Here is a 57671-nt window from a genome sequence, read left to right on the forward strand (position 1 = left end):
GGCTCGGAGATGTGTATAAGAGACAGGGCCTCGACGGCAATGGCATTGCTGTTCAGTCTCATCGGGTGAGCGACGCAGTTTTAAAGCTCAACTCGGCACCCACCAGCATCGCCGCCGGCGACGTCATGATGGTGTGCAAAATTTTCAGTCACGCGGCAATCTTCGCTGTGCGGAGTTACAAACGCGAACGGATACAGAAGTGAAATTACGCCGTCGGCGGGAGCGGCCTGGCGGCTCACAATTGCTCCCAGGGCTTGGGCTATCCCACCAATTGTCCGAACAACAATTTGTACCAGTACTCGCCCGGCTCGCAGGTGGCGCGGCTCATGGCGGTGGACTGGTACGTCGGCATCAACAGCCGCGGCGGGCGCTCGTTGTTCCGCAAGCGCATGGAGCTGCCGGCGGAGGAAATAGTGGCCGGCGTTTCCAATATGACCCTGACGTACCTGCAAGAGGGCGGTGACAGCTTCCAAGCACCGGCCGCCGTCACCAACTGGTCGAACGTCACTGCGGTCAGAGTCGGTCTCACGATCGATAGCATCGATCAACGCATCTCCAGCGATGCCAGCGTGAACGAGGGACGGCTGCAGCGCGAGTTCGCCAATGTCATTACATTGAGGAATCGGGTGCTATGACCGGTTCGTTACGAAACATTCCATCGCAGATGCGATCCGGCCCCGCCACTCAACGAGGCGTTGCGCTGGTCGTTGCGCTGGTCCTGCTCCTGGTGGCCACTGTGATCGGGCTGGCGAGCGTTCGTGGCACGAACCTGCAGGAGCGCATGAGCGCCAACATGTATGACCGCTCGCTGGCATTTCAGCGCGCCGAGTCCGCGCTGCGGGCCGCCGAGGATGCCATCACGGGCAACTGGCAGATCAGTGCACTCGGCGGCGTCGATTGCACCGCTGCCGGCGTCGTGTGCAACGTGATGCCCGATGACACGTTTACAGCCAGCGCCACGCCCAACCCGAGTTGGGTTGCGGTTCCGGACGTCAACAACATCAACAACGACAAGACGCCGGGTCGGCCGCAATATTTCATTCAGTACATGGGCACGGGCAGCGGCGACAGCGATTTCGGCTTGGACGCCAATGCCGGTTCCGGCTCTTACAGCGAAGCGGGCAACTCGGCCCCGGTCACCGTTGCGTTCTATCGCATTACCGCGCGCAGCAGTAATCCGATCGACCTGGACGATCGCTCCCTGGTCGTGCTTCAGACCACCGTCAAGCGCGCCATCTGATGGCGGTTCAAATCGAGGGCGTCATGTCGACGAACAATGAGATGTGGGCGAGAGTGCGAGCCGCTTGCTTCGCAACGTTCATGACATTCATAGCCGGTGTCGCGGGGGCGCAGCAAGCAACGCCTGTCGTCGGGCAGTCGCCGCTGACCGTCGGCGGTAACGTGCCGGGCAACCTCGTGCTGGTGCCGTCGGTGGAGTATCCGACGCTGGACAGCATGGCGAACCTCAATGCCTATGACGTCAATCGCACCTACGTCGGCTATTTCGACTCGGGCAAGTGCTATCGATATGTCTACCACACCGATGAGCCGGAGCGGCACTTCAATCCAGTAAGGACCACGAACAACCGCACCTGCACCTACACGAACAAGGAGTGGAGCGGCAACTTTCTGAACTGGGCGGCGACCCAAACCATCGATCCGTTCCGCAAGGCGCTGACCGGCGGCTATCGGGTCAAAGACACCACGGCCGAGACCTGGGTGGAGAAGGCGCGCTCGGACGGCAATGGCGGCGGTGGTATCTATCCAGACCGGCGCCTGCCGGCGAGCGGCGACAATAATACCCTGGTCCGGGGCGCCACTCCGGCCGACTGGGCCAATATGAACACGCGCATCGGCACGCTCGGCAACAAGATGCGCTTCACCCTCGCTGGCAACAACCTCAACGGCAGCGGCCGGAACAACAATGTGATCACGGCGTACAACCCGGATGTAGCTCTGGATTCGGCCCTGGTCTATGAAGTCAGCGTGCGGGTGAAAGTGTGCGCCTCGAGCCCCGGCTTGGAAGCCAACTGCGTGGCGTACGGAAGCAACGCGGCGAAGCCGGAAGGGCTGATCCAGAAATATGCCAAGCGCATGCGCTTCAGCGTGTTCGGCTATCTCAACGAAAGCGCAATTCTGCGCGACGGTGGCGTGCTGCGCGCCCGGCAGAAATTCGTCGGCGACGAGAAACTCGATCCCAGAAACGGTTGGATTGCCAATGCCAATCGCGAGTGGGACCCGCAAACCGGCGTGCTGATAAAGAACCCGGATCCGACCGATGCCGCGGCTACGGCGGCCAACGTAGGCACGAATAGCGCCGGCAATACCATCGATAACAGCGGCGTCATCAACTACATCAACAAGTTCGGTCAGATGACGACCCAGAATCACAAGAGTTACGACCCGGTCAGCGAAATGTTCTACGCAGCGCTGCGCTACCTGAAGAATCAGGGCAACGTGGCGGCGTATTCCAATCTGAACAGCACCAGCGCCGATGTGCGCTATAACTGGGCGGACGGCTTCCCGGTCATCACCGATTGGGATGACCCGATCCAGTACAGTTGCCAGAGCAACGCGCTGCTCGGCATCGGCGACGTCAACACGCATCGTGACAAGAACTTGCCCGGCAATGCGAACAGGAGCGAGGAGCCGGCCGTCCCGCCCGAGGTGGCGAGCGACACGACCATCAACGTCGTCACTGCGACGCAACGGGTTGCGACGATCGAAGGCATCACGATCGACACGACCGGGGAGTTCACCGGCCGCAACAACTCCGCATATATCGCGGGTCTGGCGTACGACGCGAACACCATGGATTTGCGTCCAGGCGCCAACGACTTTCGTGGCAAGCAGACCGCGTCGACCTATTGGGTGGACGTGCGTGAAGCACAGACGCTGCTCGGCAGGGCGAGGAACCAATACTGGCTCGCGGCCAAGTACGGTGGCTTCACGCTGCCGGAAAACGAAAGCTATGACCCATACACGCGCACCGAGGCGCTGCCTGCCAGCTGGTGGGCCAGCAACGAAACCCTGAGTACCGGCGATGTCCGCCCGCAGAATTTCTATGTGGCGAGCGAAGCCGAAGCGATGGTGCAAAGCTTGAATCGCGCGTTCGCCAGGATCGCACTCCCGAAACCCGGTTCCGGCAGCTCGCTGGGCTCGAACTCGACTCGCATCGACACGGATACGCGCATTTACCAGGCCAAGTTCTACAGCGGCAGCTGGTTCGGCGAGCTGGAGTCGTTCCAGATCAATACCAGCACCGGTGCGCTGAGTTCTGTGTGGCGGGCAAGCGGCGTGAACCGCGATACGGCTTGGGCAGACCGGCCGATCTATGTGCACAACCCTCAGGGGGGAACGGCCGCCACCCGATATCGCTTGTTCACCTACAACAATCTTGGCTCGGATCAAAGGACCAAGCTTGGCTCGCAGGATGTCGTGAACTATTTGCGCGGCGATCGCAGCAAGGAGCAGGAGCAGACGAATGGAACGTTGCGCACGCGTGGCGGGGTGCTCGGCGACATCGTCAATTCCACGCCGGTGTTCGTCGGCAAGCCAAACCCATCGCTGTACTTGAATGCAACGTTCACCGGTGCCAGCGCGTATAGCCAGTTCGCGGTGGCGCAGGCCGACAGGACGCCCATGGTGTACGTCGGTGCCAACGACGGCATGCTGCATGGTTTCAATGGCAACACGGGTGCGGAGGTCTATGCCTTCGTGCCCAATGCCTCGATCGAGCATGGCATGAAGGAGCTCAGCAATCCGGAGTACGAACATCGCTATTTCGTCGATGGCGAGATGGCCATCAGCGATGTTTATGACACCGGCAGCAGCAGCTGGAAGACCGTGCTGGTGGGCACCATGGGCCGCGGCGGCCCGGGCGTGTTTGCGCTCGATATCACCAATCCCGCCAGCGTGCAGTTCCTTTGGGAGAAGAGCGCGACGGACATTCCGGCGCTCGGCAAGAACATCGGCAGACCGGTGATCACGCAGGTGGCCAACGGCGATTGGCGCGTGATTTTCGGTAACGGCGCGGACAGCACGGGAGGAAGCGCCCAATTGGTGATGATTGGTGTGTTCTCCGGGACTGCCACGGTCGCCAACACTGGGGCGGCTAACGTTAACGCACTCAGCGCCGTACTGGCGCGTGACACCAATCTGGATGGGTTTGCCGATACCGCTTTTGCCGGCGACCTGCGCGGCAACCTGTGGAAGTTCACCGGTCTGTCGGGAACGCCCACAGTGAGGCAGATCTTCGCGGCGACCGACCCGAGCACCAATCCGCAACCGATCACGGCCGCACCGTTGGCCGGCAGGGATCCCAACACGGGTGCCCTGTGGGTGTTCTTCGGCACCGGCCGCTATTTGAACACTGCCGATATCGACGATCACCAGGTGCAAACCTGGTACGGCATCAAGGATGAGTACAGCACGCTGACTACCAGGAGCGAATTGGTCCGGCGCGAGATTCTGACCGAGTCTCGGCAGGACGGACTGGCCGTACGCACCGTGCAAACTGGCGATGCCGGCGAACTGGGAGGCCTGCGCGGCTGGTACATGGATCTGGTGTCGCCGGGGACTAACGGTCAGCGGGGTGAGCGCATGGTTGTGCCAAACCGCTTTCAAGGCGCGGCGTTGATCGGCACCACGCGCATTCCTGCAGCCGTCGACCCGTGCAATCCCACGGGCACTGGTTTCATCATGGCCATCAATCCGTTCACCGGCGGCAGACTCGACTCGACCTTCTTCGATGTCAATCGCGACAGCCAGTTCAACAATGCTGACTTGTCGCAGGTGGATGGCAATATCATCTCCGGCATTGGCTTCGACACCGGCTCGAACAATCCGAATTTCGTCGAGAACGAGATGTACGTGAGCCTGGACGATGGCAGCACCGAGCACCTCAAAGTGCAGGGTGGCAACTCCAGTGCCGGACGCTTGAGCTGGCGTGAGCTGGTGAATTGACGGATCGTGAAGTCATGAAACATTCAAGGAATACACGCCGCTTCGGGTCTGCCGCCTCGTTCCAGAGGGGTGTCACGCTGATCGAGCTGCTGGTCGTGATGGTGATCGTCGGTATTCTCGCGGCGATCGCGTACCCGTCCTATCAGCGCTACGTGGCACGCACGCATCGAAATGCGGCGGCCGCGTGTTTGTCGCAGATTGCGCAATCTTTGGAGCGGCGCTACACGACCAATCTGACCTACGTCGGTGCCGACATCAATCCAGGCTGCGAGACCGAAAACGATCTCCAGCGCTTTTACACAATCACAATCCCCGAAGCCTCACTGAGGCAATCGGAATACGTCGTGCAGGCGGAACCGACCGCTGTCCAGAACCGGGCGGAGGGTCAGCAGTGTGGCACGCTGAGTCTGAATCACACTGGCACCCGTCGCTCGAACAACAACAACACTTGCTGGTGACGTGATCATTTGACGCTGTAGCCGCGTGCATCCAGGCACGCCGACATCGCGCGTCGATAGTCGCTGCGTTTACTCGCGTTCTGATCGTCGGCGACGCCGCCGCCCGGCTGCGTCGGATCGAATTGCGTCTCGTCTCTGGCCCAACTGTGGCACTCGTATCGATCCTTTGCCTGTTGATCCGACGATTGCCCGTTCTTCGGATACATGAAGACGTCGTTGTTGACCGAGGCGCTGCTGCCCGACGTTTGTTCGGGCGGATCGACCACTTGATAAGCGTGGGCGGAATCGCGCCACACGTAGTAAGTGTCGTCGGCAACATAGTAACGAGTGGGGCCGAACCAGATGGACGTGTAGAAGGGCGGCAGAACGGGCACGTAGAGACCGATCGGCGCGTGCACGACAACGAAGTTGGGTCCACGGGGCGCGTACCAAATGCCTCGCGAGTAAAAGTAACGACTGCCGCCGGGTGCGACGATGACGTGTCGCTGGGCCGGTATCGCGTGGACTTGGTAGCCTGCGCGAGGATAGTGATAACCGTGGCCGGGTGACTGAGCGTGCGCAAGCTGCGTCAGACCAAGAACGAGACACGCCAGCAGGCCAAAACTCATTCGCGTCTTCATAACGGTACTACTCTCGATCATTGCGTGCTATAGCCGCGCCCGGCGAAACAAGCGGACATCGCGCGACGGTAGTCTTCCACTTTGCGATCGACAGCGGACTCACGGCTGCGTTGCGCGTCGTTGCGTTGCTGCTCCACTTGTTGAATGCGTTGATCGCGCTGGGCGTCGCTGGCGGCACCAACCATGGCGCCAGCAGCAGCACCCATCGCGGCAGCCGGACCGGCGTGGTAAGGGCCGCCGATGAGAGCTCCGAGCACAGCACCTGTCACGGCTCCGCCCGGGATCGAACTCGGCGGTTGGTTCACGACACGAACACGGGCACGTTGGGGCAGGCTGGGCGCGCTCGGGTCGAACCCGGACTGCTTCACGGCCCACAGATGACACTCGTAGCGATCCCGGTCCTGCTGTTCCGCCGTTTGATTCCTGAGCGGATAGGCGTAGACGATGGATTCCTGACTAGGTGTGGGCGGCGGCGCAGGCGCTGGGCCTTCGACAGTCGTCGGAGTCGATGCGCATGCGCCAACACTCAGGCAGGCGCCGATGGAGAGTAGCGTTCGTTTCGCGGCGTTCACGAGGTTCACCTGGGGCGTGACATCGTGACTGCAAGCATCGCGCAGCCCGGGGCGGAACGTTGTAATCAGTTGTAATCAACTGTGGGCTGCGCGTTCGGACGCTCCGGCTCAGGTCGGCGCGTGAGTTTCATAGCCGGAGGACCCCAGGCCGTTGCACGAGACTTCGACCCGTTCGCTGCGGGTCGCCGAGTAGGCCATGCTGACGAGCGCGTCCGCATCGATCTGCGCTTTGCTGTCGAAACGTAGCAGTCGGCCGTCCGGCATCGTCATATACACGGCCACGACGAGGTTGCATTGGGTCACCACCACGGATGTGAGTGGATGGCCCTCGATCTGCGGTGCATTCTCTTCAGGGGGAATCTCTTCGCCACGGGGTGTCTGCGCTTGGGCAGAAGATATCGAGAACAGGAGCTGGGTCGCTGCAACCAGCGCAGCGATATGGAGCGGACGGTTCACTGCATACCTCGCAAAGAAAATGGCGCTCGGGAATTGGCGCTTGGGGGGTTAGCGCCCGGCTGCAGCAAACGGTTCCGCGCTCGCAAAAGATTTCGAAATGCAGTGGGAGAAAGTCCCACGCTCAAGCGGGATCGATAAAGCTGTTGATCGACAATCGACCTGAGCGCGGATCGGCATCGGGCACGAAGTTAGCATCGATCGAACCGGAGTGCAGCGAGTTGCGACGGTACACCAGCATGCGATTGAACACGCCTTCGGCCTGTGCAATTCGTTCGAACAGCGGCGTGTCGCCATTGATGTAGCGCAGCCCTGGGCAATCCGGCCCGGCGTTCTGTGCTTGCACCACATCGAAATATTCCGGCCCTCGCACTTCATCGAGAGTTTCAAAGCCGGTGGCGCGATGGCGGTAGAAGGCAGTGCCGCCGAGATTGCTCTTGAACAGGTAGTGGACGGTTGCGAATCCCTCGCTCGAGAGCGAGTCCACGTGCGGGATGCGCTGCATGGGAGTGAGATCCATCGCGGCTGTCGTCACCAGTGAAAAGTGACACATACTGAGTCTAAGTGTGTTGCCCGCGAAATCGAAATGTTCGCTGAGCAGCGGCAGCAGGCGCGTGGCGAGGAAGTGTTCATAGGAGGGCGGAGCCTTGGCCCGGATCCCGGGATAAAAGCGGCCGCCCGAGGTGAACTGTGCCGTGCTGGCCTTTTTGATCAGGCGCTCGGGCTCGGCGACGAAGTTGTCGATCACCAGCAGCGTCGCACGCTCGCGGCCGAACACCAGCTTCTCGAGCCGAAATTGCGGGTGAAAGTCGAGAATCATGGGTCCGTCCACCGGTGAGCGTTGCAGGCATAAGACTACTTTAGCAGCCGCGAACCTTGCTACGAAGTTGAGGGGCCGCAGCTGCCTTGGTCACGGCGTCAACAGGGTTTTGGTCAGGACGTGGATGATGAGGCCAGCAAGTCCACCGATCAGCGTACCGTTCACACGGATATATTGGAGGTCGGCGCCGATCGCGGATTCCATGCGACTGCTGAGCGTATCTGCGTCCCATTGCTTGACCGTGTCCGCGATCAAGTGCGCAACTTCGTGCCGTTGCAGCTCGAAAACACGAATGACGACCGCGCGCATCATGAGATTGATCTCGGTGCGCAGCGACTCGTCGTTCAGCACATTCTCGGCGACGCCGCGCAACCATTGTGCGAGTGGCGTATCGATCGAGGAATCCTGACTGGCGGCATGCGCGGCGATCTGATCGACGAGATCTCGCCCCACGCCACGTAGGTAGTCTTCGAAGGCCGGCTGCTCGAGCAATTGTTTCTTCAGTCGCTCGCCCTCGGCCAGGAACTGAGGTGACGACAGCAACTGTTGGCAGAGTTGGGCCAGCGCCTCATTGATACGCGTGCGTAGCGCATGATCCGGATCCTCCGCCGCCGTGCTCAGGATTTCGTCGAGCACGGTGACCAGCCGGTCGGCGACCTTTCGGTCCACCGCAAGACGTCGCCACAGCCAGGAGGTCCGTACGCTCACGGCGTGACGCAATTGCGGCTCGTATTCGCGGACCAGCTCGGCGGCCTTGCGGAGCAGGGCGTCGACCAGCCGATTGTGACCTTGCTGCGCCATGAGCCCTGCAAGGATTCTGCCGAGTAACGGCGACAGCTCGGTGCGCTCCACGGGGGCGAGCAAATATTTGCGGATCAGCTGGCGCAGAGCATCGTCGCTCAGCGAACTGGCGATCGTCGCGAGGCCGCGCATCAGGCCCGTGGCTGCCACGGAGCTGTTCTGTGGATCGCTCAGCCAGCGTGCGAGACCGCCTGCGAGATCGGCGGCCTGGATTTTCTCGGCGACGATTCGAGGCGCGAGAAAATTCTCCTCCACGAAGCGCCCGAGGCCTTCGCCAATTCGGTCCTTGCTCCTCGGGATCACTGCAGTGTGCGGAATGGGGATACCCAGCGGATGGCGGAACAGGGCGGTGACCGCGAACCAGTCCGCAAGCGCGCCGACCATCGCCGCCTCGGCGAAGGCACGAACGTAGGCAACCCACGGATGCGTGCGCTCCAGTACGTAGGCAATGACGTAGAGAATACTGACCGCAATGAGCAGTCCAGTCGCGACTCGCCGCATCTGGCGCAGCCCACGGGGAGTGGGGGTTCGCTGCATGTGGTCCTCTGGCCCTCCGGAACTACCAGCCTGGATGGGGAATAATAGGGCAATTCACCAATGTGACATGGCGGTGTGGAATGATTACCGTGGCTGAATCCTCCGCGAGGAGCCCCCGATGAACAACGATCTACCCTTCGATCAGGACGAATTGATCCGGCGCATCGGCCGCGAGCTCGCCGACAGCGCCGACGAAGAGCTGGAGATGGAGTTCGAGGATCACCATCCGCTGCCCGGGATTCCCGGCGGGCAGGACGGCGCGGCGGAGAAGGAATATCGGCGTCAGTACTTCCGGCAACTGCTGCGCCTGCAAGCGGAACTGGTGAAGCTGCAGGACTGGGTGGTCGCGACCGGGCAGAAGATCGTCATCCTGTTCGAAGGGCGCGACGCCGCCGGCAAGGGGGGTGCGATCAAGCGCATCACGCAACGGCTCAATCCACGAGTGTGCCGGGTCGTAGCATTGCCCGCACCGAACGATCGCGAGCGCACTCAATGGTACTTCCAGCGGTACGTGGCGCATTTGCCGGCCGCGGGTGAAATCGTTTTGTTCGATCGCAGCTGGTACAACCGCGCCGGCGTCGAGCGTGTGATGGGCTTCTGCACGCCGGAAGAATACGAGGAGTTCTTCCGCTCGGTGCCCGAGTTCGAGCGCATGCTGGTGCGCTCGGGCATCCATCTGTTGAAGTACTGGTTCTCCATCACCGACGAGGAACAGCATCTGCGCTTCCTCGGGCGCATTCACGATCCGCTCAAGCAATGGAAGTTGAGTCCCATGGATCTGGAGTCGCGCCGCCGTTGGGAGGATTACACGAGGGCGAAGGAGATCATGCTCGAACGCTCGCACATTCCCGAAGCGCCCTGGTGGGTGGTGCAGGCCGTTGACAAGAAACGCGCGCGCCTGAACTGCATCGATCACCTGCTGCAACAATTTCCATACGCGGAGGTGCAGAAACCCGATGTCGTCTTACCTCAGCGCGAACGGCACGAGCACTATTCCCGCCAGGCCGTTCCGTCGAACATGCTGGTCCCAGAGGTGTACTGACTCATCGCGAGCAACAGCAGTCCCACCAGCATGGAGAGCAGATCCATGCTGCCGCCACCGCCATCGCTGTGTCCATTGCTGGCATTTCCAGTCTGGCCGCCGTTTGCATTGCTGGTTCCGGGCTCAGACGCCGGCGCTGCTTTGATCTCTAACGTGATGGTGGTCGCTGCTGACTGACTGTGCGTGTCGACGACTGTGAGCGACACCCTCGCGGTTCCTGTTTGTCCCGCGGCCGGAGCGAGGCTCATCGTGCAGGCCAAAGTTTCCAAGCCGCAGCCTGCGCTGATCGAGATGCCGGCATCGGGCAGTACGGTTTCGTTATCGCTGCTGGCGCTCACGGTCAGCGTGCCGGAGCCATTCAGTGTGAATGCGATGGGAGCGGGCGCACTCGGCAGGGTGATCGACTGACTGGCTGCCGAGGTCACGCTGATGGTCGGGGGCGGTGGGGAGGCCGGAGGCTCGGGCGGATTCGGCGGGGTCGCGGCGTTCGCGACGGTGAGCGTGCCGATCGTATAAAGCTGGTCCGTGTTCCAGGACAAGCCCGAAGGGAGCGGGGGTAGGGTCAGAGTGCCGAACGTGCCTGACAGCGAATTGAACGAGAGCACTTTGAACTGATCGCCGATCGCGGGCGTAAAGCCACCGGTCAGCTCCACTTTCAGCGTCGCCTGGTTCAACGTCAATGCCCGAGCGACTGTCAGCTGACCGTGATTCGTGCAGGCGGTGGTGCCGCCGACATCGACGACCAGCGTCATGCTCGGTTGCAAAGTCACTGCACCGGGATCGCTCGGGCAGCCGCTCGCGTGGATTTCGCCCATCATGGCGGCGACTTCGGCTGCAGAGAGCGTGCGTGCTCCGAGCCCTGTGTAATGAACACCGTCTTCGAGAAATTCGGAGCTTCGACCGCCGTTGGCCTGCCAACCGATGTTCTCCATCAAACGTCGCGCGTTGATGACCATGACGTTGGGATCGCTTTGCGCGATGGCGAGTTGCGCGCCGACATATCGGTCGTACTCAGCCATCCGCGCTGCGGGCAGCGTGCTTTCGTAAACGTCTGCAATGAGGATGATGGGGAAGCTGGCATTGCCCACCCAGGTTCGCACGCGCGAGATCACCGCTGAAATATCGGATTTGAACTGCGCAGCGCTGCTACTGCCGCCTTCATTGGCCCCATAGTGCAGGATGGCGGCGTGGAAACCGAATGCGGAGAACATCTGACCGGCATTGGCGTGAGTGCTCAGGAACCGCGACGCCGTATAGCCGCCGAGCGAAAAGTTGTCGATCACGACGCCTTGCGGATGCGTCTTGTTGACGAAGCGCAGTCCGATGACGTCGGTCAGTGCCTGGTCGCTCGAGCCGAATACCTCGAGCTGCAGGTAGGGATGGCGATTGAAATCCAGGGTCGAGGTCTCGCCCGACTGGATGGAAAACGTCGGCGCCTGAAGCCCGAGCGCGAGCGTTCCTCGGGTCGTGACGGCAGCGGCATAGGAAACCGAGGAGGTTGCATTGGGACGGGCTTGATAGCCGATCTCGCCCGATGTGACATTGGTCGCGGCGTAGATGCGGGCTTTGACCACGCCCGAGGTGTTGAAATAGGAAACATCGGTCGGAATCTGCGTGCTCGGATCGACGCCGCTTGCATCGGGCCGCAGCATGGTCAATTGGCCGCGATTGCCGCCGGTAATGTTGCTCGCGCCGTTCAGGGTCGAGAAGGCGCTCGGCTGGGCATTCGGCAGAATCTGGGTGGCATCGAGTCGCGTCGCCGTGGGCCCCGGTGCCGCGCAGTGTCCTGCAAGCAGCCAGTTCGCGGGGCCAGAGTTGCCGTAATAGAAACATCCGACCACCGGCGTCTCAGGCGAATTGCCAAAGCGCTTCCACATCTCATAGTTCAATAACGGAATGTACTGGAAGCCGTGCGAGCCGGGGCTGGTCTCCTGCGAGTCGCCCAGTACCGCAATACGTAGGGTTTGCGTCTGCGCTGCCTGCCACAGGGCCTGGAACACCTGTGGCCGTTGTGCGTAAAAGAAATCGACGTCATGAAAACTGGGATAGGCTTGCTGGGCGTTGCCGCTCGAGGGCCATACAAGTGCAATTGCGCTGAGCGCCGCCCACAGCGGCGCTCCGATAGTTCGCGGCATCTTGGTCTCGTTGCGGTGATGCGAGCGCGATTCACTCTGTTCGAGCTCACCGGTCGCTCGCTGCTCCACGCTAAACGTGAGCAGGAACTACTTTGGTTCCGTGCAATGTGACATGTCGCAGCGCTAGCCGGAGTCCGGCCTGACCAGGTCTCGGGAGATCAGGGTGGTGAGGCCGGTGTTGGTCACCAGCAGCCGGGCGCCCGCCGGGCTCAGGTGAACTGCATCGCTGTATAAAACGGGCTTGCCAGGAGGCCGCTGCGAGCAAACTTTCGTAGCACACAGCACTGCGATTGCGTCGACCAGTTGCAAACCCGGGATCTCCAGCTGAACCCGATTCAGCACCCGGTTGTAAGGTGCCATGGCGAGCTCTACCTGCTCGCGGGCGCGCTCCGGATGGCACTGTGTCGTGGGCAATTTGAAAGCGCGGAGAAAACAGGCAGGCGGGCTTGCGTACGCGGGAATCTCGCCGAGATAAATCACGCGCGAGAATCGGGAGAGCTCGCTCAACAAGCTGCGCACGCCGTACTCGAACAGCGCCTCCTTGGATTCGTTGGTGCTGCCGCTCTCGCGGCTCAAGTGAAACTTGGGATTGCTGATGAGCACGGAGCCGTTGCCGACGACGACGATGACCTTCGGCTTGGTCTGCTGTGCGTATGCGACGAAGGTGCGCCAAACGTCCTGACACTCTTTCTCGTTGTCATCGTAGCCGATGAGGCGCACGTTGAGGACCGGTGGGCAGCCACCGCGACCCAACAGCATGACTGTGTATTCCTGCGACAGCGCTGGCGCTGCGACCTCGTATATCGCGTGGGCTCTGGAGTCTCCGACGAACAGGATCGAGGGCGGCTGCGGGCCGGTGGTGCGGCAGTAGTTGACGGGCATCTCCGCGGCAAAGCGGGCGCGACAGACCTTGTCGATCTTCGGGCCATGAACCAGTGCCAGTATGTCCGGATCGAAGCGCTGCGCCACGCCGCCGGTGACATAGATCACCATCCCAGCGGCGGCCGCGACGGCCGCGGACGCAGCCAGGCGGTAGTTCAGCCTGCGCTCCTTGCGTCTGCGGATGGGCATTTCGATGAACTGATAGGTGATCCACGCGAGCAGGAAGCTCATCCCCACTGCGACCCAGCGAATCGCCAGCGGCGGCAGGCCGGCTTCGAGAATGTTCAGGAACGACAGCAGGGGCCAGTGCCACAAGTACAGCGCATAGCTGATCAGTCCGACCCACACCAACGGTCGCCAGCCCAGGACACGGCGCTGAATCCATGCATGCGCGGGTGTCGCCAGGATCAGCAGTGTGCCGGCGACCGGCAGTAACGCGGGCCAACCTGGAAATGGCGTCTCGGTATCGAAGCTCGCGATCGCGACCAGGATCAATGCCAGGCCCGTCAGCGGCAGCAGGTTCTGAGCCGCAGCGAGCCGGCGATTCGCACCGAGTTCGCTCGTTACAGCGCGTGTGGAGCGCTCCATCAGCAGCGCCAACAGGCAGCCTGCACCCAACTCCCAGAAGCGCGACACAGGCCAGTAGAAATTCGCGACCGGCGCCGCCTGCGCCAGCTGCACGCTCAACGCAAAGGAGGTGAGCACGAGGATTGCGAGAATCGTGAGCAGCGCCGTCCTACGCTTCCACAGCGTCACCATCAGCACGGGCCATAGCAGGTAGAACTGTTCTTCGATACCCAAAGACCACAGATGCAGCAACGGTTTGAACTCCGCCGCGGTATCGAAGTAGCCGCTTTCGCGCCACAGCGCGATGTTCGCGAGGAATACCGCCGCTGCCGTCGCATGTTTGCCCAGTTCCTTGAATTCGTTGGGCAACAGCAGCACCCAGCCGAGCGCCAGGATGGTGACCAGCACCAGGATCAGTGCAGGAAACAAACGCCGCACGCGGCGCCAGTAAAAATCCGCGAACGAAAAATCGGCGTGCAATAACTGGCGCGCGACGATGCTTGTGATCAAGTAGCCGGAGATCACGAAAAACACGTCGACGCCGACGTAGCCTCCCGGGACGGCTTCCGGAAACGCGTGGAATCCAAGCACGGCAAGCACGGCCACCCCCCGCAAGCCATCGACGGCGGGGCGATATTGGAAATGCTCGGCGTGCCCCGCTGACAGGACGTCAGGGTGCATGGGCAGACCCTCTCTAACTCGACCAGGAAAATTCGAGAGTTAAGAGAGTCCGGTACTACGGTGGAGAGGAGAGCGACGCGGCAGCAGAGGAAGCCGGCGACAGCAGCGCGGAACAGCTGGTGTTACTCAGCATCGGGCGGTCCTGCGAGCGATGCTGTTGCCCGAAGATGGAAAAGCGCGCCGGCACGCGGCGAACGTGATGACCCTTACGGCGGCGCCAGACGATTTTTCGTAAGAACTGCAGACACGGCATCGGAACGTCCGATGCGCTCGTGTTTGTTTGTCTTGCGCAGCCCTTCATGTGACGAGCAATCGCCGTCTCGACCCCAAAGTTCCTGCACTTTGTGCGATCAAAAATTTTCTACGGTGATCCGTCTACGCCGAGTTCGTAGCCTTTGCCGGCGGGTGCGTCGAACTGGTTCACCAGCTTCGCGTACTGCGGCGGATAGAGCCGCGACACCTCGAACTGACCGCTGGTGCGATCAGTCACTGCATCGATGGTCTGTCGCAGGATCATCGCGTGGCCGACGACATTCCATTTGCCGTCGATGTCCTCGACCAGCAAGACGCGCGTCGGTTTGAGGTTGTAGAGGCGCCGGCCCGCCAGCGAAAAATCATAAACCCCGCCGACGCGCAGCTCGGCGGGAAAACCGGCGCCACGCTTGAGCTTCAGCGTGTCGTTGAGTTCGATCAGATGTCCCATGAGTGTTCCTTGCGTACGGCGGCAGCGATTGTAACCGCTGCAAGATCTGCGATGATGCTGTCGGAGATCGGACCTCATCGTATGCCAGGGATCAAATGCCATACCTCCTCATCGTACTGCTGTTTTTGACCGCCAAGAGTCTTGCTGCCGAGCAGCCCATCGAGCTGCAAACCGGCTCTGGAACGTTGCACGGCACGCTCAGCACACCAGCGTCGGCGGGGCCTTTTCCCATCGCTCTGATCATTGCTGGCTCCGGTCCAACGGATCGCGATGGCAACAGCGCTATGCTGAGTGGCAAGAACGATGGGCTGAAGATGCTCGCACTCGCACTAGCCGATGCAGGCTTTGCCGCAGTGAGATACGACAAGAGAGGCGTCGGCAAGAGCGCCGCGGCGGCCGTGACCGAGGCGGATTTGCGCTTCGATCATTACGTCGAGGATGCCAGGGCGTGGATCGAGCAGCTCTCCAAAGATCAGAGGTTTCGAGGCGTCGCGGTCATCGGGCACAGCGAGGGATCGTTGATCGGCATGATCGCCTCGCAAGGAACTCGGGCCGCGGCATTCGTCTCGATCGCGGGTGCCGGCGAGCCGGCTTCGGCAACTCTGAGACGACAACTGCGCGGTCGTTTTCCGCCCGCGCTGATCGAGCGCAACGAGGCGATCCTGAAGGGACTCGAAGCAGGAGAGCTGTCGCCCGACGTCCCTCAGCCGCTGATGCCGCTGTATCGGCCGAGCGTACAGCCGTACCTCGTGTCGTGGTTTCGGTATTCACCGACGATCGAGATTGCGAAGCTGACCCTTCCAGGGCTGATCGTCCAGGGCGATACCGATATCCAGGTGACGGTCACCGACGCCGAATCGTTGCAGCAGGCGTGTAAGCAATGCGAGCTGCGAATCGTGCGCGGCATGAATCATGTCCTGAAGCTGGTTCTGGCGGATCCAGGGCAGCAAGCTGCTTCCTACGGCGATCCGTCCTTGCCGGTGGCGCCCGACCTGATCCAGTCGATCGGCGCATTCCTCGCTCGCTCGACGAAGAGCGTCGGTAACGCGGATCCGTTAAAGTAGCCGTCCGGGGGAAGGATTCAGTCAGGATCGATCGATGTCATTGTTCTCACGCTTTCGCAAAGCGCCGCAGCCTTCAGCTCCCGCGAAGCAGCCGGAACCCATAGCGCCCAAGGCTCCCGAGCCGCGTGCTCCAGAGGCTGCGCCGCTCGCGGCACAGGAGGAGCAGGGCTTGCAGGCAGCGATGGCCGCCGGCGATATGCCGACGCTGGCCAGGCTGGTCATCGACGGCACGTCGACCAGGATCCGACAGCAGGCGGCCGAGGCCATCGACGATCCGGCACTGATCCGCCAGCTGATCCGCGACGCCCGCGGCGGCAAGGACAAGAGCGTCTACAAGATCCTGACACGCAAGCGCGACTCGCTATTGGCGCAGGAGCGCGAAGTCGAGCACCTGCACGCTGAAGTCGCGGCGGCGGCGGCGGCCATCGAAAAGCACAGTCATCGTCCGTATGACCCGATGTTCACGCCGACCCTGGAGCAGCTGGAAAGTCGCTGGACGGCCGTAGCACCCCATGCAGAGCCGGATGTCGCCGAGAAAACCCGGCAGGCAATCGACCGCGCGCGAGAAGTCGTCGCTCAGCACTTGCGACAGATCGCCGCCGAAGCGGCTCGCCAGCTGGCCGCTGCCAATGCGGCCACCCAGGCCCAGCAGCAACGGGAGCAGGAAGAGAAGGCTGCCGCCGCCGCCGCTGCCGAGCGAGCCCAAGTCCACGAAGCCGAACACAAGGCTGAAGTCGAGAAGCACGAGGCGGAAGCGAAGTCATTGCGCCAGATCGGTGGCCTGCTTCGCAAAGCCCATGGTGCCCTCGCGTCCGGCAGCAGCAAGACCGCGGCAGGCTTGCGCCGAGGCATCGAGGAGAGGCTCGCCGGCGCGCCGCCGTTGCCGGCCCATCTTGCCAATCAACTGCGACATCTCGATGAGAAACTGCAGGAGCTGAAGGACTGGAAGAGCTTCTCGGTCGCTCCCAAGCGCATCGAGCTGATCGAAAGAATGGAGTCGCTGATCGGCGCGACACTGCATCCCACGGCGCTGGCGGGGCATATCAAGGATCTGCAGGAACAGTGGCGGACCTTGAGCAAGGGCGCGGGCGAGAATGGCGAGGCAGAGTGGCAGCGCTTCCATGAAGCCGCGCAGAAAGCGTTTCAGCCGTGCCGCGAATTCTTCGAGGCGCAGGATCAGGTCAAGGCCGACAACCTGCAGCAGCGAGGCCTGCTGTTCGAGCGGCTCGCCGCGTTCGAGGCGCAACACAATTGGGAGCAGCCCGATTGGCGCAACGTGATCACAGCGGTGCGCGAAGCCAGACAGCTTTGGCGCCAGCACTCGCCAGTGGATCCGGCCGCGGCCGAAGAGTTGCAAGGGCGCTTCAATACATTGACAGCAACTCTGCAGAGCCGAATAGATGCTGAGTACGCGCGTAACGTCAAAGAAAAGAAATCACTGATCGAGCGTGCGCGAGCGCTCTCCGGATCCGCGGAGACTCGCAAAGCTATCGATGAAGTCAAACGACTGCAGGAGCAATGGAAGGCCGTCGGCCCGGTGTCGCGCGAGGACGATCGCAAGCTATGGGAGGACTTCCGAAAGCAATGCGACGCCTTGTTCCAGAGACGACAGCAGGAGTTTGCGACCCAGAACGCGGCGCTGGACTCCAACAAGTCGCAGGCCATCAGCCTGTGCGAAGACGTCGAGAAGATTGCACAGCTGTCTGGTCAGGAACTGATCGACGGCGCGAAGCGACTTGCCGAGTTGCGGGCCGCTTTCGACGGCATCGAGGAATTGCCAAGAGCCGATGCACGACAACTGCAAACCCGCTTCGAGCGCGCGCTCGAGCGTTGTCACAAAGCTGTCGCTCAACAGCACGCTCGGGATGCGGAGCAGGGCTGGACAGCGTTGCTCGATGCATCGAACGCCGTGCGTGCGTATCGACTTGCGGTTACTCGACCGGCCGATGAGGCTGAGCGTGAATCGCTGAAGCAGATTGCCGAGGCTCAGCTGTCGACACCGACGAAATGGCCCAAGCGCGGGCTGGAGACGTTGAAGCACGCTCTCGCTCAGCCGGCCAACGACGAGCTCGCCGCCAACGAGCTGGTGCTGCGGACCCTCTGCGTCCGCGCCGAGATCCTGACCGACACACCGACACCCGAGGCCGATCAGACGCTACGCCGCGAATACCAAGTGAAGCGGCTGATGCAGAGCATGGGGCAGGGGATCAAGGCCGAAGAAGGCCTCGATGCACTGACGCTCGAATGGCTGGCGGTGGGGCCGACCGAGGAGGGCACGTACCTGCCGCTGCTCGATCGGTTCAAGGCGTGCCGGAGGAAGGCGGTGTAACCAAACCGGCGCTCAGGCAGCCTCTGCCCGCAGCTTGAGGCCGAGCGCGCGCGTGACTTTGAGTACGGTGCCGAGGCTGGGATTTGCGCCCTTGCTGAGCGCTCGATACAGGCCTTCGCGCGTGAGGCCGCTGTCACGCGCGACGCGTGACATGCCGCGAGCACGGGCGATGTCACCGAGCGCGGCAGCGATGAATGACGGATCGTCGCCCGCCTCCTCAAGGCATGCTTCGAAATAGGCGACAACATCTGCCTCTTTGCGCAGATGATCGGCCACGTCCCACTTGGAGAATGTGACTCGCGATTTGCTGGCCGATTTCTTCGTGGCCGACTTGCGTCCTGGACGCTTGGTTGGCATGACTATGTACTCACTCGGTCCAATGCTTTTCGATCTCGATCGCGCGCTCGATATCCTGTAAACGATCGGTTACAGATACTGAGTTAGCCCCTCTGGGTGTAAGAAAAGGCCGGGTCGCGAGCACTGGCGTCGTCAACGACCGTCGGCGCCCCGGCGAGCCTGTCGTTCCGAGGAAAATTTCTTTCCCAAGGTGACGGCTGCATCTCTTGGATCGAGAATTTCTCCACACGATGGGCAATTGAGTCTAAGCCCGGTTTCGTGCCCGCACTTCTTGTGGACGATGACCAGCGCAGGCGGGTTGTTCTTTTTCAGTCCGCTCCACTTTTCGCCCCAGTTCTTCAGACTGAGTAGCAGCGGATAGAAATCCAGACCCTTGTCGGTAAGCCGGTATTCATATCGCACGGGTCGCTGGCTGTACTGGCGTCGTGCAACGATGCCGTCCTCCTGCAATCGCTTGAGCCGAGTGGCAAGCAAATGCGACGACATCCCCGTTTGCACCTGAAATTCCTCGAATCTTCGAGCGCCCAAAAACAGCTCACGAAGGATGAGCACGGTCCATCGATCGCCAACCACCGCCAGTGATCTGGCAATGGGGCACACCGTGTCGCCAACATCGGCCCAACTCATGTTGACTCCCTTCAAAAATTGAAGCTAGTATTTTGCCGCGCCATTCTTCGAAGTTCAACGACACGCGCGCGGCGCATTGCTCGAGGGAATTGGCGTGAACCGCTAAATCTGCGCCCGAAGATCGCGCGCATCTTTTTGTACAGCATGCAATGACAGCAATCTCAAACGTCGGTCCGGCTTGGTACTTCGAGCAACTGAGTGACGATGAATTCTCCCCGACGAGTTATGTCGGAGGCGCGTGGAACCCAGCGGAGCAGCACATCGCACCCGTGCTCGGGTTGTTGACACACCTGATCGAGCAGGACTGTGCCAACCGTGGACGCGACAATCTGCTGATTAGCCGGTTGTCCTTCGAAATTCTCGGTCCGCTTCGCATGGCGCCGTTTAGAGTGAGCGTGGCAGTCATCCGACCAGGCAAAACCATCGAGCTGGTGGAAGCGCGGATCACCGCTGCTGAGCGCACGGCAGTGGTGCTTCGTGCCTGGCTGCTGGTCGGTGGTGACACGGCCGCGATATCGGGAAGTCCCATCATCGCCATGCCGGATCCCGACACTCTACCCAAATGGGAATATTCCAGCGTGTGGCGGGGTGAGTTTGTGCGTACGGTGCAAGCTCGTCGTGCGGAGCAGAGCCCCGGAAGGTGCACGATCTGGGTGCGCACGGACATCGACCTGTTGAAGAACACCTCGGTCAGCTCTACCGCACGCTTCATGGGGCTCATCGATGTCGCCAATGGGGCGACGCCGCGGGCGTCCCCGGATGCAGTCGCATTTCCGAACCTGGACCTGACTGCTCACCTGATCCGTGCGCCCATCGGTTCGTGGGTTGGCCTTGATACGACGGTGAGCTTTGGCTCAACCGGTGTCGGTCTCACGCACAGTCTGATTCACGATGAGCGCGGTCCGGTTGGCGTCGTGAGCCAGTGCCTGACTGTGCGACCGGCCGGCAACACTTAGCAGGTGTCGGCTCGCAGCGCAGTTCAGAGGTCCGGATGAGTCACGCAATAGACAACTCCAATCTGCACTCGGTCATCATCGCGTTCTTTCTCCGGCACCAGCGAGCTCCGACGATCTCAGAGCTTGCGTCGCATTTTCAGTGTGCTGAGGCACAGGCTCGCGCGGCCTTGAGGGGTCTCGCTGACTATCACGGAGTCGTGTTACATCCGAACTCCGATGAGATCTGGGTCGCTCATCCTTTTTCCGCTGCCCCCACCACCTGCGTGGTGAGGGCAGCTCAACACACATGGTGGGGCAACTGCGCGTGGTGTTCCCTGGGCTTGGCTCACCTTGCGGGTGGTACGGCCACTATCGAGACACGTCTCGGCGCCATGGGCGAGTTCGTGACCGTGCGGATCGAAAACGGAAAAATTCTAGACAAGGATTTGGTTGTCCATTTTCCCATCCCCATGCGAAGCGCTTGGGACAATGTTATCTACACCTGTTCCATAATGCTGTTGTTTCGCAACGAGTCGCAGGTCGACGCGTGGTGCGCTTCGCGCGGAATCCCGAAGGGCGACGTGCGGCCTGTCGAGCAGGTATGGAAGTTTGCCGCTGAGTGGTACGCACGCCATGCGGATGCGCACTGGACAAAATGGTCTGTCCGCCAAGCCGCTGCGATGTTCGAGCGTCACGGCCTCACTGGTCCCGTGTGGACGCTCGATGAACAAGAGGGGCGTTTCTAACAGGTCATGGGTCGATGTCGCTGGCGAGTCGAGATCAGTTGCCGACAGGCAGACCGATATTGAATCCCTGCTTCTCCAGCTGTGCGCGAACGTGTTCGAAACGCTCGTAGCGTGTGAGCGTGATGGGGCCTGTATAGGTCTCGCTTTGCAGCTTACGCGGCGGATACTTCAAGTATGTCTTCATCAGATCCTGGATGGCCGCGTTGATCGACACGACCGTCCAGGTGCGCTCCGTATAGTTGTTCATGAAAATGTCGTAGCGCTCCTGGGGATCCTGCCAGAGGTCGAACACCTGAGGTACGGTCGCAACATAGGCGTTCGCGCCCTTCCAGCCCAGATTGCTATCGACGGCCAGGCCACCCGTTCTGGCGCCATCGTCGCCGCGCAGATTGAACACCGCCTTGTAGTTTCCGACGCGCGCCGCGCCCGGCGTCAGTTCGTCTTCGGTGAAGTAGAACCAGCTCTTGCGTTCGCATTTGCCGGTGCCGAACAAGACGGGTGACATGTCGTAGCTGTCGAAGATGATCGGCTCTCCTTCGCGATCCATCTTCGGCAGGTCCGCGCCGGCTAGCGATGCGAACGTCGCCATGTAGTCCAGGCCGCCGACGATGTCCGAATTCCGCGATCCCGGCTTGATGCCCGGCCCCCAAGCGATGGACGGGACGCGATTGCCGCCTTCGCGCACAGTGCCTTTGGTCCCGCGGAACGGCGTGAATCCGGCATCCGGATAGACGTCCTGCCAAGCACCGTTATCGGTAGTCCAGAACACATACGTGTTGTCGTCGAGGCCCAGCGAGCGGACCTTGTCCATGATGCGACCGATTCGTGTGTCGTTCTCCACGACGGAGTCGGCGAACTTCGATTTCGAGAGCGACTTGCCTTCGAACTCGGGCGCCGGCATGTTCGGCTGATGCACCTTCATGAACATCACGCTCATGAAGAACGGTTCCGTGGACTTGGCGTTGTTATCGAGGTATTCGAGTGCTGCCTTTTCGATGTACTCGTCGAAGAACGGGATGCCGACGATGCCCTTTTCCGGAGTGTTGACGTACTGGCCGTTGATCTTGAAGTCTTCCTTCGCTTTCTGGCCCGCGTTTCCCGAGAGCGCGCCCTTCGTTACGCTCTCGAACATCTTGCGCAATTCCGGATCCATGTCGGGGAACCATTTCGGATCGGCGTAGGTGTAGGCGTTGAGGTGGTACAGACCCGCGTACTTCATTTCGTCGTAGCCATGTGCGTTGGGCAGCGCGTAGTCCGATTCGCCCAGGTGCCACTTGCCAGTGAAGAAAGTTTTGTACCCCGCGGTCTTGAGAACCGAAGCTAGCGTCCACTCTGCGGCCGGCAAGCCTCCGCCCTGACCCTGAAACGCGACCGTAGTCATGCCACTACGGTTCGGGATGCGCCCCGTCAGCACGGCGGCGCGACCCGGCGTGCAGCTCGGTTGTGCGTAGAAGGACATGAACTGCATGCCCTCAGCAGCCAAGCGATCGAGATTCGGGGTCGGCATACCGCGATTTTCGCCGCCACCATAGACTCCCGCATCGCCGTAGCCGAAGTCATCCGAGAGGATGAGGATGATGTTGGGCTTACGCTTCTGCTTGCCTGATGCTGTCGCCATCGCTGTTGCCTCCTTAGTCGGGAGCGCTCAATCGGAGCATTGACCGTTGGGCACGGCCAAAAATATCCAATTAGCCCTGGTAGACGAGGAATCAGCGAGAAGTTTTGGCGCCAAGCGCCGCATGAGATATCCGGGCAGCGTGCACCCATAGGCCCACTCGTCCACGGTGGTCATTGCAACTGCTGGGGGCGAATTCGACGCAGGCCGCTCGACCACGCGCTCCAGTGCGTGATGCACGCCCCAGTCTTCGTCGAGGCTCCGCCATGCGGGCGCATCCCGGCCGGCGCTTCGGTGCGTAGGACGATGACGATCAGGCTGGTTGTGGTCAGGGCCGTCGTCGGTGTTACAGCACAGCTTTGTGTGCTGTCAGAGGCTTGGCCCCAGAGGCTTGAGCGAACGCTCGTAAGTATTGGTCGGGACGGCGAGATTCGAACTCGCGACCCCTTGCACCCCATGAATTTTCGCGCTTCCTGAGAGTGCCCAAACGTTCCTAACTCAAAACGACGTAAGTGTTCGCTTCTGCCGTGTTTTCCAGGCTTTCCGCTACTCCATTGCTGGGAGCGTTGCGGAAGTGCCAAGAACGAATCAGACTGTACCCCTCGCTGTACCCCGGCGCAATACGCGCAGATGGGTCGCGACGCCATCGCGAGAAGCATTTCCGCTGCCGGCCGTTTGCATTCACAACGGGGTACGCGGGGTACAAGGGGTACAGACGTGGCACTCACAACGACCCAGATCAAGGCGCTGAAACCCAAAGCCGAGCGATACGATGTTTCCATTCCATGCGAGGACGAAGAAGGTAATCCAGTCCCCGGCGGCCAACTGCGTATCTACCCGAACGGCCGCAAGGTCTTCCGAGACCGCAACAACGGCGATCCGATCACGATTGGTCCGTTCCCGGCGATTACTCTTTCGACGTTTCACGAGCGCCTGAAAGAGAACCACAAGCTCCGAGGGCGCGGCATTGATCCCAAGGAACACCAAAAGCAGCAGAAGATCGCGACGGACAGAGCAAAGGCAGCGGCCGCCGCCGCGCTGACCGTCGAGCAACTCGCTGCCGAGTTCGTCGCCGAGTACGTCCGCAAACGGCACAAAGATCCTGGGCAGTGCGAAAGGTTGTTAAACGCGGAGATCCTGGGTACCGAGGCCAAGCCGAAATGGCGCTACCGCAAAGTCGGTGAATTAACCCTGCGCGATGCGGTACTGCTCACGCGCGCAATCGATGAGCGTGCGCCGGCGGTGGCCAACGACACTGTGTCATTGATTAAGAAGCTCTGGCGTTTCGGCGCAAGCCAAGGACACGATATTGACGCGAAAGAGATGGCGGATCTTGAGAAACAGAATCCCGAGGAGCCACGAGAGCGCGCTCTCGACGTAGACGAGATTCGCAAGCTCTGGACGAACCTGGATGAGCTCCGCTCCACGCAGCCAGGCGGAACACTGAAGAAAGGCCGCGAGGATCGCCGTGGAACACGCGAGGAACCGCGCTTGTCCCGTGCCGTCGCGATCGGATTGAAACTGCTGCTGGTCACGGCACAGCGTCGCGGCGAATTGCTCAAAGCGCGCTGGAGCGACATCGATCTGGACAAGAAGCTGTGGACCATCCCCGAAGCGCATCTGAAAACCGCGAAGAAGCGCCGCAAGAAAGCGGACAGTGCCGAGGATGAGAATCGGCGAGAGAAAGCACACAGAGTACCGCTGTCCGAGTTGGCGCTCGAACTGCTGCGGGAACTCAAGGACGAGCAGGGCAGACAGAACCGCGATTCGGCCTATGTCTTTCCCACCGCACACAGCAAGAGACTCGGCGATGCTTCGATGGAAGAAAAGTCGCTGACGAGGGCGGCAGCTCGCAACCAATGCGGGCTGGAGCACTGGACGCCGCACGATCTGCGCCGGACCGCTGCCACCCATATGAACCGCCTCGGCATCAACTTCATCTGGGTGGAAAAGGTGCTCAATCACAAGTTGCAAGGAATGCTTAAGGTCTACAACAAACACCCCTACGAGGACGAGAAGCGCTCGGCGCTGGATCAGTGGGCCTCGGAATTGCAGCGAATTGTCGCTGGAGAGTCCAACATCGTGGCGTTGGGGGAAAGGCAGGCCGCGAAGCAGTCGGCTGCTTGAAGCAAACTCCAAGGACAACTGCAATCAACAATGCGGGTGCGGCCTATTCCGTATTGTTGCTCGCGCTTACCCGATACGTACGGTCACAGTCGGCACACCCTCAACAGTGCTGGAGCAAACATGCCGACGCAATCCCGACGCCCGAGCCCGGAACGGATCGCCGAAGAACTTGATGGACTGGTCGAGACCCGCGACGTGGAGCGCGCGACCTGTTACACCCGCCGATGGATATCAGTGCTGATCGCACGCGGGTGCTTTCCGCCGCCGGACGTGCGCGGCCGGCGCGGATCTGCGCATCGATGGCGCAGATCCACAATCCGTCGATATCTCGACTCACTCTGCCCTCAGGTCAAAATATGCAAAACGGAGATGAACAATCCTGATGCTGTCGAATAGCCTCGGTGTACCGAAGTGGTCGTTGAGTTGCCAGGCACATCTAGTAGTCGCCCCACGCGACAGGCAGTTGTAAGTCGTCTGGCGCTAGGGTCCGTGACAGCGCAACGGGGCCGTACATGGTAAATCCGATATAGACATGCACAGTGCCTCCTGGACCGCTTTCTGCGCTTCCCTGGATTGGGACATCTACTCCCAAGTCTCCAATGCTGACGTACTGGCGATATGCAGAGGTGCTGACCACACCCTGAAGTCTCCTCGGGAATCCTTCCTTGCCGACGAGAACGCAGCGTACGGCATTGTGAGAGGGGAGATTCGGCATTCTACGGAGCGAGGCAAACGTTGCATTTGCGTCAGTAAGACGTCCAATTTGGTACTGAGCAACGCCATAGTAAAAGCGACGGAGCACATCATCGCGATATCGAGGCGCTCCAAGGACACGCTCCAAATTGGCAGCGAATCGGGGCCAATCAACATCCGCCTTTGTCTTTTGCAGTCGCCAACGGATGATAAGGTCCGCACGTACTAGGTGCAAATCAACGTCGACTATGGCTCCAACTGCTTCTACCCGCTGCATTCGCTCGTCCAAATAGTCGCTAACCTTCTTGTAGTCACCGCCGGTATCAGTCCGGGTTGCCTTTGCTAACATCTTGCGAGCGACTGCGACGAAGCCGATCTGCTTCCTCTCAGCTGCAAACCACTGTTCTGCGTGATCCTCGAGGTTCTGAATCTCAGACAGTTCGTCTACTACACGGCGCTGCAAGTCCTCAAAATACACAAGGGCCTTTTGGTAACGAAGTGATGTTCGCCCACTGGCGCCGATCAGCTGAAGTGAGCGTTCGATCTCTGAAAGGGCGTCCCCTAAACATGACAGTTTCAAAGCATCGACTCGCCCGTCAACCTGGGCCATCTCAAGTAGGCAATTTGCCATGACATGAGATTGATTGGGATTGAAGTACGCGAAGCTCGAAGCGCGACGAAGGTGCTCTACCACCTGTTCGAATCCTGCTTCGCGGGATAATTCACCTGCACGAACTTGCGCCAAAATGGTCGCTGCAAGCGAGGTATGGATGTACTCTCTGGGCTCATCGCGAGTAGCGCCAACTCCATCAGGCACCGTTAGGGCCTTTTGCAGTTGCTCGTAAGCGAGAGCGAAATTGCCTCCAACGTTTTTAATCCACAACCCTTTATGGTGCTCAAGAGATCGATCACCCTGGGGGATCGCCGTAAGGGCGGTATCATAAAGATCCAAGCCCTGCTCAAACGTGAACATCTTCTCTAATGTGTCACGCGAACGCACAAGGATGTCGTAGACGAAGTTCTTGTACGCCGGCGCCGCGCCACTGCAAGCCGCCATCAGACGTTTCAACACGCGGTACTGCCCCGAATGTCCGGATAGTCCGCCATTCACAAGGCGCAGCAGAACATCGGTGACAATTTGGTTGCGCGTTCTATACATGTACGATTCGCTCGTTTCGTCGTACGTGTCATACAGCAATCCCCAAATTGGTTTACCCGGCTCACACACCGCAAACCAATCGCGATAGTCAATCTCCAGGGATCGCACCAGCACTTCGACAGGTAGTCCAACGTTGAAGCCGCTCGCCACGGCTACAGCTTCATAAGCCGACTTTGCTGTTTCTCCGTTCTGCGTTGCTGAAGCTGCAGCGCCTTCGATAATGGACTGAGCATTTCCTAACCTTCTGTACTCGTCCGCCAGAGACGACTCGAACTGAGCTCGCGTATCAGGTATCAAGTACCAGAGACTGCAAAGAACGTCGGAAGCTTGGCCATACGGATTTCTTGCAATAAGTTCCGCGGCCTGGTCGTCATCGCGAGCTGCGCCGATGCTGGTGAGTACCCCCTGAAGGCGCCGTAGCTCCTCAGTATCGAGCCTATGATGCAATTCAAGCTCTATATTCGGCCTGCCTGGTAGCGCGCTTTCGGCGGCATTGGAGACGATGTAATCGGAATTGCGGAATCCAAATATCATTAAGACCTTCAACTGCGATCCCTCTGCCTGCGCCAGGGCTTCCGAGGGAGAAATTCGCAGCGCCCATGGGTCATCAATGATGATCACAACTCTCCGCTTTAACGCTTTTTCCGCTGCCACTACAACTTTGGCCGCAGCGATCAATTTCCGGAATTGTTGACCTGTGGATTCTCCCATCGCTCGTTTGCACCACAGCACCAAGTGCGACTCGGCCGCCAAGCACTGTGCGACGCTACGCAGGAATGTCGTCTTTCCAACGCCGGCGGCTCCGCGTAACGTCGCTACGGCCAGTGAGCCCGACGCATCCGCGAAAGTGGTCGCGTCTGCTACCATCTGCTCCTGAAGAGTTCGCTCCAGGGCTAGCCGGAACTGATACGGTCTCCAATCATCGCTTGCTGGACGAAACAGCGAGTCAACGACTTGGCGACGAATAGGCTCAAGCGCAACAGCCTCCAGTCGGACGCTCGGCACGATGTACCCCAGATGTTGAAGGTTCGCGAGGTCTTGCCAATGCGCCGCCGGTTTCGGGCTAGTCACTGCGGGTGTGGCCGACGATATCTTCGATCGCCGAGCTGCAATGGCCGATGCCAGTTGGCGCGCATCACCATCGACACGCACCACCTCAGCACCGGAACGCTTTAACAGGGCATTGATCAATGGAAGATCTGGGGTCCTGTCATCTGCCATGAATAACAATCGCGACGGATGTGGCCTCGGGCCACTGAAGACTGTTGCAAGAAATTTGGCTGTGAGTTCGGGTATGGGCTCGGTTCCCAAAAAGACTAGCGGCGAGTCTTTGAGTCGATCGCCGAAGCTGGAAAGTTGTGCGGGCCATTGACCCTCTCGGATCAGGAGGTCTGATTTGGAGTAACAAAGGCTTGCGCGAGAGTCTGTCGCCGTCGGTGTTCCCAGCAGCCGATAGATCGGCAGTGTCCTAACGGCTAGCGTTACAGACGGCGTATCTACTGTTGTGATGTCCCGTGAGGTGGCTAAGCGATCACGGCGGTCGCGAAGCGCGGCGTCAAACAGCGCATCTGGAGTCAGGGAGACGCAAGCCACCCAGTTAGCCGCTGCCAATACTGGTACATCAATTGACGGTTTGAGCTGGTGAAGCTCCTCCCTGAGAATCTGCTTTGCTTTCTCTAGCTCGGTCGGATGCAGCGTTTCAATAATATCGAAAACGTCGAAATAGTCGTTACCTGTCGCCGGCAAAGGGACGTTGGGCAGCCGCGCAAGTAGTGCGCGGCGGATATCTACAAGTACTCCGTTATAGGTACAAGCCCCCGGACCTAGAACCAGTGCTGGATCGCGGGCCATCGATTGAGCAGCTTGCTCAATCGAGAGTGCGCTTCGTGGGCTGCTCACTATTCGAGGCTCTCTATGATAGGTGTTACGTCTACTAGGGCATCCAGAACCTGATCCAGCGGCTGAGCATGGCGGTCGGAATATTCTGCATATACGTGCGAGAGCATGTCCGCAACCCCAACCGCAAAGCTCAAGACATTTGCTCGAAAGTAGCGTAATCGCCAGCATCCCCTAGGGCCGCCGCGATCTATAAATAGCGCGAAGCGTGGAAGGGCGAGGACGCATGTCGGAAGGCTGCTTGTTGTAGCCTCAGATGTGTTCTGGAGTTTTCTAATCTGACCCTTAATGGTCGATAGAATTGATTCGTCTGTGAGCTTGTTTTCGCACTGCATGAAGCAGATTCCGCGCCATACTTTGGCTTCATGTGCATCCAAAGTTAGTACGCTTTGGACGTCAAGCACATGCCCTAGCGCATCTGATAACGAGGAAGCTGCGAAGGCAGATTTCACCTGCCAATACGCCAATGCAGACCGTCCGTCGCATATGGTCACTCCCCCCTCATCGAAGAATGAGCAACTGCTTCTGGCGTCGCGTATGAGCACATCGATTTCAGGGCTGCACGCAAAGCTTTCGCCGGAACTCAGTAGAAACCCATGAGTTGCTTGAGCGCCTGCCGGTAATCGAGTCCGGATGAACTCTCGTACAAGATTTTCTTTGTGTGCCCCGTCGGTAAGCCAATGTGCGTCACCAATCAACAGACGCACACGGTCGGCACTGTTCGTAATCTCGGTTGACCAGCTTTCGAGCAACTTGGAGATTGATCGCATCTGTCCTTCCCGCAGACTCCCTAATCTTCCTTTCCTGGCAGTTCCGGCCCGCGCACCACGCCGCCATGGGCCGCTGCGTTTCGTCGCATGTTCAATGCGCCCAAAGCGCTTAGCGTCGTAAGCCGATCTGGGTTGTTCCTGCAGTTCCAAGCGCTAAGGGCTTAGAACTTTGTCGATTTCTGCGAAATGTACCACCCATTTGCCATCTTGCTCCAACAGGATTCAATGGGTGACGGCATCGATGGGTACTCCGGCCCCGTTGAGCGTGGGGTAACCCGCTCCGGAACGGCCTAAGTCTTGACGGCAAAGGGCAGCGCGCCAGTGTAGCGGCTGTGCCGGGAATTGCTGCAAATTCTTGTGTAACCAAGGCCGTCACTGCCACCGCAGTGACGGCCCACGAAACTGCAGCAAAAATATGGTCGAGCGCCGTATCGTATTTAATGTCGCTCACATGATGGCCGCCGGGCAGACTCGCTCCCGACTGATCTGCCGGCGGACACAATCACCGGCAACCGGCGCCGGGGCGTAAGCGCCACATCATTCGAGCACCAAGCCCGTTGATGCCGTACCCAATCGGTTGCCCCGCCCAGGCGCGTCAGGCTCACTCGCGCGTCGTCCTCCCCCAAGGAGGTTGAGCCGCGTTCGTCACGCAAATATCACCAAGCACGTCGTAGTGCATCCTCACTCTCCGCACCGATCGCAGCCGCCTGGCTGTGATCGGTGCTCCGTTCTTCAACCACTTCCACATAGGAGACAACTTATCGAAGCGAATCCGCATCGTGTTCACCCATGCAAAACCTCCGCCCGAGCTTTCAACAGAAGGCACGGCGGAAGCCTCAGACGAGGCAACAGGCTCCGCTGAGCGCCTGGCCCTTGCCCCTTCGGGGGATCTCGCTTCACGCGAGTTGGCATCAACACTGACCACGGTCAACTCAGCAGCAAATTTCTTTAATAGGTTTTGGCATCAATGGCATTTGGTGGAAGACGATGGACAATCTGACTTATACCTTGCGCCAGCTGTGCGATCGGAATCGAGACGGCAGTCATGCTACGCAAGGCGACCGAGAGAATTCTTTGAAATTGATGGCTAGACAACTCAAGGAAGCAGGCTTCCGCCAGTTGAAAGCCACGTCGTTGAATGGAAAGCATGTCGATGCGCTGCTCGGACGTTGGCGGAACGACGGACTGTCGGCGGGCACACTCAAGAACCGGCTCGCACATCTGAGGTGGTGGGCCGAAAAGGTGGGCAAGGAAGGACTGATATCGTCCAGCAACGACCAGCTAGGTATCCCGAAGCGAGTCTTCGTCACGAACGAGAACAAAGCGACGGAGGTTCAAGACAAGTTGGACAGGATAAGCGATGCGCACGTGCGCATCAGTGCGGAATTGCAGCGTGACTTCGGCCTGCGCCGCGAAGAGGCAACCAAGTTTCAGCCGCGCTATGCCGACCGAGGCGATCATCTGAGAATCAAAGGCTCGTGGACGAAAGGTGGCCGAGAACGCGTGATTCCAATTACCACGCCGGAGCAACGCGCGACGCTCGATAAGGCGCACAAGCTCGTCGGAGAAGGGTCATTGATTCCCGCCGAGAAAACATATATCGAACAGCGTCACGTCTACGACCGCCAATGCAAGATGGCGGGGTTGAAGCACATGCATGGATTGCGGCATGCGTATGCGCAAGCGCGCTACGAAGCCCTGACGGGCTGGAAGGCGCCGGCGGCCGGTGGGCCATCGACTCAGTCATTGACTCCCTCTCAGCGCCTTGCAGATTTCGAGGCTCGCCAGACAATCAGCCGAGAGCTTGGTCACGAGCGAGTCGAGATCACCAAGGTCTATCTTGGAAGATAGCGGAGGTCACCGCCGTCGTTGTCTGGGCGTGGGCACTGTCCAACATCTGCGCCGATCCGCGAGCAGGTCTGCAAGGTGTTGACGCGTTGATGCGTGCTGCCGCGTCACTGAGAGAGCTAATGGCAGGGCAGTCCCATCCGTTCCAAGAGCGAGAGGTTTTGCGCTGCCGCTCGGCATTTTGAGGCCGTCTCAATGAAAAGCCCGGCACGGTGCCGGGCTAACTTCGCAGTATGACGTTCAGGGTCTCTGTTAGTGCTTCGTTGAGTTGCTGGTTTCCAGAACGTCGATGATCCTGACAACAAAGCGCTGTTGCGTCTTCGTCAGTGCCTGCAACCGCTCCGCGTGTCTTATACAGCGCGGAGACAGTCGGCCCTTGCGCTCGCGTGGCAGCTTTGACAAGCCAATCATGCCCTCGACCGGGGTCGAGAATATCTTCGCGATCTTTGCCAGCACGAGCACCGAGATTCGACGCTCCCCAAGTTCGTAGGAAAATACAGCCTGTTGGGATACGCCGATGGCGCGTGCAAGCTCCGCTTGCGTCATTCCTTGCGACTTGCGAAGCGTCGTCACGTGCGCGCCAAGAGCCTTGAAGTACGCGCGTGACTCTGTTCGCATGCTCATGGCCGCGCCTCCAGTTCATCGAGCGCGCCCAATCCGCGTTCGATGAGGGAGACCACGACGACGAACACATCAGCGAGGCAGTGAACCTCGGCCATGTCATGCGTTGCTGCCCGTTCCGCCACTGTCGCGACGGCGTGGGCCAACTGCATGTTTCGGATCGCTACATTGAGCGGGTCCAGCCCAAGCGCTGGTGTGTTGCCCGAGTGCTCGGGCCGCATCCCGGCCTTGCCTGCGCCGCTCACTGTGCACCGGCCCGGAACTGGCGCAGTTCCTGTTCTAACTCCTTGATGCGTTCTAGGCAGCGCACAGCCAACGACACCATGCGGTCGAGGGCGTCGGCGGCACGATTGAGCCGGAACATGAGCGAGCCTTGTTCGGAGCGAACGACCTTTGCCTTCGCGCGCAGCACGAGCGCAGTGGCCCGCGCCTCGGCGATGTCATGCGTGACGTTCATGGCGCGCCTCCTTGCAGCTCGCGTGCATCCAGCGCGATGAGTTCCAAGTCCAAGCATGCGCCGCCGAGCCGCTCGACCGCGCGCTCCAGTGCGTGATTCAGGCACCAGTCGTCGCCGGCGCGGATCACACGCGCAGCCAAGTCGACGACAGCTGTGATGTCGAATAGGGCAGTGCGAACGCCATGGATTCGCTCGGACAGGGATTTCGTCTGGTCAGTACCGGCATCACCGGCCGCAGTGTCCTCAGTGCTCATGCGACACCGCCTTGCAGGCACATTGCCGCGGGCACTTCGGGGCTTTGGGCGATCAGCTCGCGGATCGGTTCGGAGATGTGGGACCGGCGGGCTTTCGCAGCGGACCATGCCGCCAAAGCCGCGGTGAAGGTCGGAAGGAGAGCATTAGCGAATTGGAAATACAGACGACCGCGCTCGACGCGCGGGATAATGGGGGCAGCCATGACAGCACCTCATGTGTGCGGTTGTGGTCAGAGCCGTCGTGGTGGTACCAACACCGCGGCGGCTCGCTCTTCGAACTCAGTTGTTCGCGATCAGTCGGGTTGAGGCTTGGGAGTTGGCCAGCGGATGGCGAACGCAGCTATCGCCAAGTGCGGCAAATCATGGAGTTGCATGGTTTTTCTCCTGCCGAGAAGTTGATGAAGGCAGGAGCGGACGACTTTGTACCCTTGGGTGTACCCCTGGGAGGTACAGCTAAAAGTTCGTCGTTCTAAGTTGTTGATTTGATTGGTCGGGACGGCGAGATTCGAACTCGCGACCCCTTGCACCCCATGCAAGTGCGCTACCAGGCTGCGCCACGTCCCGACACTAAAGCGATGCTACACGGCCGCACTTTCTACGACAACTTTGGGGTCTAAGTCGTTGTTACGCAGCCGTTTTTGCGCGGGACAAAGGAGGGCTGCGCCAGCTTGCGCGCCCGGTGACTCGTCCCGCGGCGCGCGATATTACACTCTTTCTCCTAATCCCGCAGACCCGATTTTTTCAGGTACTCGATCAGCCCCACCGGATCGTTGCTGAAGATCGCGTCCACGCCCAGCTGCGCGTAGGCCTGCCACTCTTCGGCGCGATCCACCACGTCGGAATAGACCATCACTCCGGCATCCTTGAGCTGCTTGAAATCGGACGCGTCCGCGTAGTCTCGGCGCAGGACGACGCAGCTGGCGTGATGACGACGAACCGCTTCCAGGAAGTTCGGCTTGTTCCTCTGCATGCCGAGCAGGCAGGTGCGGATGCGCGGGTTGAGCTGGTGCATGGCATCGATCACTCGATAGTCGAAGGACTGGAGGATGAAACGATCCTCGACGCCGTACTTGCTGACGGTGGCATTGACCTGCAGGGCGAACAGCTCGGGATCGATGCTGTAGCCGGCATCAGGCTTGGGCATCTTCGTCTCGCCGAAGAACAGGGCCTTGCTGTCGCGCGTGGCTCCCAAGAACTCTTCGAGTGACGGCATCCGCGTGCCGGGCACCGCCTGCTGCGCCGGGAAGTTCGGTGGATGACGGGAGCCACAATCGAATGATTGAGCCTCTTGCAGCGTCATCATGCGGATCGGTCCGTGAGCCACGCCTGCTTTCGGATCGGCGAGGCAGATGACTGAATTCACGCTGGTATCGTGGTGTAGAACCACGCGGTCGTCCGACGTGAGATTCATGTCGAACTCTAGAATGTCCACGCCGAGGCTCAACGATTGCCGGAAGGCCGGCAGCGTATTTTCAGGCAGCTGGGCTGGCCCGCCGCGATGGGCGAGCACGAGCGGCTCTGCACACGTGGCCGCACATGAGAAGAGCAGCGCGGCAGCGCTCAGTAATTGGCGATTCATGGCCGTGCTCCTCAGAACGTGATTTTGACGTTGCCGAAGAAGTAACGGCCGTAGACGTCATACACACCGCCACCGCCTTGGTAGTAGGTACCGGGGTGATACGGCGCGTCGACATCGCGCAGATTGTTGATGCCGCTGCGGAACGTGACGTGATCGTTCATTTGCCAGCCGACGCTCAGGTCGTTGTAGATCTGCGCGCCCACGCGGTTGTCGTCGTACTCCTCGTCCGTCTGCGCATTCGGGTACAGCTTGGCGCTGCTCCAGAAGCGGGTATCCAGACCGATATCCCAGTCGCCGAACACGTAGCTCGTGAACAACGTTGCTCGGAATTGCGGGTTCTGATAGCCGCCGTCGTAACGAATGACGCTCGATGACACGCCAGGCAGCGTGGTGGTTTCAAACTGCATCAAATAACTGCCGCGAAGCCCGAGGCTCAGCGTGCCCTGGCCGAGGGGTCTGCGGTAGTTGGCGCCGATGTCGATACCTTTGGCATCCGACATGGACGCATTGATGACGCTGGTATCGACCCACATCAACACCTGATTCTCGTCGCGCGTGGTGCGGCCGCAGAACTCGTTGTCGATCGACGGCAGGTCGACGCACAGGTTGGGAATATTAGTGCGCGACAACGCAGTGATGATGTTGTCGATGTTGATGTGCCAGTAATCGAGCGTCAGGTCGAAGCCGGGCAGGAAGCCAGGCTGCCACACCAGGCCGATGCTGGAGCTGTCCGATGTTTCCGGATTCACATCCGGATTGCCGCCGCTGATGACGTACCCGGTGTAGATCTGGTTGGGTAGGGGAGCGGTAATGCCCAGCGCTGCGCAATTGCGCGCTCGCGTGGGGTTCGCGTTGTAGTTGGTGCCCATGCAGGGATCGGTCAAGCCGATGGCCTGAATGGCGCGCGACGCATACAACTCACCGAAGTTCGGCACGCGCACGCTTCGAGATTTCACGGCTCGGAACGTCAGCCCTTCGATCGGCGCCCAGTTGCCGCCGAGCTTCCAGGTGTTGGTCGATTCGAAGTCGCTGTAGTCGGAGTAGCGGTAGGCGCCTTCTAGGGTGAGGCGCTGTGCGAACGGCAGATCCCTCAGCACCGGAACGACCAGCTCCGCGTAGATCTCCGACACATCATTCGCCGCCTTCAACGCCGGCTCGTACGGCGCCCAATTTCCGAGATGCGACAGCTCGTTCTCGGGCGGGGCGGCGAGGTTGTCGTCGATGTTGTCCACGGCCTCTTTGCGACGCTCGACACCGATGGCTGCCTGCACTTGGCCTGCGGGCAGAGAGAACAGGCTGCCTTTGAGATTGCCGCCGTACACTGTCTGCGTGTTCTCGCGATGTTTTCTACGCGTCGCGATCATGTAGTCGCGCTGTTCCGGCGTCAGTTCGTCGAAGCTGAAGATATTGAACGGCACGCAACCTGCCGCACGCGCGGCTGCGTCGCGGCAGACCGGTTCGCCAGTAACGGGGTCGGAGATCACATCGCGCGCGGCGATGAATCGAGAGGCCCTCGTGGCGTTGTACGCGGCAATGTCGTTAGTGCTGCGGCCGTATTGCCAGAAGGCTTCCCAATGGAATCCGCCGGGCAGTTCGCCCTGAAATGTATTGCCGACCGTCAAGCTCTGCCGATCGCTCACGTCGCCCATCTGGCCGAAGATTTCGTAGCTGCGACGTACCGGCGTGGAGGTGAGGCCGTTCGCGACCATGATCTGCCGGAATGACTCGGGCAGGTAAGGATTGTCGAGATAGGCGGTCGCGCCGCCGGCGCCGTTCAGCCAGGTGGTGCGCTCGTCATCGCGGTAAGGCCGGCGATAGGCATCGTACTTGGAACGCCCATAGTCGAAGCGCAGGCCGTAGCTGAGCCAGTCTGTCACCTCGTAGTCGAAGCGGCCGATGAACGACGCGTTCTCGATGGGCGCGATCAGGAAGTCGCTCCAGTACTGGCTCTGTGGCGATCCGCCATCACCCGCCGATCTCGCGCTGGTACAGCTCGACAAGCAGGCGTCGTAAGAACCGATGCGGGCGCTGCCGTCCGGATTCAGCAGATAGGTCTGGCCGCCCACAAAGATGTTTGGCTCGGGCTGCAGATACAGATTGGTCATGCGGTAGTAGACGATCCGATCGGGGATGCCGTCATGCGGGCCGGTATTGGCCGGATTGATCTGATACTGAATATTGGTGTCTTTCGAATAGCGTTGATGGAAATAGATCGGCTCGTTCTTCAGATAAGTGCCGCCGATCGTGATGGTGCCGCGGTCATCTGCGAAGCGGGTGCCTGCCACCAGGGACACTTGGGTCCGGTCGCCGCCGCCGTGTTCGGTGGTGCCGGTGGTTGCTGTGACTTCCAGTCCCTCGAAGTCTTTCCTGGTGATGACGTTCGCCGCGCCTGTCACTGCATCGGCGCCATAAACCGCAGCGGCGCCGCCCGTGATGATCTCGATGCGATCGATCATCGCCGACGGAATCATGTTGATGTCGACGGCAGACGAGGAGGCGGCGCCGGAAACTCTGCGGCGCCCGTCGACCAGCGTCAACGAGCGGCTCACGCCCATGTTGCGCAACTCGATCGTGGCCATGCCGCCGTCGTACTGACCTTCCGGCGCGCTATTGAAAGGTCCATTGCCCGGACCGACCGCGACATCGCGCAGCACCGTCTCATAGGCCGTGGTCTTGCCTTGCTTCAGAGCGAGTTCCATGTTGACCACGCCGATCGGCATGGCGGACTCGAGCTCCGATCTCGCAATGTGCGAGCCGGTCACGACGATTTGCTCCAGGGCATCGGCGTCAGCACTCGCTGTCGGCTCTGCAGCATCGAGAATCGCGGTCTTGCCATCGTAAGAGCGAACCACGAGGCCTGTGCCGGACAGCAGTCTGTCGAGCGCGTCGCGTGTATCGATCTCGCCGCGTACGGTGTTTGTGATCCGGCCTTCCGCGACACTGCCCGCCAGGATGATCTGAATGCCTGCCTGTTTTGCAAAGGCGCGGACACCGCTTGCAGCAACCTGCGAAGGAACATCGAAGGCAGCGACTTGTGCCTGCGCGGCAGAAGCGAAGCAAAGGGCCGCAGCAACGGCGGCCGTGATGGACGCTGGCGTACGGCGGGAGGATGACAACATCGTCGGAACCCTTGTGAATGGATTGTTCGGGTTCAAAGACGACCGGGTGCGGGGAATCCTTCGTTCGTCACGAAAGATTCATACTCCAGGGGCGGGATCGACTGCGGCGCGCCGAAAATCAGAGTCGGGTACTATCTGCTGAATGAATTTGCGCAGATAGGCATCGTTTATGGTGATGAGCTCGGTGGCCAGGCTGCTAACGCTGTTCTTGATTGTGTGGCTCGGCGCCTTTGTCCAGGCCGAAGCGGCTGCGCTCAAACCTGCCGAGCAAGCTGCGCTCGATACGCTTGCGAAAGAGGCCGTGGGCAAAGGCCAGACCGCCGGCCTGGTGGTCGCTGTGGGAGAGGTGGGCAAGCCGCCGGTCGTGCACAGCTATGGCTTCGCCAATCTGGAATGGCAGGCCGCGACCACGCCCGACACCGTGTTCCGCGTCGGGTCCATCACCAAACAATTCGCAGCCGCTTGCGTCCTGCTGCTCGCCGAGCAGAAGAAGCTGTCGCTAGATGACAAGCTCTCGACGTTCTTTCCAGACTATCCACGCGGCGACGAGGTGACCGTCCGGCAGCTGTTGAGTCATACCTCAGGTGTGCACAGCTATCCCGGTCCCACGGAACGGACCATCGTTCGTGCGGGTATCTCGATGCCAGAGATGGTCAAACATCTGGGCGGTCTGGGGTATGACTTCGCGCCCGGCGCCGATTTTGCGTACAGCAACTCCGGCTACTTTTTGCTGGGTGCGGTCATTGAGAAGGCGAGCGGTCAGACGTTCCGTGACTTCGCACGCGACCGTTTGTTTCAGCCGCTCGGACTGTCGCAGACTGCGGTCGACCTGAACGAGGACGTCGTTTCTCATCGTGCGACCGGTTACGAGCGTGATCGCAACAAGCCGGGCAGATACGTCAACGCAGTTTATTCACACATGAGTGTGCCGGGTGCGGCCGGCGCGCTGCGCTCGACAGCTGCGGACTTGATCAAATGGACCGAGGCGCTGCATGGTGGTCGCGTGCTGAGCGCCGCCTCGTACAAAGCGATGACGACTGCGATTCGCGTGCCTGGGAAAGAGGATGTGAGCTATGGGTTGGGACTCTGGCTGAAGCCGGAGCAAGGCCATCCCTTGATCGGTCACAACGGCGGCATCGACGGTTTCGAGTCCAGCCTGATTTATTTGCCCGAGCGCAAGATGACCCTGGTCATCCTCAGCAATACTCAGAACGGGACGGGCGAGTTGCGGGCCAGGATGCTCGGCGTGCTGTTCGGCAGCGCTCAGAATTGAGCGCTGCCGTCGAGACGATTTACTGAGCCGCGATGACGCGGATTTCCACACTCCATTTCGGCAGTGCGAGCTTGGCTTCCACGCATGCACGCACCGGCGTGTTGCCGGGGCTGACCCACTTGTCCCACACCGAGTTCATTTCGGCGAACGTGCTCATGTCGGCCAGCCAGATCGTCGCCTGAAGCACGCGGCTCTTGTCGCTGCCGACCGAAGCCAGCGATTCATCGATCTGCTGCAGAATGTCGGCGGTCTGGGCTGCCACCGATTGCCCGGCTGCACTTTCTGCCACGTAGCCGGACAGATAGATGGTGCCGTTGTGGACCACCATGTCGCTCATCCGCGGGCCCACTCCGTAACGCTTGATCTCGCTCATCGCTCTTACTCTGGATTGACAACAGGGCCGCGTAGTTTCCCCATAGGCGTCCATCTCGGCAATCCATTGGCCGAAATATTTCGCCTCACTGACCCAAGACAGCCGTGCTAAGGCGGCGCAATCTGCTGCGCTGACTTCTTGCCGGGCTTCACGGCGCGATCGATCGCGTTCTCGCTGGGGGCTTCGAGGCTGAACACTAGCAACGATCGCCCGGTCACGCCGTACGCCTCGCCGGTCGTGAACACCGCCTTGCGTCCGGTGGGCAGATCCGGAAGGTTGGTGTCGATCAACAGCGTCCAGCGCGCGTCCGGCGAATCGCCGGGCAACGTGAACTCAACCAGATCGTGAAAGGCGTTGAGCACGATCAACAGCGCGGTGTCATGAGCGCGCTGACGCAAGCCCGTCGCCTGCGCGCGACCGTCGAGCAGCATGCCAAAGCACAGCATGCCATCGTCGGTCCATTGCTCGACCTCCATCTCCTTGCCGCTGGCATTGATCCAGGTGATTTCTTTCAGGCCGAGACGCGGATCTTCCTCTGCGGACAGGAAGCGATTGCGACGCAGAATCGCGAACTTGGTGCGCAGCGCCGTCATTTGCTGCACGAAGCGGAGCAGGGTCTCGTTTTTTTCGGCGAGCGACCAGTCCACCCAGCTGATGTCATTGTCCTGACAGTAGGCGTTGTTGTTGCCGTGCTGAGTGCGGCCGAATTCATCGCCGGCGAGCAACATCGGGGTGCCTTGGGACAGCAGCAGGGTCGCGAGGAGATTGCGCATCTGTCGGCCACGCAGCGCGTTGATGCCTTCGTCGTCGGTCGGTCCTTCGGCGCCGCAGTTCCAGGAGCGGTTGTGCTCGTGGCCGTCCTTGTTGTGCTCGAGATTCGCCTCGTTGTGCCGCTCGTTGTAGCTCACCAGGTCTGCGAGCGTGAAGCCGTCGTGCGCGGTGATGAAGTTGATGCTGGCATACGGACGGCGGCCGAACTTGTTGAAGATGTCGGCGGAGCCGTACAAGCGCGGTGCCACTTTGCCGGCGGAGGCTTCGCCTCGCCAGAAATCGCGCACGGCATCGCGATATTGATCGTTCCATTCCGCCCAGCCCGGCGGAAATTCGCCGACCTGATAGCCGCCTGGACCGCAATCCCAGGGCTCGGCGATCAACTTGACGCGGCTCAATACCGGATCCTGCGAGCAGGCCTTCAGGAAGCCGCTTTGATTGTCGAAGCCGTTGGGCTCGCGCGCCAGAATGGTGCCGAGATCGAAGCGGAAGCCGTCCACGTGCATCTCGTTCACCCAGAAGCGCAGGCTGTCGGTGACCATTTGGATGACGCGCGGATGACTCAGGTTCAACGTGTTGCCGGTGCCGGTATCGTTGATGTAGTAGCGTTTCTGCTCGGGCATCAAGCGATAGTACGAAGCGTTGTCCACGCCTTTGAAACACAGCGTCGCGCCGCGCTCGTTGCCTTCGGCGGTATGGTTGTAGACGACATCGAGAATGACTTCGAGCCCGGCGTCGTGAAAGCGCGCCACCATCTCTTTGAACTCTTGCACGCCGCGTCGAGGGTCGATGAGATAGCGCGGATCTGGCGCGAAGAATCCGATCGAGTTGTAACCCCAATAATTGGTCAAGCCTTTATCGAGCAGCAGGCTGTCATTGACGAACGCGTGGATCGGCAGCAGCTCCACCGTCGTTACGCCCAGTGACTTGATGTACTTGATTACGTCAGGAACGGCGAGGCCTGCGAAGGTGCCGCGCAGTTCCTCCGGTACCTGGGGATGTTGCTTGGTGTAGCCGCGCACATGGGTTTCATAAATGATGGTTCGATCCCAAGGCACGAGCGGACTGACCGATTGTTTCCAATCGAAGGTCGAGTCTGCGACTACGCACTTGGGCATGAAGGGCGCGCTGTCGCGCTCATCGAAGGTCAGATCGTCGCCTTCGGCACCGATGGTGTAGCCGAACAACGCATGATCCCAGCGCAGCTCGCCGACGAACTCGCGCGCGTACGGGTCGATCAGCAGCTTGTTGGGATTGAAACGGTGCCCCGCTTCGGGCTCGTACGGGCCATAAACGCGGTACCCGTAAACCGTGCCGGGGCCGACATCGACCAGATAGCCGTGCCAGATCTCATCGGTATATTCGGGCAGCTCGATGCGCTCGATCTCCTTCTGGCCGTCCGCGTCGAACAGGCACAGCTCGACTTTGGTGGCATTGGCGGAGAACAGCGCGAAGTTGGTGCCCTGGCCATCCCAGAAAGCCCCTCTGGGATACGGCAGGCCCTCACGCAGTTGTGACGAAAAGCTACGGCTCAAGGTGACACCCGATCGGGGAGGGACATGACCGCAGGTGCAACGCTCAGCGCATGGGAACGTTCCCTAGGCCCGAGCTTTGCGTGCTTTGGTGCTCTTGCGTGACTTGCTGACCGACTTCCGGGTGGTCTTTTTCTTGGCGACCTTCTTCTTGGCCGTCTTGCCGTACAGCTTGCGCAACTCGTCCTTGGCGCCTTCGAGCTTGCGTTTGCGGGCGGGCGGCAATGTTTTGCCGGCACGGTTCTCGTAGAAGGTCAGCATGGACATGGCGGAGCGATACGGCGACGACTTGCGCTTGTGGCTGCGGTCGGCCGAGCGCTTCAAGGAGAGGGCGATGCTGCGAGAGCTGCCGCCGGTGAAGACCCCTTCCTCCAGCGTCAGTGCATCACTGGTCTGCGTGACCCGTTGCGACCAGCGTTTCTTGCGAGCAGTGGCCATGCTGCCTCCGGGAGCGTTGAGGACGCTGACGGAATGATCCAGCTGCGCCAACGTTCCCGACGCTCTGCGCTCACTCTTCGAAGGACAGGGTCCAGGTCTCGCCGATCAGGGATTGACCGAAGCTGTGGTGAGGCTCGCTTTTGGACAGTTGGAAGCCCTCCGCCACGTACAGTTTGCGTGCCGCTAGCAGGTTGCTTTGCGTCCAGAGCGTCATGCCTTTGTACCCAGCCTCGCGCGCAAAGCTGACGCACTCGTGCACGAGCATGCGGCCGACGCCGTGGCCTCGAGCGCTGTCTTCGACCAATAGCAGACGCAGCTTCGCGATGCCTTCCGGTCCACGGACCAGCATGATCGTGCCGACGGGCGCGTCGCCAAGCTCGGCGATCCAGCACCGCTCGGCGGCGGGATCGAGTTCTCGCAGAAACTTGGCGCAGATCTCGGCCACCAGCGCTTCGAATTCGCTGTTGAATGCATATTCCTTGGCATATAGCGCGCCGTGCCGCTGAATGATCCAGCCCATGTCGCCGGCGCGATGGGTTCGCAGTCGGACGGCCGGCGTCGTGGGCTGCGGACTGAGGAGGGATTGCACTTGACGTAGATGAGCTTGCAGTTGCAGTTGTTGATGCCAGGGCAGGGGCTCCAAAAGCTTTGCGACTTCATCGCGCGCTTGCTGATTCACACCGGCGAAGGCTTTGCGGCCTTTGGCTGTGAGCAGCAGGTGCGATTTGCGGGCATCGTCTTGGGACCGTTCGCGCTTGAGCCAGCCGCGCTTTTCGAACTGCGCGAGGATGCGGCTGACGTAGCCGAAGTCCATGCCCAGTGCCCGCACCAGATCCGCTGCCATCACGTTCTCGTTATTGGCGATTTCGTAGAGCACCCGCAGCTCGGTCAAGGAATAGTCGCCGCCCAGATGGTTGCCGAGCACTCCAATGGTGCGGGTGTAGAAGCGGTTGAACTGGCGGATGTCGGCGATGATCGAGTCGGACGCTGCATTCATACGGATTCCTCCCTGAGCGCAGACGTTCGCGCAATTACTTGACGAAGTCAAGTATCGCTTCTGGTCAGCGGCTGGCAGGTTTTCTGGCTCGCGGCGGCAGCCGGTTTGGAGCACAATTCACGGGTGATCAAGCTCCGAGGTTTCATTCTCCAGGCCAGTTATCGCGTGGTCTCCGGCCCGGCCGGAACGCGCGTTCCTGTCATCCACGTGTACGGTCGTCTCGAAGACGGCGGCACCTTTCTGGTCCGCGACAATCGCCAGCGCCCGCACTTCTACATTCGAACTGCGGATGTCGAGCGCGCGAGCGTGCAGACGTCGCAGCAACCTGTTTCCCTGGAGAAGCGCACGTTTGACGGCGAGCCGGTGTCGCGCTTCGATATGGACACACCGACCGATGTGCCGGGTCTGCGCGACCGGCTGCACGATGTGGGCATCGACACCTACGAAGCGGACGTGCGGTTTGCGGTCCGTTATCTGATCGAGCGCGGCATCAAGGGTGGCTGTGAGATCGAAGGCGAGGCGACGCCGGGCCAAGGGGGCACCTGGGTGTTCGATAACCCGGTGCTGCGGCCGGCCGACGTCAGGATCGAGCCGCGCATCCTATCGTTCGATATCGAGACCGATGGCAAAGGCGAGCGTTTGCTCGCGATCTCGATGTACTCCAACGAGATTGACGAGGTCCTGATTGTCGATGGCAGCGATCGTCCGATGCCGGAGAAGGCGACTCGGTGTCTGGATGAATACTCGGCGCTCAATGCATTCTGCGAGCGGGTGCAGCGCCTCGATCCCGATGTAATCACCGGCTGGAACATCGTCGACTTCGATTTGACGGCGCTGCAGCGCATGGCGCAGCGGCTGCGGCATCCCTTCAATCTTGGCCGCGATTCAGGCGCGATTCGCATTCGCAAGGCCGAAGGCTACTTTGGCAGCGGGCAGGCGAGCATTCCGGGCCGGTTGGTCATGGATGGTATCGACCTGCTGCGTGGCGCGTTCGTGCGCATGGATGATTATTCGCTCGACGCCGTGGCGCGAGAGGTTCTCGGTGAGGGCAAGGCAGTCTCGGGCGATGTTCGTGATCGTCTGGCCGAGATCATTCACAACTATCGTCACGATCTGCCCGCGTTTGCGCTGTATGCGCGCACCGACGCGCGGCTGGTGTTCGAGATCGTTGCGAAGCTGAATCTGATTCCGCTCTCCGTGGCGCGCAGTCAGCTCACGGGGATGACGCCGGATCGAGTCGCAGCGAGCATTGCTTCGTTCGATTTCTTGTACCTATCGGAGCTGGAGAAGCTCGGCATCGTGGCGCCGACGGTGCGCTCCAGCGACGCTCGGGTGTATGAAGCTCAGCAGGGCGGTCACGTGCTCGAGCCGCTCACCGGTCTGCATCGCAATGTCTGGGTATTCGACTTCAAGAGCCTGTATCCCAGCATCATTCGCACGTTCAACATCGATCCGCTGTCGTACGTAGCCAAGGCCGCAGCCCACGGACGATTCTGATTCGAAAACCGCCGGGCGGCGCGTTTTTTTTCGCAGAGAGCCCGCCATTCTGCCTCGCGTGCTCGATGAGTTGTTTCCTCGGCGCGACGTGGCCAAGAGGAACGGCGATGAAGTGGCCTCGCACGCCATCAAGATTCTGATGAACTCCTGCTATGGCGTATTGGGTACGCCGGCGTGCCGTTTCTATAACCCGGCGCTTGCCAACTCGATCACCGGCACGGGCCGCGAGATTCTGTTGTGGTCCAAGCAATGGTTCGAGAGTGTCGGCTACACCGTGCTGTACGGCGATACGGACAGCTTGTTCGTTCGCTCCGGCATGCCGGATGCCGACGGCGCGCGTGCCACAGGCAAGGAGCTTGCGGCCAGGTTGAATCGCGACATCGCCCAGTACATCGCGCAGGAATGGCGCGTCACGAGCAAGATGGAGCTGAAGTTCGAGAAGCTCTATTTACGGCTATTTCTGCCGAGGGCGAGAGGCAGCACGCGGGGCGCCAGCAAACGTTACGCCGGGTTGCTCAATGCGGCCGACATCGACGGCGTGCAGTTCGTCGGTATGGAAGTGGTGCGTCGTGACTGGACCGCGCTTGCCAAACAGGTGCAGCGCGAGTTGTATCACCGCTTGTTCACGGATCAGCCGGTGGACGTGTATCTCGCCGACATCGTCGGCCGAGTGCGCGATGGCAAGCTGGACGATCAGCTGGTCTATAAAAAGAATCTTCGGAAGGACACCGAGGAGTACACCGCAACCACACCGCCGCACGTGGTTGCCGCACGCAAGTCGACGCAGCCACTGGGTCGCTTGATCAGCTACGTCATCACGACCGCGGGGCCGGAGCCCATCGACAATATCCAGCATCCGCTGGATCGCGAGCACTATGTGATCAAGCAGATCAAGCCGGTCGCGGAGCCCGTGCTCGCGACCCTCGGCTTGGATTTCGAGCAGGTCATCGGCGACAGCCGCCAGATGGATCTTTACGCGTTGCTGGGCGATCGCTGAGTTCGGCGTCGCGCCGAGCCGTTGCGGGCGTTGGCTGCTGGTCGCGTCGATGTCGCGCGAGCGGCCACCCTTGCAGCCGGCGCCGCCTTGTTCTTCTGCTTGGCGGTGTTAATCAGATCCAGCACTTCGGTGATGATGCCTTCCATGATGGTGCGCGCCTTGGTGGCATTGCCCGCCTCGATGGCGTCGAGCACTTTCCGGTGCAAGTCCACGTCCGCCTGCGGCACGCCTTTGACTGAGTTGGTGAGTCGGATCGAAATGCGCAGCGCCGCGTTGATCATGTCTTCGAACTGCGCATAGAACCGGTTGCCCGTGGCATGCAGCACGGCGACATGAAAGGCGATATCGGATTCGAGCGGATCGTCCTCGCCCAGGGCCGCCGTTTTCATCCGCTCGACGGCGCGACGGATGCGCGCGATGCCTTCGGGCGTGGCTTTACGGGCAGCGAGCGCCGCCGCCATGGGTTCGATCGCAAAACGAATCTCGGTGAACTCGGCGAGCAGCTCGAGCGAGAACTTTCTCTCCAGCAGCCAGCGCAGCACATCGGGATCGAGCAGATTCCAGTTGCTTTCCGGCTCGACCCAGGTGCCCTGGCGCGGGCGGGCGCTGAGCAGCCCTTTGGCAGTGAGCATCTTGACCGCTTCCCGCAGCACGGTGCGGCTGGCGCCGAATTGTTTGCACAGCTCGGCCTCGATGGGAAACGGCACAGTGTCACCGTAAGTCTGGGTGACGATCGCATGCCCCAGCTCTTCGACGATGGCGTAAGTCAGGTTTTGTCCGCTGGGTTTGCGCATGCCTGGGTCTGGCCCTTCGAGTTATGGGAGCAACATAGCACGATCAGGCGTTGGCCGATCCCTTCGCCTGCTGCCAGGCGCTGACGATGGCGGTGGCGCGCGCCGCGACTTCGGCGGCAGTGCGGCCTGGTGCATAGATGTCGGCGCCGAAGCCGATGCCGTCGATGCCTGCTTCCGCCCATTCCGCCAGGTTGCGAGCCCCGACGCCGCCGACCGCAAATACTTTGGTCCCCGGCAACACGGCCCGGAGCGCCTTCAAGTGCTGCACGCCATAAGTCGAGGCGGGGAACATCTTCAGCGCAGTCGCGCCGGCATCGATGGCGGCAAACGCCTCGGTCGCGGTCGCAAAGCCCGGGACGGCTTGCAAGCCCAGCTCAACACTGCGGGCGATCACGCCTCGCTCGACGTTCGGCGTCACGATGAGCTTGCCGCCGGCTTCGGCAACGGCGTCGACCTGCGCGGGCTTGAGCACCGTACCGGCGCCGCACAGACATTCGTTGCCAAAGCGTTCGGTCAAGCGTCGGATGCTCACCAACGCCTCGGGTGAATTCAGCGGCACTTCGATGCCGCGGATGCCGGCGTCGACCAGGGCTTGGGCGACATCCAATATTTCATCGGGACGGATGCCACGCAGAATGGCGATCAAAGGAGGAACGGCGACAGGCGTGGGCACGAAATTACTCCGCGATATCTGGATGAGCGAGCGCGTTGAGGCCGGCGAGGGTCAGCTCGGTGGCGTCCAGCGGCAGCGTTTCGATGCCATGGGCGGCGAGCGCGGCTCCGTAGAGCTCGGCCAGTCGGGGTGCCCCAATGATCGGCACGGCGGCACTCGCTCGCATCGTGCCATCGAACAAGGGCAAGGCTCCCAGGACATCCTGGCCGATGATGAGGCCGGATAGATAGGTCGAGGCTTCCGCGTGCGTCATGCTTTGAATCAACTGGCGCGCGCGCACCTCGAACAGCAAGTGACTGAGCGGAACGTTGCGCAACTCTCGGCTGCGTTGCAGTCCAGCCTCGAAACCGCGACGTTCGGCGTCTTCATTTGCCTCAGCCGTCGACGCCTTCAACAGCGTGCTGCGATCTCGCAGCAGGGCGTACAGCTCGCCGGACAAACTGGTTTGGAACGATTTGAGCTTGCCGTTCTCCACCAGCGCCCATTTGGTATGGGTGCCGGGGAGGGCGACGATGCTTCGACCGCGCCCGAGCGAAGGATGAGTGGCGATGGCGCCGAGGATCTGTGTTTCCTCGCCGCGCATGACGTCCGGGGCGCCCAGGGGGTTGGTGCAGGAAACGCCAGCGGCAATGGCGATCGAACGACCGCGAGCGTCAAAGCGCAACAGTGAGGCGCGCAACTCCGCAACGCCGGCAGGGCAAGAGGCGTACGGAACTTCCCGCCAGCCATTGCGCGAGCCGACCATTCCGGCCAGCCAGATGGGCAGCGGCCCGTACTGGCCCGTCCAAGGCTCGAGCGCGGCGAACAGGGTCGCCTCGGCGTTGGTCGTCAATGATCCGATACCGGCGCCATCGGCCTTGTCGAGCACCGTGGCGCCGCGGCATAAATGCAGCCGCAGATGGGTCGTGCCCCAGTCGCCGGCGATATGGGTAGGGGAGTCGGTCATGCGTGGGATTCCATGTGGGCCTTTTATATGATTAATATTCTCCCTGTACAAGCCCGACCTGAACTGGCGACGGCGGTCGGGCCCGACAGCACGGATTTTCGGGGGAAGCGATGCAAGGAAATCAGAAAATCGCGCCGAAGCTGGCCCGCTGGGCGGCGCTACTCGCGGTTGTCACCGGCAGCGCCTGGGCAGACCCGCCCGATGGCTACTACCTGGGTGCCGATCTGTCCTATGTCAACGAGATGGAGGATTGCGGGGTCGTCTACCGCGACGCCGGCAAGCCGGCCGATCCGTTCGTATTGCTGAAGTCACGCGGGGCCAATCTGGTACGTGTCCGTCTGTGGAACGACGCCCGGTGGACGCGCTATTCGAATCTCGCCGACGTCAAGAAAACCATTCGTCGGGCGCGCCGCGCCGGCATGCAGGTGCTGCTCGATTTTCACTACTCGGATGACTGGGCCGACGGCGAGAAGCAGATCATCCCCAAGGCCTGGGCGCACATCACCGATCAGGATGCGTTGGCGCAGGCCCTTTATGACTTCACCCTACGCACGCTGCGCGAGTTGGACCGCGCCGGCTTGATGCCTGAGTTGGTTCAGGTCGGCAACGAAACCAATGGCGAGATCCTGAGCACGCTGGAACGGGCCAAGGAGCCGATCGATTGGTCGCGCAACGCCAAGCTGTTCAATGCGGGCATTCGTGCGGTCCGCGACGCCGGTGCGCAGTCGTCGATCAAGCCGCGCGTGATGTTGCACATCGCGCAGCCAGAAAACGTCGAGCCGTGGTTCGCGGCCGCCAAAGCAGCGGGCGTCACGGACTTCGATTTGATCGGCATCAGCTACTACCGGCGCTGGTCGACTCAAGATCTCGACGGACTCGACGCGGTCATTCGCAGACTGCGACAAAACTATCGGGCGGATGTCCTGGTCGTCGAAGCGGCGTATCCCTGGACGCTGGAGAATGCAGATCAGTCCGCGAATTTATTGGAAACCAGCACGCTGATCGCGGGCTATCCGGCCACGCCGCGCGGGCAACGTCACTATCTCATCGATCTCACTCAACGAGTGATCTCCAATGGCGGGGTCGGCTTGGTGTATTGGGAGCCGGCCTGGCTATCGAGCAAGTGCAAGACGCGCTGGGCAACCGGATCCGCCTGGGACAACGCAACGCTGTTCGATCATCAGGGCGAGTTGCTGCCGGGCGCGGATTTCTTTGGCTTCCCGTACGTGTTCTCGGCCAAACCAGAGCAGGAGCAGCGCGCGTCGAGCCCGCCGCTGGCCGAGGTGTCGGGTAACTTCAACGAGGGCTGGCAGTTTCATCGCTTCGAGCGGGACAGCGATGAGGTTCCCGCTAGTCAAGTTCCCGCGGCGGCATGGGAGTCCGTGACCCTGCCGCACACCGCCCGCATCGAGCCGCGCATCGTCAATGACCAGTGGCAAGGGCTGTCGTTGTATCGCAAGCGCTTCAACGCCGAGCCCGCGTGGCGGGGCAAGCAGGTGTGGGTGCGATTCGAGGCCGCGATGAACATCGCGAAGGTGAGCGTGAACGGCCGCGAAGTGCGCACACACCTGGGCGGCTATCTGCCATTCGTGGTCGATTTGAGCGAGCGGTTGCGCTTCGATGAGCCGAACGAAATCACGGTCTGGCTCGACAATCGCGACAACGCGCTCACCGGCCCGAAAGCCATGCACGTGCTGGATTTCAACATGTTTGGCGGGCTGTATCGTGATGCAACGCTGATCGTCAAAGAGCCGCTGCACATCACCGACGAGGTGCTCGCGAATCAACCCGCGGGCGGCGGCATCTTCGTTACCTATCCCGAAGTCAGTCGCGAGCGCGCCACGGTGGCGGTCAAAACTCAGGTACGCAATGCCGGCCGTGCCGGAGCAACGTTTCGAATAGTGCAAACACTGTTGCGCGATGGGCAGCAAGTGGCATCGGCGAGCTCGTCGGAGCTGAGTGCCAAGCGCGGGCAATCAACGGATGTGAATGTCGAGCTGCCGGTGCTGCAGCCCCAGTTGTGGTCGCCGCAATCGCCTGCGTTGTATGACCTCGTCACGTCGGTGGAGGCGGACGGCAAAGTTGTCGATGAGCGTCGCACGCGCATTGGCATCCGCCGTCTGGAGTTCGTGGGCAACAAGCTCAAGATCAACGGCGAGGAAATGTTCCTGCGCGGCGTGAATCGCCATCAGGAACATCCATACGTCGGCTATGCCGTTGCTCGTGCGGCCGAGTATCGCGACGCCCGCCGCATCAAGGAGGCAGGGTTTGATTTCGTGCGACTGTCGCACTACCCGCAATCGCCGTACTTCATGGCCGCCGCCGACGAGCTGGGGCTGGTGCTGCTGAACTCTGTGCTCGGTTGGCAGTTCTACAACCCGGATCCGCGTTTCGAGCAGCAGGTGGTGCAGACGTGTCGCGATCTGGTCCGCCGCGATCGCAATCACGCCAGCGCGATGCTCTGGGAATGTTCGCTCAACGAGAGCCAGATGCCGAAAGCGCTGGTCGAGAAGTTTCATCGCGCCGTCCACGAGGAGTATCCGGGGGATCAGGCGTTTTCGGCGGGGTGGCAGAACGACGGCTATGACATTTATATCCAGGCGCGCCAGCATCGAATCGAGCACTACACGCCGCCGGATCGGCCGTATCTCGTGTCCGAATACGGCGATTGGGAATATTACGCACTGAACGCCGGCTTCAATCAGCAGACTTGGGCGGACTTGCAGCCTGATGCCAGGACCAGTCGGCAATTGCTCAGCGCGGGCGAGGCGCGCCTGTTGCAGCAGGCGAGCAACAACCAGGAAGCGCACAACGACAACTTCACTGTGCCGGCGTTCGCCGATGCGTATTGGGCAATGTTCGACTACAACCGCGGTTATGCCGATGATCTGGAAGCATCGGGACCGATGAGCTTGGATCGGGTGCCGAAGTTCAGTTATTCCTTCTTCCGCAGCCAGCGCGACGCCGGACAGCGCTCGCCGCTGTACTCGTCGGGGCCGGAGGTGTTCATTGCCAACTACTGGCAGCCGGAGTCGACCACCGATGTTCGCGTGTATGGAAACGTCGAAGAGGTCGAGCTGTATCTGAACGGACGCGTCGTGGCGCGACAGCGGCCGGATCGGGACCGGATGTCGACGCACCTTCGCCATCCGCCGTTTACGTTCAAGCTCGGCAAGTTCGAGGCCGGCGCGCTGGAAGCAGTGGGTTACATCGATGGCCAGGCCATCGCTCACCATCGAGTTGCCACGCCGGAAGCGGTCGAGCGCATGCAGATCGAGTTCGATACGGTCGGGGTGTGCACGGATGCCGAGCGCAGCGATCAAATATTCGTTCGGGCGAAGTTGCTTGATGCCAATGGGACAACGGTGCCGCTGTCTGGCAAGGAAATTGAATTCACCGGGCAGGGAAGATTCTCGGTGATTGGGCCGGGTAGGTTGCCGACAGAGGCGGGCATCGCCACTGCTTTGTTCAAGGTTGAGCCTGGCGCCGGCCCGGGCAGCGTTGCAGCGGCGGTAGGTGTGAGAACGGTTAGCTCGGATTTCTCCGAAACTGCCTGCCGACAGGTGTTCACGCGGCCTTGATTCAGCCGCCGCTATTTCGGCGGTCGCATGGCTGCGTCGCTGTCTGGTCCTCCAGCCGGGTCGCCCGCAAGGGCGACCCATACTCCCCTCACTTTCCTGCCTGCCGCGCGACGCGGCTGCCCTCATCTCCGCTTGCGTTCTCAAAGACCGTGCTATATATAATACAAATCGGATTTTGTCTGAGTAAAAGAACATCTCTTTGCAGGGGGAGTCATGGATACTCGAACACGGACAAACCGGCTGTGGCGCTATGCCTTGGGCTATTCCGCGCCAATGCTGCTATGGACTTCGGCGCATGCCGCCGAGCCACAATCCGCGACCAGCGGAATCATTGAAGAAGTCCAAGTCACCGGCATCCGGCAGAGCCTTCGCGATGCGCTGTCGGTCAAGTTGAATTCCGATCTGGTCGTCGATGCCATCTCATCCGAGGACATCGGCCAGCTGCCCGATGTCACCATCGCTGAGTCCATCAACCGGCTGCCCGGCATCAATGCAACTCGGGATCGCGGCAATGACAGCCAGGCGGTGGTGCGAGGCCTGGGCGCGAGACTGGTCCTGGGCACGATCAACGGCCGTGAAGTCGCGTCGTCGGAGCCCGATCGCAATGTTCGCTGGGAGATCTATCCCTCTGAAGTCGTGTCCGGCGTAAAGGTCTACAAGACCCAGGCCGCCGATCTGATCGCCGGCGGTGTTGCGGCCACCATCGACATTCAAACGTTGCAGCCGCTCGACTACGACGGCGCCGAGTTCGTGGTTCGTGGCGGGCCGGTCTATTACGACGGCGGCGCGGACATCCCCGGCTATGATCCCTGGGGCTATCGCGCCAGCGGCTCGTATGTTTTCAAAGCGAATGAAACGTTCGGGCTGGTGATCGGCCTGACCGCGCAACAACAGAAAAACGGCTATTCCTCGTTTACCGGTTGGGGATACAACGATTCCCGGGCGCGACCGCCGCAAGGTGCGAGCGATTTCACCGGCGATCTCGATGGCGATGGCACTCCCGATGCGACTCCGTGGGGGGCGCAAGTTTCCGTCAATGGCATCGACCAGAATCGGCGCGGCGTGTCGCTGGGCACGCAATGGCGGCCGTCGGAGCGGTTCGAGTTGCGCTTCGATGCGCTGTATTCGGACGTGGACATTCACGAGGATCAGGGCCAGACCGTCTACGGCCAGAACAATTGGGGCAATTGGGACAACGGCAATTGGGCTGACTACAACGCCCCGGGCGCGAGCTACACCATCGTCGACGGCACCGTGGTCGCGGCGAGGCTGCCCTACAGTTCGGTGACGACGGTGGTGTCGGACTACGATGAAAAGAAGGATCTGTCGGTCACGGGATTGAATGGCCGCTGGTCCGGCGAGCGCTGGAGCATTACCGGTGATATTTCTTATTCGCAGGCCGAGCGCGAAAACACCTGGAAGGCGGTGCGCACCGAGGTGTATCCGGAGTGGATGACCTGGGACACTCGCGGCGGACGCTTGCCAACCATCACTACCAGCGTCGACCCGACCACGTTGACGCAGTTAGCGCCCGATTATCGCGGCGGTAGCATCGATGGTCCGGAGCATCTGAACGACGAGTTGACCGCGGGCGCCTTGGACTTCGCCCGTTCGCTCGATGGAGATTTCCTGTCGTCGTTGCAGTTCGGTGCGCGCCTGTCGAACCGGACGAAAAAGCACGATCGCATGGAGACCTATCCGTCCGCCCGCGAGGGCGGCGTCGAGATTCCGATTTCGCTGTTCCGCGTGTACAACGTGCCGTCCGTGAATCTGCCGCCGGTGTTGCTGGGCAACTATGACGAGATTGCACGTCTGGCTTATGGCTCGGCGCTGGATCCGAGCAATGCCAGGGAGAATTTCTCGCAGCGCTGGAAGGTGAAGGAGGAGGTTACCGAGGGATACTTCAAACTCAACTTCGCGAGCAATGCCATCGCGCAGCGCATGACAGGAAACATCGGCGTGCGTCTGCTGGATGTGCAGACAACCAGCGACGGATTCCAGCAAGCCACGGGCGCGAGCGCGCTTGCGCCAGTCAGGGTCGAGCATGACTACAGCGAGGTGCTGCCGAGCGCCAATGTGAACTTCAATCTCACCGACACGACGCTGCTGCGCTTCGGGGTGTCCAAGGTCGTCGCGCGGCCACCGCTCGATGAATTGCGCGCCAGCCGTACACTGACCAACTGGTTGCCGTATACCGGCAACGCCGGTAATCCCAATCTGGAGCCGTTCAAAGCGACGCAGTTCGATGCCTCCTACGAGTGGTATTTCCGGGACGAGGCACTCTTCGGTGTTGCGGCCTATTACAAGGACGTGTCCTCGTACATCGGCTGGCGACAGGATCCGCAGACGTTCGACGGCATCACCTATGCCGTCGCCACACCGGTCAATGGCAAGGGCGGCTCGATCGCGGGCGCGGAGGTTACGTTCCAGACGCCGTTCTTCTTCTGGAGCGCGCTGGAGAACTTTGGCGTCTATTCAAACTACGCCTATGTGGATTCGGATGTGCAGGAGTTCGTGCCGATCACCAATCCGCTGACGGGCACTGGTTTCGCACGGCACACGGCGGTGTTCGATCTCTGGTATAGCTCGGGGCCCATCGAGGCGCGGCTTGGCTACAAGTATCACAGCCCGTTTACCGTGATTTATGGCTGGAATGGGGCGGACCTGCAGACGCTGGAGGACGAGTCGGTGCTGGATCTGAGCACGTCGTACCAACTCACCTCAGGTGTGCTACTGCGCTTCCAGGTGAACAACCTCACCGACGAGCCGTTGCGCATGCATCGGGACAATCAGGTGAACCGCATCGGCCGCTATGACGAATACGGCCGCCGCTACCTGCTGGACATCACCATGAAGTTCTGACCTGCGCGCCGGCGGTGTTCCAGCCGCAACGCTGAGCACACCGATGTCAGCAGGGTCGCTGATGTCGGTGTGCTGTACTTGGCCCTGTCGATCTGGTTCGAGAGTGTCATGTACGACTGCAGACGTTTCTTCATCGATGGCGAGTGGCTGACGCCGGCGGGGCGCAAGGAAGCGCTGGTAATCAATCCGGCGACCGAGCAGCCGGTTGGGCAAATCCTGTTGGGCAGCGCCGAGGATGTCGACGCGGCCGTGAAAGCGGCACGCACGGCCTTCGCGACGTACTCGCAAACCTCGCGTGAAGAGCGCATCGCGCTGTTCGAGCGCATCGTCAAAGTTTACGAGGCAAACATCGAGCGCCTGGCGCAGGCTGTCTCCGATGAGATGGGCGCGCCGATGACGCTCGCCTTGCAAGCACAGGCGGGCAGCGGCTTCCGGCACTTGTCCACTGCGTTGACCATCCTCAAGGACTTCGAATTCGAAGAGCGCTTGGGCACGACATTGATTGCGCGTGAGCCCATCGGTGTGTGCGGTTTGATCACGCCCTGGAATTGGCCGCTGAATCAGATCAGCTGCAAAGTCGCGCCGGCGCTCGCGGTTGGTTGCGCCGTCGTGTTGAAGCCCAGCGAGGTGGCGCCCGTCACTGCGCACATCTTCGCTGAAATACTTGCCGAGGCGGGCGTGCCGAAGGGCGTGTTCAATCTCGTCGACGGCGACGGTCCGGGTGTTGGCGAGGCAATTTCTCGGCATCCCGACATCGACATGGTGTCGTTCACTGGATCCACGCGGGCCGGTGTGCTCGTGGCGAAGGCCGCAGCGGATACGGTCAAGCGCGTGTCGCAAGAGTTGGGCGGCAAGTCCGCCAACATCATCCTGGAAGATGCAGACATCGCCGTGTCTGTCGCGCACGGCGTGAACTGGATGATGACCAACAGCGGCCAATCCTGCAATGCGCCGTCACGCATGCTCGTGCCCGCGGATCGTCACGACGAAGCGGTCGAGGTTGCGAAGAAGACCGCGGAGCAGTTGGTCGTCGGTGACCCGAAGGCGCCCGGTGTGACCACGGGGCCGGTAGCCAACAAACTTCACTTCGAGCGCGTGCAGGCGTTGATCGCCAAAGGCATCGAGGAGGGCGCCAAGCCAGTGATCGGAGGCGTCGGACGCCCCGACGGTATCGAGCGAGGTTACTTCGTCAAGCCGACCATCTTCGCGGGCGTCACCAATGAGATGACGATCGCGCGCGAGGAAGTGTTCGGTCCAGTAATGGTGCTCATTCCGTACCGCGATGAAGCAGACGCGATCCGAATCGCGAACGACTCGGTTTACGGCCTGTCCGGTCACGTGCACTCGGCAAATATAGAGAGCGCACGACGCGTGGCCTCGAAGATTCGCACCGGCATGATTCACGTGAACGGCGCGGCCCGCGACATGTTTGCTCCGTTCGGCGGCTACAAGCAATCAGGCAATGGGCGCGAGTGGGGCCGAGAGGGCTTCAAGGAATTCCTCGAGACCAAGGCCCTGATGGGCTATTTCACCTGACAATCGGTCACGACGAGTACCGATCACGCAAGAGCAACGAGCACGGCAAGACATCGGCACGCCGCTGAAAACGTATTTCGACGGCCTACTCATGGAGCGCAGGAACAGCTGCGCTCTATACCGGCAAGTGCGCCATCAGGCGCGCAATCTCATGACTGTCCGAATCCGGACGCGCCAGCAGTTGCTGAATGACCAGCAGCCGATCTGCAGGCGGATGGGTTTGATTCAGCTTGGTCACGCCTTCGATGCGTTCGATGGTGATCCGGAACGAACGGATCCGAGGCACCGACTGCTGCACTTTGCCCGGCGGCGCTTGCTCCAAGGTCCATGGATTCTCACTGTCACGCTCCAGCACCTCAGCGACGCGCCGTAGCACATTGAGCTGCCCTTCATCGTCGTCGATGACTTGTAGCCGGCCGCGGATCTGCGCGGAAACATAGTCCCAGGTTGGAACCGTCAGCAGTGTCTTGTACCAGCTCGCGGAGATGTAGGTATGCGGGCCGGGAAAGATCGCCAGCACTTGCTGCCCGTTTCGCAATGTCTGCGCTTGAGGATTGATTCGGGTCATGTGGCCGACCAGCGTCGTGACGGTGTCGTCGGTCTCGAAGAAGATCGGCGTCGGCGTGGCGTAGGTTTCCTCGCCCGTGGCGGTGATCAAATGAGCGAACGGATACTTTTTGACGATAGCAACAGGATCCGCCGCGGCATAGGCGCTCGGCGCATACATTGTTCTGGCGGTTGCTGGAGTGCTCATGGCGCCCGATTCGGTCAAGGATGGATGTCGGGCAGTCTATCCAGGCCGGCAGGTGGGCTGGTTGCGAACGAGGGTGCGAGTAGTGATCCCGCTGCACCACCCAAGTCCAGGCGTCACGTCTTTACGCGAGCCGGCTACTCGGTTTTCGTTGGAGCGCGGATGACCAGACCGGGATGTGCGCCAGTCGTGCGTCGATCCTGATACACGAGCGTGCCGTTGACCCAGACTTTCTCGATGCCCGCCGACAACGCCGTCGGATTCTCCAGCGTCGCGCGATCCATGATGGTCGCGGGATCGAACAACACCAGATCGGCGCGGTTGCCCTCGGCAATGGTGCCGCGAGCGGTGATGCCGAGATGCTTCGCGGCCAGACCAGTCATCTTGTAAACGCCTTCCTCCAGCGACATCACTTTCTTTTCGCGCACATAGCGGCCAAGTACTCGCGGGAACGTGCCGTGGCCGCGAGGATGGCTGATGGAGACGCCATCCGAACAAATGTTCGTGTGCTCCCAAGTCATCAGGTGAATGACGTCGTCTTCGTTCATGCTGGTGCCGATGACCGATTCGACCCGTTCCTCGTTGGGATGCGCTTTCTGGTACGCGATGGCCTGCTTCATCAAGCCGAGATACACATCCACCGGCGGGGCGTTGCGCTCCTTCGCAAGCTGTGCGAGCGACTTGCCGACGATGCTGGGGTCGGGCTGGAACCGCGAGAAGTACAGCCCCTCCGGCGGCGTCGATTCCTTGAGCATGAGGGCAAGGCCTTCGCGATCGTCGTACACCTTGTTCGGGAACATGGCGCGCATCGTCGACTGCCAGAATGTGTACGGATAGATGTCGGCGGTGATGTCCACGCCGGAAGCGCGCGCATGATTCAACAGCTCCAGCACTTTGTCCGAGGTGCCCCAGAGCTTTTTCACGCTGATCTTGATATGCGAGACCTGCACGGGCACGCCGCTGGCTCTGCCTATGTCGATTGCCTCTTGCAACGCGGGCATGAGTTCGAAGCCTTCATTGCGAATGTGGCTGATATAGCGTCCACCGAAGCGAGCCGACACTTTTGCCAACGCGATGACTTCCTCCGTGGAGGAGAAGTTGCCGGTCTCATAAAGCAAGCCTGTGGAGAGGCCAAATGCACCGGCCGCCATGTCGTCCTCGAGCAGCTGGCTCATGCGCGCTATTTCTTCCTCGGTCGCTGGACGGCGGGCAGCGTTC

The 57671-nt window shown here is 60.8% G+C and carries 46 protein-coding genes, 1 tRNA gene and 1 pseudogene (1 of these 48 running past the window's edge); 19 read left to right on the forward strand and 29 right to left on the reverse strand.

Annotated elements, in window-relative coordinates; translation table 11 throughout:
- The 5 genes from D0550_RS35650 to D0550_RS25790 all read left to right on the forward strand — a co-directional run.
- The coding region (locus tag D0550_RS35650) for a hypothetical protein (protein ID WP_206606539.1) at positions 1–203 on the forward strand (203 nt) is incomplete at its 5' end.
- 51 nt (positions 204–254) lie between these two features.
- Positions 255–635: a PilW family protein gene (locus D0550_RS25775; RefSeq protein ID WP_116812075.1), complete on the forward strand. Its 381-nt coding sequence runs from the start codon at positions 255–257 to the stop codon at positions 633–635.
- Positions 632–1240, forward strand: coding sequence for a pilus assembly PilX family protein (locus D0550_RS25780; RefSeq protein WP_206606540.1), 609 nt, complete (start codon positions 632–634; stop codon positions 1238–1240). The genes D0550_RS25775 and D0550_RS25780 overlap by 4 nt, the downstream gene beginning before the upstream one ends.
- Positions 1241–1263: 23 nt before the next feature.
- The gene (locus D0550_RS25785; protein WP_206606541.1) at positions 1264–4965 is read left to right on the forward strand and encodes a pilus assembly protein; all 3702 of its coding nucleotides are present in this window, start codon (positions 1264–1266) and stop codon (positions 4963–4965) included.
- Between the two features lie 14 nt (positions 4966–4979).
- Entirely contained in the window at positions 4980–5423 is a 444-nt protein-coding gene (locus D0550_RS25790) for a type IV pilin protein (RefSeq protein ID WP_116812120.1), read from the forward strand.
- Between the two features lie 5 nt (positions 5424–5428).
- Here D0550_RS25790 and D0550_RS25795 read toward each other — a convergent pair whose 3' ends face one another.
- From D0550_RS25795 to D0550_RS25815, 5 genes are all read right to left on the reverse strand, one after another.
- On the reverse strand, positions 5429–6031 hold the full coding sequence (locus tag D0550_RS25795) for a DUF6515 family protein (RefSeq protein WP_153067343.1): 603 nt from the start codon (positions 6029–6031) through the stop codon (positions 5429–5431).
- A gap of 29 nt (positions 6032–6060) precedes the next feature.
- Positions 6061–6615 (reverse strand): glycine zipper domain-containing protein, encoded by a 555-nt coding sequence (locus tag D0550_RS25800; RefSeq protein ID WP_153067344.1) that lies wholly within the window; start codon positions 6613–6615, stop codon positions 6061–6063.
- A gap of 108 nt (positions 6616–6723) precedes the next feature.
- On the reverse strand, positions 6724–7071 hold the full coding sequence (locus tag D0550_RS25805; protein WP_116812078.1) for a hypothetical protein: 348 nt from the start codon (positions 7069–7071) through the stop codon (positions 6724–6726).
- 121 nt (positions 7072–7192) lie between these two features.
- Entirely contained in the window at positions 7193–7888 is a 696-nt protein-coding gene (locus D0550_RS25810; protein WP_116812079.1) for a DUF6445 family protein, read from the reverse strand.
- Between the two features lie 90 nt (positions 7889–7978).
- Complete coding sequence (locus D0550_RS25815; protein WP_116812080.1) at positions 7979–9226, reverse strand: DUF445 domain-containing protein; 1248 nt, start codon at positions 9224–9226, stop codon at positions 7979–7981.
- Positions 9227–9344: 118 nt separating this feature from the next.
- Between D0550_RS25815 and ppk2 the strand changes: the two genes are divergently transcribed.
- Complete coding sequence (gene ppk2, locus D0550_RS25820) at positions 9345–10268, forward strand: polyphosphate kinase 2 (RefSeq protein WP_116812081.1); 924 nt, start codon at positions 9345–9347, stop codon at positions 10266–10268.
- Here ppk2 and D0550_RS25825 read toward each other — a convergent pair.
- From D0550_RS25825 to D0550_RS25835, 3 genes are all read right to left on the reverse strand, one after another.
- A complete protein-coding gene (locus tag D0550_RS25825) occupies positions 10217–12403 on the reverse strand; it encodes an SGNH/GDSL hydrolase family protein (protein WP_153067345.1) in 2187 nt (728 codons plus the stop codon). The two genes, ppk2 and D0550_RS25825, sit on opposite strands and share 52 nt — an antisense overlap.
- Before the next feature lie 123 nt (positions 12404–12526).
- Positions 12527–14533 (reverse strand): acyltransferase family protein, encoded by a 2007-nt coding sequence (locus D0550_RS25830; RefSeq protein ID WP_116812083.1) that lies wholly within the window; start codon positions 14531–14533, stop codon positions 12527–12529.
- A gap of 361 nt (positions 14534–14894) precedes the next feature.
- The gene (locus tag D0550_RS25835) at positions 14895–15236 is read right to left on the reverse strand and encodes a hypothetical protein (RefSeq protein WP_116812084.1); all 342 of its coding nucleotides are present in this window, start codon (positions 15234–15236) and stop codon (positions 14895–14897) included.
- A 95-nt stretch (positions 15237–15331) separates the two neighbouring features.
- Between D0550_RS25835 and D0550_RS25840 the strand changes: the two genes are divergently transcribed.
- Positions 15332–16300, forward strand: coding sequence for an alpha/beta hydrolase (locus D0550_RS25840; RefSeq protein ID WP_116812121.1), 969 nt, complete (start codon positions 15332–15334; stop codon positions 16298–16300).
- Between the two features lie 34 nt (positions 16301–16334).
- Positions 16335–18629: a DUF349 domain-containing protein gene (locus D0550_RS25845; protein ID WP_116812085.1), complete on the forward strand. Its 2295-nt coding sequence runs from the start codon at positions 16335–16337 to the stop codon at positions 18627–18629.
- A gap of 12 nt (positions 18630–18641) precedes the next feature.
- On the opposite strand, the gene D0550_RS25850 is transcribed toward D0550_RS25845, so the two are convergent.
- Together D0550_RS25850 and D0550_RS25855 are read right to left on the reverse strand one after the other, a co-directional pair.
- Positions 18642–18986, reverse strand: a complete 345-nt coding sequence (locus tag D0550_RS25850) for an addiction module antidote protein (RefSeq protein ID WP_116812086.1) — start codon at positions 18984–18986, stop codon at positions 18642–18644.
- Between the two features lie 132 nt (positions 18987–19118).
- Positions 19119–19613 carry a winged helix-turn-helix transcriptional regulator gene (locus tag D0550_RS25855; RefSeq protein ID WP_116812087.1) on the reverse strand — a complete coding sequence of 165 codons (495 nt, stop codon included), beginning with the start codon at positions 19611–19613 and terminating at the stop codon, positions 19119–19121.
- A gap of 149 nt (positions 19614–19762) precedes the next feature.
- Here D0550_RS25855 and D0550_RS25860 point away from each other — a divergent pair, with 149 nt between their 5' ends.
- Together D0550_RS25860 and D0550_RS25865 are read left to right on the forward strand one after the other, a co-directional pair.
- Positions 19763–20569, forward strand: a complete 807-nt coding sequence (locus tag D0550_RS25860; protein ID WP_116812088.1) for a thioesterase family protein — start codon at positions 19763–19765, stop codon at positions 20567–20569.
- A gap of 35 nt (positions 20570–20604) precedes the next feature.
- Entirely contained in the window at positions 20605–21294 is a 690-nt protein-coding gene (locus tag D0550_RS25865) for an alkylmercury lyase family protein (RefSeq protein WP_206606542.1), read from the forward strand.
- A gap of 34 nt (positions 21295–21328) precedes the next feature.
- Here D0550_RS25865 and D0550_RS25870 read toward each other — a convergent pair whose 3' ends face one another.
- The gene (locus D0550_RS25870) at positions 21329–22912 is read right to left on the reverse strand and encodes an arylsulfatase (RefSeq protein WP_116812089.1); all 1584 of its coding nucleotides are present in this window, start codon (positions 22910–22912) and stop codon (positions 21329–21331) included.
- 714 nt (positions 22913–23626) lie between these two features.
- On the opposite strand from D0550_RS25870, the gene D0550_RS25875 reads away from it, so the two are divergent.
- Positions 23627–25036 carry a tyrosine-type recombinase/integrase gene (locus D0550_RS25875; RefSeq protein WP_161966052.1) on the forward strand — a complete coding sequence of 470 codons (1410 nt, stop codon included), beginning with the start codon at positions 23627–23629 and terminating at the stop codon, positions 25034–25036.
- Positions 25037–25472: 436 nt separating this feature from the next.
- On the opposite strand, the gene D0550_RS25880 is transcribed toward D0550_RS25875, so the two are convergent.
- Positions 25473–28787 (reverse strand): P-loop NTPase, encoded by a 3315-nt coding sequence (locus D0550_RS25880; protein ID WP_153067346.1) that lies wholly within the window; start codon positions 28785–28787, stop codon positions 25473–25475.
- The gene (locus D0550_RS37215; protein ID WP_414717344.1) at positions 28787–29554 is read right to left on the reverse strand and encodes a DUF6602 domain-containing protein; all 768 of its coding nucleotides are present in this window, start codon (positions 29552–29554) and stop codon (positions 28787–28789) included. Before D0550_RS37215 ends, D0550_RS25880 begins: the two co-directional genes overlap by 1 nt.
- Before the next feature lie 987 nt (positions 29555–30541).
- Here D0550_RS37215 and D0550_RS25885 point away from each other — a divergent pair.
- Positions 30542–31405: a phage integrase N-terminal domain-containing protein gene (locus D0550_RS25885; RefSeq protein WP_116812092.1), complete on the forward strand. Its 864-nt coding sequence runs from the start codon at positions 30542–30544 to the stop codon at positions 31403–31405.
- A gap of 249 nt (positions 31406–31654) precedes the next feature.
- Here the strand turns inward: D0550_RS25885 and D0550_RS25890 are convergent, their stop codons facing one another.
- The 7 genes from D0550_RS25890 to D0550_RS25920 all read right to left on the reverse strand — a co-directional run bounded on the left by D0550_RS25890 (position 31655) and on the right by D0550_RS25920 (position 37432).
- On the reverse strand, positions 31655–32026 hold the full coding sequence (locus tag D0550_RS25890; RefSeq protein ID WP_116812093.1) for a helix-turn-helix transcriptional regulator: 372 nt from the start codon (positions 32024–32026) through the stop codon (positions 31655–31657).
- The gene (locus tag D0550_RS25895; protein WP_116812094.1) at positions 32023–32268 is read right to left on the reverse strand and encodes a hypothetical protein; all 246 of its coding nucleotides are present in this window, start codon (positions 32266–32268) and stop codon (positions 32023–32025) included. Before D0550_RS25895 ends, D0550_RS25890 begins: the two co-directional genes overlap by 4 nt.
- Complete coding sequence (locus D0550_RS25900; protein WP_116812095.1) at positions 32265–32480, reverse strand: hypothetical protein; 216 nt, start codon at positions 32478–32480, stop codon at positions 32265–32267. The genes D0550_RS25895 and D0550_RS25900 overlap by 4 nt, the downstream gene beginning before the upstream one ends.
- The gene (locus D0550_RS25905; protein WP_116812096.1) at positions 32477–32734 is read right to left on the reverse strand and encodes a hypothetical protein; all 258 of its coding nucleotides are present in this window, start codon (positions 32732–32734) and stop codon (positions 32477–32479) included. The genes D0550_RS25900 and D0550_RS25905 overlap by 4 nt, the downstream gene beginning before the upstream one ends.
- Before the next feature lie 487 nt (positions 32735–33221).
- Positions 33222–33298 (reverse strand) — tRNA-Pro (locus D0550_RS25910).
- Between the two features lie 154 nt (positions 33299–33452).
- Positions 33453–34313: a glycerophosphodiester phosphodiesterase family protein gene (locus D0550_RS25915; protein WP_116812097.1), complete on the reverse strand. Its 861-nt coding sequence runs from the start codon at positions 34311–34313 to the stop codon at positions 33453–33455.
- 11 nt (positions 34314–34324) lie between these two features.
- The gene (locus D0550_RS25920; protein WP_116812098.1) at positions 34325–37432 is read right to left on the reverse strand and encodes a TonB-dependent receptor; all 3108 of its coding nucleotides are present in this window, start codon (positions 37430–37432) and stop codon (positions 34325–34327) included.
- Positions 37433–37616: 184 nt separating this feature from the next.
- Here D0550_RS25920 and D0550_RS25925 point away from each other — a divergent pair, with 184 nt between their 5' ends.
- On the forward strand, positions 37617–38705 hold the full coding sequence (locus tag D0550_RS25925) for a serine hydrolase domain-containing protein (RefSeq protein ID WP_206606543.1): 1089 nt from the start codon (positions 37617–37619) through the stop codon (positions 38703–38705).
- Positions 38706–38724: 19 nt separating this feature from the next.
- Here the strand turns inward: D0550_RS25925 and D0550_RS25930 are convergent, their stop codons facing one another.
- From D0550_RS25930 to D0550_RS25945, 4 genes are all read right to left on the reverse strand, one after another.
- On the reverse strand, positions 38725–39078 hold the full coding sequence (locus tag D0550_RS25930; RefSeq protein ID WP_116812100.1) for a RidA family protein: 354 nt from the start codon (positions 39076–39078) through the stop codon (positions 38725–38727).
- Between the two features lie 107 nt (positions 39079–39185).
- Entirely contained in the window at positions 39186–41384 is a 2199-nt protein-coding gene (glgX, locus tag D0550_RS25935) for a glycogen debranching protein GlgX (protein WP_116812101.1), read from the reverse strand.
- A gap of 63 nt (positions 41385–41447) precedes the next feature.
- Complete coding sequence (locus D0550_RS25940; protein ID WP_116812123.1) at positions 41448–41819, reverse strand: DUF3175 domain-containing protein; 372 nt, start codon at positions 41817–41819, stop codon at positions 41448–41450.
- A 70-nt stretch (positions 41820–41889) separates the two neighbouring features.
- Positions 41890–42816: a bifunctional helix-turn-helix transcriptional regulator/GNAT family N-acetyltransferase gene (locus tag D0550_RS25945; RefSeq protein WP_116812102.1), complete on the reverse strand. Its 927-nt coding sequence runs from the start codon at positions 42814–42816 to the stop codon at positions 41890–41892.
- A 123-nt stretch (positions 42817–42939) separates the two neighbouring features.
- On the opposite strand from D0550_RS25945, the gene D0550_RS36515 reads away from it, so the two are divergent.
- Together D0550_RS36515 and D0550_RS36520 are read left to right on the forward strand one after the other, a co-directional pair.
- Positions 42940–44313 (forward strand): 3'-5' exonuclease, encoded by a 1374-nt coding sequence (locus tag D0550_RS36515; RefSeq protein WP_153067347.1) that lies wholly within the window; start codon positions 42940–42942, stop codon positions 44311–44313.
- 49 nt (positions 44314–44362) lie between these two features.
- Positions 44363–45310 (forward strand): DNA polymerase domain-containing protein, encoded by a 948-nt coding sequence (locus D0550_RS36520; RefSeq protein WP_349770745.1) that lies wholly within the window; start codon positions 44363–44365, stop codon positions 45308–45310.
- On the opposite strand, the gene D0550_RS25960 is transcribed toward D0550_RS36520, so the two are convergent.
- From D0550_RS25960 to D0550_RS25970, 3 genes are read right to left on the reverse strand one after another with little or no spacing between them, the layout of a single operon-like run.
- Entirely contained in the window at positions 45286–46104 is an 819-nt protein-coding gene (locus tag D0550_RS25960; RefSeq protein ID WP_116812105.1) for a FadR/GntR family transcriptional regulator, read from the reverse strand. The genes D0550_RS36520 and D0550_RS25960 overlap by 25 nt on opposite strands.
- Positions 46105–46147: 43 nt before the next feature.
- A complete protein-coding gene (locus D0550_RS25965) occupies positions 46148–46777 on the reverse strand; it encodes a 2-dehydro-3-deoxy-6-phosphogalactonate aldolase (protein WP_116812106.1) in 630 nt (209 codons plus the stop codon).
- Between the two features lie 4 nt (positions 46778–46781).
- Entirely contained in the window at positions 46782–47723 is a 942-nt protein-coding gene (locus tag D0550_RS25970) for a 2-dehydro-3-deoxygalactonokinase (protein WP_116812107.1), read from the reverse strand.
- 120 nt (positions 47724–47843) lie between these two features.
- Here D0550_RS25970 and D0550_RS36960 point away from each other — a divergent pair.
- The 4 genes and pseudogenes from D0550_RS36960 to D0550_RS25985 form a co-directional block, all read left to right on the forward strand.
- Positions 47844–48949: pseudogene (locus D0550_RS36960) on the forward strand (glycoside hydrolase family 53 protein); the annotation flags it as partial.
- Positions 48950–49105: 156 nt separating this feature from the next.
- Positions 49106–51304: a glycoside hydrolase family 2 protein gene (locus D0550_RS36965; RefSeq protein ID WP_349770746.1), complete on the forward strand. Its 2199-nt coding sequence runs from the start codon at positions 49106–49108 to the stop codon at positions 51302–51304.
- A 213-nt stretch (positions 51305–51517) separates the two neighbouring features.
- Positions 51518–54166: a TonB-dependent receptor gene (locus D0550_RS25980; RefSeq protein ID WP_206606544.1), complete on the forward strand. Its 2649-nt coding sequence runs from the start codon at positions 51518–51520 to the stop codon at positions 54164–54166.
- 108 nt (positions 54167–54274) lie between these two features.
- A complete protein-coding gene (locus D0550_RS25985; RefSeq protein WP_116812125.1) occupies positions 54275–55702 on the forward strand; it encodes an aldehyde dehydrogenase family protein in 1428 nt (475 codons plus the stop codon).
- A gap of 115 nt (positions 55703–55817) precedes the next feature.
- Here D0550_RS25985 and D0550_RS25990 read toward each other — a convergent pair whose 3' ends face one another.
- Positions 55818–56456 carry an FMN-binding negative transcriptional regulator gene (locus D0550_RS25990; protein ID WP_153067348.1) on the reverse strand — a complete coding sequence of 213 codons (639 nt, stop codon included), beginning with the start codon at positions 56454–56456 and terminating at the stop codon, positions 55818–55820.
- A 134-nt stretch (positions 56457–56590) separates the two neighbouring features.
- A protein-coding gene (locus D0550_RS25995) for an N-acyl-D-amino-acid deacylase family protein (RefSeq protein ID WP_161966054.1) crosses the window boundary here: on the reverse strand, positions 56591–57671 show its 3' portion. 449 nt of this gene lie beyond the right edge of the window; 1081 of the gene's 1530 nt are visible here — the last part of the coding sequence; the start codon falls outside the window, past its right edge; it ends in the stop codon at positions 56591–56593.

This window comes from Steroidobacter cummioxidans (assembly GCF_003104955.1).

Excerpts from the sequence above, each read along its gene's own strand:
- D0550_RS25780 (WP_206606540.1), top strand. The coding sequence starts at position 632 with ATGACCGGTTCGTTACGAAACATTCCATCGCAGATGCGATCCGGCCCC.
- D0550_RS25785 (WP_206606541.1), top strand. The coding sequence starts at position 1,264 with ATGTCGACGAACAATGAGATGTGGGCGAGAGTGCGAGCCGCTTGCTTC.
- D0550_RS25790 (WP_116812120.1), top strand. The coding sequence starts at position 4,980 with ATGAAACATTCAAGGAATACACGCCGCTTCGGGTCTGCCGCCTCGTTC.
- D0550_RS25795 (WP_153067343.1), bottom strand. The coding sequence starts at position 6,031 with ATGAGTTTTGGCCTGCTGGCGTGTCTCGTTCTTGGTCTGACGCAGCTT.
- D0550_RS25810 (WP_116812079.1), bottom strand. The coding sequence starts at position 7,888 with ATGATTCTCGACTTTCACCCGCAATTTCGGCTCGAGAAGCTGGTGTTC.
- D0550_RS25815 (WP_116812080.1), bottom strand. The coding sequence starts at position 9,226 with ATGCAGCGAACCCCCACTCCCCGTGGGCTGCGCCAGATGCGGCGAGTC.
- ppk2 (WP_116812081.1), top strand. The coding sequence starts at position 9,345 with ATGAACAACGATCTACCCTTCGATCAGGACGAATTGATCCGGCGCATC.
- D0550_RS25825 (WP_153067345.1), bottom strand. The coding sequence starts at position 12,403 with ATGCCGCGAACTATCGGAGCGCCGCTGTGGGCGGCGCTCAGCGCAATT.
- D0550_RS25830 (WP_116812083.1), bottom strand. The coding sequence starts at position 14,533 with ATGCACCCTGACGTCCTGTCAGCGGGGCACGCCGAGCATTTCCAATAT.
- D0550_RS25835 (WP_116812084.1), bottom strand. The coding sequence starts at position 15,236 with ATGGGACATCTGATCGAACTCAACGACACGCTGAAGCTCAAGCGTGGC.
- D0550_RS25840 (WP_116812121.1), top strand. The coding sequence starts at position 15,332 with ATGCCATACCTCCTCATCGTACTGCTGTTTTTGACCGCCAAGAGTCTT.
- D0550_RS25845 (WP_116812085.1), top strand. The coding sequence starts at position 16,335 with ATGTCATTGTTCTCACGCTTTCGCAAAGCGCCGCAGCCTTCAGCTCCC.
- D0550_RS25850 (WP_116812086.1), bottom strand. The coding sequence starts at position 18,986 with ATGCCAACCAAGCGTCCAGGACGCAAGTCGGCCACGAAGAAATCGGCC.
- D0550_RS25855 (WP_116812087.1), bottom strand. The coding sequence starts at position 19,613 with ATGAGTTGGGCCGATGTTGGCGACACGGTGTGCCCCATTGCCAGATCA.
- D0550_RS25860 (WP_116812088.1), top strand. The coding sequence starts at position 19,763 with ATGACAGCAATCTCAAACGTCGGTCCGGCTTGGTACTTCGAGCAACTG.
- D0550_RS25865 (WP_206606542.1), top strand. The coding sequence starts at position 20,605 with ATGAGTCACGCAATAGACAACTCCAATCTGCACTCGGTCATCATCGCG.
- D0550_RS25870 (WP_116812089.1), bottom strand. The coding sequence starts at position 22,912 with ATGGCGACAGCATCAGGCAAGCAGAAGCGTAAGCCCAACATCATCCTC.
- D0550_RS37215 (WP_414717344.1), bottom strand. The coding sequence starts at position 29,554 with ATGCGATCAATCTCCAAGTTGCTCGAAAGCTGGTCAACCGAGATTACG.
- D0550_RS25885 (WP_116812092.1), top strand. The coding sequence starts at position 30,542 with ATGGACAATCTGACTTATACCTTGCGCCAGCTGTGCGATCGGAATCGA.
- D0550_RS25890 (WP_116812093.1), bottom strand. The coding sequence starts at position 32,026 with ATGAGCATGCGAACAGAGTCACGCGCGTACTTCAAGGCTCTTGGCGCG.
- D0550_RS25900 (WP_116812095.1), bottom strand. The coding sequence starts at position 32,480 with ATGAACGTCACGCATGACATCGCCGAGGCGCGGGCCACTGCGCTCGTG.
- D0550_RS25905 (WP_116812096.1), bottom strand. The coding sequence starts at position 32,734 with ATGAGCACTGAGGACACTGCGGCCGGTGATGCCGGTACTGACCAGACG.
- D0550_RS25915 (WP_116812097.1), bottom strand. The coding sequence starts at position 34,313 with ATGAATCGCCAATTACTGAGCGCTGCCGCGCTGCTCTTCTCATGTGCG.
- D0550_RS25920 (WP_116812098.1), bottom strand. The coding sequence starts at position 37,432 with ATGTTGTCATCCTCCCGCCGTACGCCAGCGTCCATCACGGCCGCCGTT.
- D0550_RS25930 (WP_116812100.1), bottom strand. The coding sequence starts at position 39,078 with ATGAGCGAGATCAAGCGTTACGGAGTGGGCCCGCGGATGAGCGACATG.
- D0550_RS25940 (WP_116812123.1), bottom strand. The coding sequence starts at position 41,819 with ATGGCCACTGCTCGCAAGAAACGCTGGTCGCAACGGGTCACGCAGACC.
- D0550_RS25945 (WP_116812102.1), bottom strand. The coding sequence starts at position 42,816 with ATGAATGCAGCGTCCGACTCGATCATCGCCGACATCCGCCAGTTCAAC.
- D0550_RS25960 (WP_116812105.1), bottom strand. The coding sequence starts at position 46,104 with ATGCGCAAACCCAGCGGACAAAACCTGACTTACGCCATCGTCGAAGAG.
- D0550_RS25970 (WP_116812107.1), bottom strand. The coding sequence starts at position 47,723 with ATGACCGACTCCCCTACCCATATCGCCGGCGACTGGGGCACGACCCAT.
- D0550_RS25980 (WP_206606544.1), top strand. The coding sequence starts at position 51,518 with ATGGATACTCGAACACGGACAAACCGGCTGTGGCGCTATGCCTTGGGC.
- D0550_RS25985 (WP_116812125.1), top strand. The coding sequence starts at position 54,275 with ATGTACGACTGCAGACGTTTCTTCATCGATGGCGAGTGGCTGACGCCG.
- D0550_RS25990 (WP_153067348.1), bottom strand. The coding sequence starts at position 56,456 with ATGAGCACTCCAGCAACCGCCAGAACAATGTATGCGCCGAGCGCCTAT.